This window comes from Alcaligenes sp. GW821-FHT11D07, assembly GCF_058808495.1.
On sequence record NZ_JBXART010000001.1, the window covers coordinates 1,664,884 to 1,721,837 of the forward strand.

At 56.1% G+C, this 56,954-nt stretch carries 53 protein-coding genes and 1 riboswitch (1 of these 54 running past the window's edge); of the genes, 32 read left to right on the top strand and 21 right to left on the bottom strand.

Translation table 11 applies throughout. The annotated features are described in order from the left end of the window. On the top strand, nucleotides 1-514 hold the 3' portion of the coding sequence (locus tag AC1RSM_RS07695) for an FMN-binding glutamate synthase family protein (protein ID WP_492931060.1). The gene continues 1,193 nt to the left of window position 1, outside the view; only the last 514 of its 1,707 coding nucleotides appear in the window; its start codon lies off the left edge, out of view; the stop codon is at nucleotides 512-514. A 28-nt stretch (nucleotides 515-542) separates the two neighbouring features. On the opposite strand, the gene AC1RSM_RS07700 is transcribed toward AC1RSM_RS07695, so the two are convergent. Then, complete coding sequence (locus AC1RSM_RS07700) at nucleotides 543-710, bottom strand: hypothetical protein (RefSeq protein WP_492931062.1); 168 nt, start codon at nucleotides 708-710, stop codon at nucleotides 543-545. 82 nt (nucleotides 711-792) lie between these two features. Between AC1RSM_RS07700 and AC1RSM_RS07705 the strand changes: the two genes are divergently transcribed. The 4 genes from AC1RSM_RS07705 to AC1RSM_RS07720 all read left to right on the top strand — a co-directional run bounded on the left by AC1RSM_RS07705 (nucleotide 793) and on the right by AC1RSM_RS07720 (nucleotide 3,299). Then, nucleotides 793-1,206, top strand: coding sequence for a hypothetical protein (locus tag AC1RSM_RS07705; protein ID WP_492931064.1), 414 nt, complete (start codon nucleotides 793-795; stop codon nucleotides 1,204-1,206). 56 nt (nucleotides 1,207-1,262) lie between these two features. Then, nucleotides 1,263-1,880: an SCO family protein gene (locus AC1RSM_RS07710; RefSeq protein WP_492931066.1), complete on the top strand. Its 618-nt coding sequence runs from the start codon at nucleotides 1,263-1,265 to the stop codon at nucleotides 1,878-1,880. 20 nt (nucleotides 1,881-1,900) lie between these two features. Then, on the top strand, nucleotides 1,901-2,380 hold the full coding sequence (locus AC1RSM_RS07715; RefSeq protein WP_492931068.1) for a copper chaperone PCu(A)C: 480 nt from the start codon (nucleotides 1,901-1,903) through the stop codon (nucleotides 2,378-2,380). 349 nt (nucleotides 2,381-2,729) lie between these two features. Beyond that, nucleotides 2,730-3,299 carry an HdeD family acid-resistance protein gene (locus tag AC1RSM_RS07720; protein WP_492931070.1) on the top strand — a complete coding sequence of 190 codons (570 nt, stop codon included), beginning with the start codon at nucleotides 2,730-2,732 and terminating at the stop codon, nucleotides 3,297-3,299. Nucleotides 3,300-3,477: 178 nt separating this feature from the next. Here AC1RSM_RS07720 and AC1RSM_RS07725 read toward each other — a convergent pair whose 3' ends face one another. From AC1RSM_RS07725 to AC1RSM_RS07745, 5 genes are all read right to left on the bottom strand, one after another. Then, nucleotides 3,478-4,089, bottom strand: coding sequence for an HAD-IB family hydrolase (locus tag AC1RSM_RS07725; protein ID WP_492931072.1), 612 nt, complete (start codon nucleotides 4,087-4,089; stop codon nucleotides 3,478-3,480). Nucleotides 4,090-4,158: 69 nt separating this feature from the next. Then, nucleotides 4,159-5,541 carry an NCS2 family permease gene (locus tag AC1RSM_RS07730; RefSeq protein ID WP_492931074.1) on the bottom strand — a complete coding sequence of 461 codons (1,383 nt, stop codon included), beginning with the start codon at nucleotides 5,539-5,541 and terminating at the stop codon, nucleotides 4,159-4,161. A 317-nt stretch (nucleotides 5,542-5,858) separates the two neighbouring features. After that, entirely contained in the window at nucleotides 5,859-7,610 is a 1,752-nt protein-coding gene (locus AC1RSM_RS07735) for an FUSC family protein (RefSeq protein ID WP_492931076.1), read from the bottom strand. Beyond that, on the bottom strand, nucleotides 7,597-8,646 hold the full coding sequence (mdtN, locus tag AC1RSM_RS07740; protein ID WP_492931078.1) for a multidrug transporter subunit MdtN: 1,050 nt from the start codon (nucleotides 8,644-8,646) through the stop codon (nucleotides 7,597-7,599). Before mdtN ends, AC1RSM_RS07735 begins: the two co-directional genes overlap by 14 nt. Before the next feature lie 7 nt (nucleotides 8,647-8,653). Beyond that, nucleotides 8,654-8,908 carry a YtcA family lipoprotein gene (locus AC1RSM_RS07745; RefSeq protein WP_492931080.1) on the bottom strand — a complete coding sequence of 85 codons (255 nt, stop codon included), beginning with the start codon at nucleotides 8,906-8,908 and terminating at the stop codon, nucleotides 8,654-8,656. 203 nt (nucleotides 8,909-9,111) lie between these two features. On the opposite strand from AC1RSM_RS07745, the gene AC1RSM_RS07750 reads away from it, so the two are divergent. From AC1RSM_RS07750 to AC1RSM_RS07765, 4 genes are read left to right on the top strand one after another with little or no spacing between them, the layout of a single operon-like run. Continuing rightward, the gene (locus tag AC1RSM_RS07750) at nucleotides 9,112-10,746 is read left to right on the top strand and encodes a Na+/H+ antiporter (RefSeq protein WP_492931082.1); all 1,635 of its coding nucleotides are present in this window, start codon (nucleotides 9,112-9,114) and stop codon (nucleotides 10,744-10,746) included. A gap of 41 nt (nucleotides 10,747-10,787) precedes the next feature. Then, nucleotides 10,788-12,260 (top strand): metal-dependent hydrolase family protein, encoded by a 1,473-nt coding sequence (locus tag AC1RSM_RS07755; protein WP_492931084.1) that lies wholly within the window; start codon nucleotides 10,788-10,790, stop codon nucleotides 12,258-12,260. A 27-nt stretch (nucleotides 12,261-12,287) separates the two neighbouring features. Then, nucleotides 12,288-12,974, top strand: a complete 687-nt coding sequence (locus tag AC1RSM_RS07760) for a MarC family NAAT transporter (RefSeq protein WP_492931086.1) — start codon at nucleotides 12,288-12,290, stop codon at nucleotides 12,972-12,974. Between the two features lie 10 nt (nucleotides 12,975-12,984). Next, nucleotides 12,985-14,454 carry a TolC family protein gene (locus tag AC1RSM_RS07765; protein ID WP_492931088.1) on the top strand — a complete coding sequence of 490 codons (1,470 nt, stop codon included), beginning with the start codon at nucleotides 12,985-12,987 and terminating at the stop codon, nucleotides 14,452-14,454. A 68-nt stretch (nucleotides 14,455-14,522) separates the two neighbouring features. On the opposite strand, the gene AC1RSM_RS07770 is transcribed toward AC1RSM_RS07765, so the two are convergent. Together AC1RSM_RS07770 and AC1RSM_RS07775 are read right to left on the bottom strand one after the other, a co-directional pair. Continuing rightward, entirely contained in the window at nucleotides 14,523-14,657 is a 135-nt protein-coding gene (locus AC1RSM_RS07770; RefSeq protein WP_492931090.1) for a hypothetical protein, read from the bottom strand. Nucleotides 14,658-14,982: 325 nt separating this feature from the next. Then, nucleotides 14,983-16,119 carry an aminotransferase class V-fold PLP-dependent enzyme gene (locus tag AC1RSM_RS07775; protein ID WP_492931092.1) on the bottom strand — a complete coding sequence of 379 codons (1,137 nt, stop codon included), beginning with the start codon at nucleotides 16,117-16,119 and terminating at the stop codon, nucleotides 14,983-14,985. A gap of 195 nt (nucleotides 16,120-16,314) precedes the next feature. Here AC1RSM_RS07775 and AC1RSM_RS07780 point away from each other — a divergent pair, with 195 nt between their 5' ends. From AC1RSM_RS07780 to AC1RSM_RS07795, 4 genes are all read left to right on the top strand, one after another. Further along, entirely contained in the window at nucleotides 16,315-16,821 is a 507-nt protein-coding gene (locus AC1RSM_RS07780; RefSeq protein ID WP_492931094.1) for an RNA polymerase sigma factor, read from the top strand. Between the two features lie 27 nt (nucleotides 16,822-16,848). Continuing rightward, nucleotides 16,849-17,835: a FecR family protein gene (locus AC1RSM_RS07785; protein ID WP_492931096.1), complete on the top strand. Its 987-nt coding sequence runs from the start codon at nucleotides 16,849-16,851 to the stop codon at nucleotides 17,833-17,835. 182 nt (nucleotides 17,836-18,017) lie between these two features. Continuing rightward, nucleotides 18,018-20,357 (top strand): TonB-dependent siderophore receptor, encoded by a 2,340-nt coding sequence (locus AC1RSM_RS07790; protein ID WP_492931098.1) that lies wholly within the window; start codon nucleotides 18,018-18,020, stop codon nucleotides 20,355-20,357. A gap of 115 nt (nucleotides 20,358-20,472) precedes the next feature. Further along, nucleotides 20,473-21,141 carry a metallophosphoesterase gene (locus AC1RSM_RS07795; RefSeq protein ID WP_492931100.1) on the top strand — a complete coding sequence of 223 codons (669 nt, stop codon included), beginning with the start codon at nucleotides 20,473-20,475 and terminating at the stop codon, nucleotides 21,139-21,141. 802 nt (nucleotides 21,142-21,943) lie between these two features. Here the strand turns inward: AC1RSM_RS07795 and AC1RSM_RS07800 are convergent. From AC1RSM_RS07800 to AC1RSM_RS07815, 4 genes are read right to left on the bottom strand one after another with little or no spacing between them, the layout of a single operon-like run. Then, a complete protein-coding gene (locus AC1RSM_RS07800) occupies nucleotides 21,944-23,038 on the bottom strand; it encodes a c-type cytochrome (protein ID WP_492931102.1) in 1,095 nt (364 codons plus the stop codon). Nucleotides 23,039-23,059: 21 nt separating this feature from the next. Further along, a complete protein-coding gene (locus AC1RSM_RS07805; RefSeq protein WP_492931104.1) occupies nucleotides 23,060-23,869 on the bottom strand; it encodes a c-type cytochrome in 810 nt (269 codons plus the stop codon). A gap of 13 nt (nucleotides 23,870-23,882) precedes the next feature. Beyond that, complete coding sequence (locus AC1RSM_RS07810; protein ID WP_492931106.1) at nucleotides 23,883-24,536, bottom strand: cbb3-type cytochrome c oxidase subunit II; 654 nt, start codon at nucleotides 24,534-24,536, stop codon at nucleotides 23,883-23,885. Then, a complete protein-coding gene (locus AC1RSM_RS07815; protein ID WP_492931108.1) occupies nucleotides 24,533-26,128 on the bottom strand; it encodes a cbb3-type cytochrome c oxidase subunit I in 1,596 nt (531 codons plus the stop codon). The genes AC1RSM_RS07810 and AC1RSM_RS07815 overlap by 4 nt, the downstream gene beginning before the upstream one ends. 253 nt (nucleotides 26,129-26,381) lie before the next feature. Between AC1RSM_RS07815 and AC1RSM_RS07820 the strand changes: the two genes are divergently transcribed. Both AC1RSM_RS07820 and AC1RSM_RS07825 read left to right on the top strand, forming a co-directional pair. After that, a complete protein-coding gene (locus AC1RSM_RS07820) occupies nucleotides 26,382-27,044 on the top strand; it encodes a response regulator (RefSeq protein WP_492931110.1) in 663 nt (220 codons plus the stop codon). A gap of 12 nt (nucleotides 27,045-27,056) precedes the next feature. After that, nucleotides 27,057-28,418: an ATP-binding protein gene (locus AC1RSM_RS07825; protein ID WP_492931112.1), complete on the top strand. Its 1,362-nt coding sequence runs from the start codon at nucleotides 27,057-27,059 to the stop codon at nucleotides 28,416-28,418. 152 nt (nucleotides 28,419-28,570) lie between these two features. Here AC1RSM_RS07825 and AC1RSM_RS07830 read toward each other — a convergent pair whose 3' ends face one another. Continuing rightward, nucleotides 28,571-28,780 carry a cold-shock protein gene (locus AC1RSM_RS07830; protein WP_492931114.1) on the bottom strand — a complete coding sequence of 70 codons (210 nt, stop codon included), beginning with the start codon at nucleotides 28,778-28,780 and terminating at the stop codon, nucleotides 28,571-28,573. 243 nt (nucleotides 28,781-29,023) lie between these two features. On the opposite strand from AC1RSM_RS07830, the gene AC1RSM_RS07835 reads away from it, so the two are divergent. From AC1RSM_RS07835 to AC1RSM_RS07885, 11 genes are all read left to right on the top strand, one after another. Further along, nucleotides 29,024-30,352, top strand: coding sequence for an NAD(P)/FAD-dependent oxidoreductase (locus AC1RSM_RS07835; protein WP_492931116.1), 1,329 nt, complete (start codon nucleotides 29,024-29,026; stop codon nucleotides 30,350-30,352). Next, nucleotides 30,339-30,842: a thiosulfate oxidation carrier protein SoxY gene (locus tag AC1RSM_RS07840; protein WP_492931118.1), complete on the top strand. Its 504-nt coding sequence runs from the start codon at nucleotides 30,339-30,341 to the stop codon at nucleotides 30,840-30,842. Before AC1RSM_RS07835 ends, AC1RSM_RS07840 begins: the two co-directional genes overlap by 14 nt. Before the next feature lie 14 nt (nucleotides 30,843-30,856). Beyond that, a complete protein-coding gene (soxZ, locus tag AC1RSM_RS07845) occupies nucleotides 30,857-31,183 on the top strand; it encodes a thiosulfate oxidation carrier complex protein SoxZ (RefSeq protein WP_492931120.1) in 327 nt (108 codons plus the stop codon). A 167-nt stretch (nucleotides 31,184-31,350) separates the two neighbouring features. Beyond that, complete coding sequence (locus AC1RSM_RS07850; RefSeq protein WP_492931122.1) at nucleotides 31,351-31,707, top strand: c-type cytochrome; 357 nt, start codon at nucleotides 31,351-31,353, stop codon at nucleotides 31,705-31,707. 2 nt (nucleotides 31,708-31,709) lie between these two features. Further along, complete coding sequence (locus AC1RSM_RS07855; protein WP_492931124.1) at nucleotides 31,710-33,005, top strand: NAD(P)/FAD-dependent oxidoreductase; 1,296 nt, start codon at nucleotides 31,710-31,712, stop codon at nucleotides 33,003-33,005. A 33-nt stretch (nucleotides 33,006-33,038) separates the two neighbouring features. Continuing rightward, nucleotides 33,039-34,046, top strand: coding sequence for a YeeE/YedE family protein (locus AC1RSM_RS07860; RefSeq protein ID WP_492931126.1), 1,008 nt, complete (start codon nucleotides 33,039-33,041; stop codon nucleotides 34,044-34,046). Between the two features lie 97 nt (nucleotides 34,047-34,143). Continuing rightward, complete coding sequence (locus AC1RSM_RS07865; protein ID WP_492931128.1) at nucleotides 34,144-34,626, top strand: cysteine hydrolase family protein; 483 nt, start codon at nucleotides 34,144-34,146, stop codon at nucleotides 34,624-34,626. Nucleotides 34,627-34,875: 249 nt separating this feature from the next. Next, nucleotides 34,876-36,237, top strand: coding sequence for an SLC13 family permease (locus AC1RSM_RS07870; protein ID WP_492931130.1), 1,362 nt, complete (start codon nucleotides 34,876-34,878; stop codon nucleotides 36,235-36,237). Nucleotides 36,238-36,763: 526 nt separating this feature from the next. Further along, nucleotides 36,764-38,425, top strand: a complete 1,662-nt coding sequence (locus AC1RSM_RS07875) for a PepSY-associated TM helix domain-containing protein (RefSeq protein ID WP_492931132.1) — start codon at nucleotides 36,764-36,766, stop codon at nucleotides 38,423-38,425. After that, nucleotides 38,422-38,718, top strand: a complete 297-nt coding sequence (locus tag AC1RSM_RS07880) for a DUF3649 domain-containing protein (RefSeq protein WP_492931134.1) — start codon at nucleotides 38,422-38,424, stop codon at nucleotides 38,716-38,718. Before AC1RSM_RS07875 ends, AC1RSM_RS07880 begins: the two co-directional genes overlap by 4 nt. Beyond that, entirely contained in the window at nucleotides 38,715-39,590 is an 876-nt protein-coding gene (locus tag AC1RSM_RS07885) for a DUF3325 domain-containing protein (RefSeq protein WP_492931136.1), read from the top strand. The genes AC1RSM_RS07880 and AC1RSM_RS07885 overlap by 4 nt, the downstream gene beginning before the upstream one ends. A gap of 167 nt (nucleotides 39,591-39,757) precedes the next feature. Here AC1RSM_RS07885 and AC1RSM_RS07890 read toward each other — a convergent pair whose 3' ends face one another. Further along, on the bottom strand, nucleotides 39,758-40,135 hold the full coding sequence (locus AC1RSM_RS07890) for a nuclear transport factor 2 family protein (RefSeq protein WP_492931138.1): 378 nt from the start codon (nucleotides 40,133-40,135) through the stop codon (nucleotides 39,758-39,760). 263 nt (nucleotides 40,136-40,398) lie between these two features. On the opposite strand from AC1RSM_RS07890, the gene AC1RSM_RS07895 reads away from it, so the two are divergent. From AC1RSM_RS07895 to AC1RSM_RS07915, 5 genes are all read left to right on the top strand, one after another. Continuing rightward, nucleotides 40,399-40,818, top strand: a complete 420-nt coding sequence (locus AC1RSM_RS07895) for a lysozyme inhibitor LprI family protein (protein WP_492931140.1) — start codon at nucleotides 40,399-40,401, stop codon at nucleotides 40,816-40,818. A gap of 133 nt (nucleotides 40,819-40,951) precedes the next feature. Further along, entirely contained in the window at nucleotides 40,952-41,368 is a 417-nt protein-coding gene (locus tag AC1RSM_RS07900; protein ID WP_492931142.1) for a RidA family protein, read from the top strand. 8 nt (nucleotides 41,369-41,376) lie between these two features. Further along, nucleotides 41,377-42,309, top strand: a complete 933-nt coding sequence (locus tag AC1RSM_RS07905) for a LysR substrate-binding domain-containing protein (protein WP_492931144.1) — start codon at nucleotides 41,377-41,379, stop codon at nucleotides 42,307-42,309. A 121-nt stretch (nucleotides 42,310-42,430) separates the two neighbouring features. Continuing rightward, nucleotides 42,431-43,297, top strand: coding sequence for a DMT family transporter (locus tag AC1RSM_RS07910; protein WP_492931146.1), 867 nt, complete (start codon nucleotides 42,431-42,433; stop codon nucleotides 43,295-43,297). 48 nt (nucleotides 43,298-43,345) lie between these two features. Further along, nucleotides 43,346-43,762, top strand: a complete 417-nt coding sequence (locus AC1RSM_RS07915) for a DoxX family protein (protein WP_492931148.1) — start codon at nucleotides 43,346-43,348, stop codon at nucleotides 43,760-43,762. 54 nt (nucleotides 43,763-43,816) lie between these two features. On the opposite strand, the gene AC1RSM_RS07920 is transcribed toward AC1RSM_RS07915, so the two are convergent. Next, the gene (locus AC1RSM_RS07920; RefSeq protein WP_492931492.1) at nucleotides 43,817-44,761 is read right to left on the bottom strand and encodes a rhodanese-like domain-containing protein; all 945 of its coding nucleotides are present in this window, start codon (nucleotides 44,759-44,761) and stop codon (nucleotides 43,817-43,819) included. 170 nt (nucleotides 44,762-44,931) lie between these two features. Continuing rightward, nucleotides 44,932-45,021: riboswitch (glycine riboswitch) on the top strand. A 380-nt stretch (nucleotides 45,022-45,401) separates the two neighbouring features. Here AC1RSM_RS07920 and AC1RSM_RS07925 point away from each other — a divergent pair. Then, complete coding sequence (locus AC1RSM_RS07925) at nucleotides 45,402-46,808, top strand: amino acid permease (RefSeq protein ID WP_492931150.1); 1,407 nt, start codon at nucleotides 45,402-45,404, stop codon at nucleotides 46,806-46,808. A 235-nt stretch (nucleotides 46,809-47,043) separates the two neighbouring features. On the opposite strand, the gene AC1RSM_RS07930 is transcribed toward AC1RSM_RS07925, so the two are convergent. The 6 genes from AC1RSM_RS07930 to AC1RSM_RS07955 all read right to left on the bottom strand — a co-directional run bounded on the left by AC1RSM_RS07930 (nucleotide 47,044) and on the right by AC1RSM_RS07955 (nucleotide 56,881). Further along, the gene (locus tag AC1RSM_RS07930) at nucleotides 47,044-49,446 is read right to left on the bottom strand and encodes a TonB-dependent siderophore receptor (protein ID WP_492931152.1); all 2,403 of its coding nucleotides are present in this window, start codon (nucleotides 49,444-49,446) and stop codon (nucleotides 47,044-47,046) included. Between the two features lie 353 nt (nucleotides 49,447-49,799). Further along, on the bottom strand, nucleotides 49,800-50,726 hold the full coding sequence (locus AC1RSM_RS07935; protein ID WP_492931154.1) for an alpha/beta hydrolase: 927 nt from the start codon (nucleotides 50,724-50,726) through the stop codon (nucleotides 49,800-49,802). 306 nt (nucleotides 50,727-51,032) lie between these two features. Further along, complete coding sequence (locus tag AC1RSM_RS07940; protein WP_492931156.1) at nucleotides 51,033-52,319, bottom strand: FecR family protein; 1,287 nt, start codon at nucleotides 52,317-52,319, stop codon at nucleotides 51,033-51,035. A gap of 77 nt (nucleotides 52,320-52,396) precedes the next feature. Then, complete coding sequence (locus AC1RSM_RS07945) at nucleotides 52,397-52,909, bottom strand: RNA polymerase sigma factor (protein ID WP_492931158.1); 513 nt, start codon at nucleotides 52,907-52,909, stop codon at nucleotides 52,397-52,399. Nucleotides 52,910-53,060: 151 nt separating this feature from the next. Next, a complete protein-coding gene (locus AC1RSM_RS07950) occupies nucleotides 53,061-54,134 on the bottom strand; it encodes a cytochrome-c peroxidase (RefSeq protein WP_492931160.1) in 1,074 nt (357 codons plus the stop codon). A gap of 131 nt (nucleotides 54,135-54,265) precedes the next feature. After that, complete coding sequence (locus tag AC1RSM_RS07955; protein WP_492931162.1) at nucleotides 54,266-56,881, bottom strand: TonB-dependent receptor plug domain-containing protein; 2,616 nt, start codon at nucleotides 56,879-56,881, stop codon at nucleotides 54,266-54,268. Nucleotides 56,882-56,954 lie beyond the last annotated feature (73 nt).

Genomic DNA, 56,954 nt, shown 5'->3' on the forward strand with positions numbered 1-56,954 from the left:
CATCATGGCCTTGGGGGCGGACTGGTGTAATAGCGCCCGTGGCTTTATGTTTGCAGTGGGCTGTTTGCAAGCCCAGGCCTGTCACACGGACAAATGCCCCACAGGGGTGGCCACTCAAGATCCGCAGCGCCAGAAAGCCCTGGTAGTCGATGACAAGTCCCTGCGTGTGGCCAGCTTTCATGGCAATACGCTCAAAGCCTTGGCGGAATTACTGGGAGCGGCTGGCCTGGAACATCCTGATCAACTGCGTCCACACCACATTGCCCGACGCATCAGCAACGGCGAAGTGCGGGTGATGTCGGCTCTGTTCCCGGATCTGAAAAAAGGTGAGCTGCTGCGCGGCCACTATCGTCAAACTATTTTCCGGGTGGGTTGGCCCATGGCTAACCCCGATTCCTTTGAACCGGCATACAGTTTGAGCAAAGCCTTGTCGCACTTGAATGACGAGGCCGAGCCTGAAGATATCGCTAAAAAGCAGGATATGGCCGATAGCGCAGGCCAAACCTTGGCCTAAGTGCCTAAGTGCCTAAGGGCGGCAGTTTTTAATGAGACTGCCGCCGCACTGAGCCTACTCCAGCATCCATTTCCCCGTAGACTTCCACACCCGAAGGCCGGCTCCAGCTGCTGTCTGCTGAATGGTCCGGCGTCGAACATGCTGTCAGCCCCAGCACCACGGCCAGCACTGCCAACACCCCATAAATCTGTCGCATATCAAGCTCCTTGTTGATAGGCACACACTGTGCCACAGAATCTGGGGAAACAGATTTCCATCTGTACTAGAATGCTCTGATCATGATCAGGCACTGCGCATCCCCCTCTATAGGAAACCGCAGCCGGTTTTTACTGGTGCTGGTGATGTGCGCACTGCTGATCCGTGGCCTGATTCCCAATGGCTATATGCCCAGTTCAGACCCGGCCCGCGCCGCGGCATTAAGCCTATGCGTACAAGGCGATCCGTTCCTGGCGCAATGGAGTGGTCAGCTTCCCGGCCCAGAGCATGATGAGCAGCACAGCTTGCACGCGGCTTGCCTGTTTGCACAGGCCCAGGCACAAAAAGCCCTAAACGACGATCCCAGCCCTGCCTGGGCATTGGATCGCAGCCCCGTCCATACCTGGGACAGCGCCACACTGGCGCAAGCCCCCATGCTCCCTCTGACGGGCCCGCCCTTGAGCGCGCGCGGACCGCCTTCCCCCTTGCTTTCCTGACCAGTTCCGGCTGCCTGCAGGCGCCACTTTACTTTGTCATTTAGCGGGATATTCCTATGACCCCCTCATTCTCACGCCGCCAGCTTGTGCTTGCCCTGCTGGCGACCCCTTTGGTCCTGAGCGCTTGCGGCGACAAGACACCCAAACAAGCTGCCTTTCGTAATCTGGAAGGTGTGGACATGAGCAGTGCCGACTTCGCCAAAGATTTCAGCCTGCTCGATACCGAAGGGCAACGACGCACGATGGCCGATTACAAAGGCAAAATCGTGCTGATCTTTTTTGGATTCACCCAATGCCCGGACGTGTGCCCCACCGCCTTGATGCGCGCCGTGGAAATCAAAGAGCAATTGGGCGAGGATGGGGACAAGCTCCAGGTTCTGTTCATCTCGATTGATCCCGAACGCGATACGCCGGAACTGCTGCGCGTGTACATGCAAGCATTTGACCCCGGTTTTGTGGCCCTGCGCCCGACCCAGGAAGAGCTGGCCAAAACCGCTAGCGACTTCAAAGTCTTCTATCAAAAGGTTCCCACCGGCTCCAGCTACACCATGGACCACAGTGCCTTGACCTATGTGTATGACACACAAGGCAAGTTGCAGATCGCCCTGCGCCATACGCAGACGGCTGAAGAAGCCACGGCTGATATCCGCCAGGTACTGGCTCTGAGCAAGTGAACCCACACAGGATTACCAACATGAAACGTACTATCGCTACTTCCCTTTTCTCCCTGGCGGCCTTGACGAGCCTGCCTACTCTGGCCCAGGCTGAAGTCACCGTCACCGATCCTTGGGTGCGCGCAACCGTCCCCGGTCAACAAGCCACGGGCGCCTTCATGGTGCTGCAAGCCACGGAAGCGGCTCAGTTGCTGGGAGCCAGCAGCTCCTTGAGCAAACAGGTTGAAGTGCATGAAATGGCCATGGACAACGATGTCATGCGCATGCGCCAAGTAGAAAAAATTGAACTGCCTGCAGGCAAGGCAGTGGAACTGAAGCCCGGCGGCTACCACATCATGCTCTTGGGTCTGGACAAGCAGGTTGAAGAAGGCAGCTCGGTGGATATCACCCTGCAAATTCAAAATGCGGCTGGCCAGAAAGAAGACGTGAAAGTCAGTGCGCCAGTGCGCGCCTTGAACAGCAAAGCCGGTCAGGGTCACCAAGGTGGCCACGGCCACTAAGGGCCCCTCCTGCCCCCGAAAGCGACCCACCCAAAGGGCTTGAAGGGGCTTGTTTCAGATTTGCGGGTTTTCCATAATTGGCTGATTTTAATTAGCTAACGTACAGTGGAATCACTGACATTGTGGTCAGTAAGCTGTCTGAAACGCAGCTTTCAAAAACTGTCATCATGGCAGTTCACCGCCGCCAGAGCGGCCTGGGCCCTACCGCAACGGTAGGGCCTTCGTGTTTGTGGACGATCAATTTCTCTTTTAAAAAAGCGCCCTGCCCCTATATGCAACTAGGCCCTCGCACAGGTCTGGAGTACAGTTAAGACCGTGAAGTCGTTTTAACCCTGCAAGGAGTACACAGATGGCAGTAAGTCCACACGACACCAATCGTTCTGAGTTGCTACGAAAGCTGCCTTTAAAGCCAGGATGGTTCATTGGTTTGGGCATTGCTCTGATCATTCTGGGCCTGATTGCCCTGGTCTACGTCGTTGGAGCGACCGTCGCCAGCGTCGTCTACGTTGGGATTTTGATGAGCATAGGCGGCGTGCTGCACCTGGCTCATGCCTGGAGTTCCAAAGGCTGGCGCGGCTTCCTGTTCTGGAGCCTGAGCGGTATTTTGTATCTTATTGCCGGCCTGATCGCGATCAGCAATCCCTTGGTGGGCGCAACCGTACTGACCTTACTCTTTGGCGCCTTCCTGATTGCGTCGGGCGTATTTCGGCTGTGGGTCTGGTTCCAGAACCGGGCACAAGCAGGCGGCGGCTGGCTGGCCTTTTCTGGCTTCATTACCCTGTTGGCCGGTTTGATCATCGCGGCGGGCTGGCCTGGCAATAGCGTCTGGATTCTGGGCCTGATCCTGGGCATTGATTTGCTGTCCCAAGGCTGGGCCAGCTTGCTGATCGGGATGGCCATCAAGCGCAATGCACCATAAGAATGCGGGCGGCAGCCCATTCAGCTTGGATACAAGCTTGAACACTGCCGAATGAATAGTTAGGAAAAACTAAAAAAGCCCGGCGGAAATTTGATTTCCGCCGGGCTTTTTTACATACGATCAGATCAAAGCAAGAAGCGGTCTCAAGCCACCGCCACCGTCAAAACCTGAACTCTGTTTATTCGCTCAAATCGGGCAAGGCCGCATCTCGGCCCCGTAACCAGGGCTGCCGCGCATGCGCCAGCATTTGCGCGTCACCCAAACTATCTCCATACGCTATATCCAGCTGTACGGTTTTATGACCCAACCATGCCTGCAAACGATTTACCTTTTCCTGCCCCCAGCAGTTAGCGCTGCCCATACCCACACACCCTTTCAGCGGATCAAAGGCCAACTCCGTTGCCAGCACTTGCGCCATTCCTTGCACCCTTGCCCAAGGTTGCAGATAAATCGACGGTGACGCACTGACCAGCACCACCGTATCGCCCCGTTCTCTATGAACCCGAACTCGTTCCATCATTTCAGGACGCAAAATCCGCGGCAGATGATGCTGTACATAGGTATCGGCCAGCGTTTGAACCTGATCGCGGCTTAAACCGCCCAAGGCGCTGCGCAGGAAACGGTGCTTGATGGCCTGGCGACGCTGCGGCCCGCGATCCCAATACAGCAACCGTGGTATGCAGGCTAGGTAGGCACGAAAACAGACCGGCCAGCCTCGCATACGACGGATGAAATCCTGCAAGCTGTCCCGATCGGTGATCGTGCCATCAAAATCAAATGCAACCCGCACACGCACCCCTTTCGGTTTCAAGAAAAGAGCTAGTGTACGGGGGAAGAGCAAGCCTTCCCACATATCGTTTTATAAAGCCCAGCCGCCCAGGTAGAAAACAGCCAAAGCCAATGCGATCAGAACGGTGCCCACATTCAGACGGCGCATCTCTCCGGAGAACAGGCGGCCCAGCACCAAGGTGCAAAAACCCAGCATGATGCCCGTCACGATATTGGCCGTCAGCACGATGAACACAGCACACACCAGACCCGCCATGGTATCCACCGTATCTTCCGTATTCAGATGGCGCACGCCACCCAGCATCAGCAAGCCCACATACATAAGTGCGGGTGCCGTGGCATACGCTGGGACCAAACCCGCCAAGGGCGAGAGGAAAATCAGCATCAAAAAGCCCAGGCCCACCACCACTGCCGTCAAGCCAGTACGCCCACCAGCCGCAGTCCCGGCAGCCGATTCAATATAGGCCGCGGCCGGAGAAGCCCCCAAGCTGGCCGACACCAGCGAGCTGAGCGAGTCCGTTGTCAGAGCACGGCTGCCATTGATGATCTGGCCATCTTTATCCAATTGCCCGGCATTACCTGCTACCGCGCGGATCGTGCCGGTGGCATCAAACACCGCCGTCATGACCAAGGCCAGCACACTGGGCAACACCACCGCATTCAGGGCACCACGAATATCCATCGCGCCAATCAAAGAGTGTTCCCCAAACAAACTGGGCATGGCAAACAGGCCGGTAAAGCGCACGCTGGGATCAAACATCAGGCCAATGGCCGACAGCCCCAGAATCACCAGCAAAATACCGCCGGTAACGCGGCGTCGCTCCAGCCCAAAAATCGCCGCTAAACCCAAAATGCTCATCCACACCGGCATGGAGGTGACATCCCCCAAGGACACGGGCAGACCTGCTCCCGGATTGCGTATGACCAGGCCCACTTCATTCGAGGCGATCATCAACAGGAACAACCCAATTCCGATACCTGTTCCATGAGCAATACCCAAAGGTAGATTGCGCAAAATCCAGGTACGGATGCCTGTGGCAGAAATCAGGGTAAAGAGCAGGCCCATCAAAAATACAGCACCCAGGGCGACTTCGGGGCTAAGTTGCTGCCCTAACACCAGGTCGAACGCCAAAAAGGCCGTTAAAGACAGAGCGCAGCCCACGGCAATCGGCAAATTGGCCCACAGACCCATTAACAAAGAGCCAAACGCACTGGTCAGACAGACAGCCACAAAGACCGAAGACGTATCAAAGCCCGCCTTGCCCAACATGGACGGCACCACAAATACGGAATACACCATTGCCAAGAACGTAGTCAGCCCGGCCAGCACTTCCTGGCGTAGGGAACTACCACGCTCTTTATAGGCAAAATGTTTTTGCAGCCAACTACCACCAGCCGCCGAAGGGGCCAGGGCCTCCTGCCCGGGCCGCAGTGCAGATTCTTGTTCAGCCATACTTCATGCTCCTTTATCAGTATTGTGATGTCTGAAACGGTACGTTGCCGTCATCAGGGATCAGTAATGGACAGGTCCAGCCCCCAAAAGGGGGCAAGAAATCTCTCACAACCTGAATCAAGAGCCTGCGCTGAACAAAGACGAGTCTTGTCCTGCCCGCAAACAAGCAGACATATGCACAGAAGAAGGTAAACGGGGGTGTGTCTCCGACCGAACCGAGGCCTTTGCGGCGCTTCTTTTGATCCCGGAAATGGGAAATGAGGCCCATTCTACGAGCCGCCCAGAAAAGGAAAATCACCTCTGGGTAATGAGGGTTATCAATCCGCCGGGGGATGGGCTGCGGGTGAATAAGCTTGGCCGATAAACTGCTGGCGCAGTTCTTGCCACTGGTTTTGCAAAGCTTGCGTCTGCTGCACATCGGGCCGCAAGCGTTCAGGCTCCAACTGCATCAAGGCCAAGCCATATTTGGCAGCGGACAGCTCTTGCGCCACACTGGCCGATTGCTGCACTGCCTGGGCCGGACGCTCACGCCACAACGCCCCCAAGCCTGCCAAGCCCTCTGTCGCCTTGCTCAGACGCAGCCGTACCGAGCCCGCAATACTAACGGGCCAGACCTGGGTGAACATCACATACATCACCGCATTGCCCAGCAAAATCCCCAACACACGATCACGGGCCGAATCCAAGTCAAAACTGGGCCCAAAGCCTTGCAAGGTCACCAGATAAAACGCAAAGGCAATTTGAATACCCGCGTAAGAAATGCGCTCTGGCCCATAGAACACCCACGCCCCCAACAAAGACACCAGGAACACTACAGCCATCAAGCCGCCGATATCCACCAGATAAGGCATCACAAACAGCACCGTCAGAAAGCCCAGAGCGGCCCCCAACAAACAGCCTGCTATACGCAAGGCCAGCTTGTGTACGGTTTCTCCGGTCGATCCCAAAGCCGCCACATAGCAGGTGATCATGGCCGTGTGGATGCCCTGCCAATCTGCAGCGCTGTAAATCAAATAGCACAAGACCGCGGCGGCGGTGGCCTTCAAGGCGTGGTGTTGATACACAGGATTGCTCCAGGCATCGGGCACCATAAACGAATCATGAACCGGGTCCGGTTTACCCGTGGCAATAGCTCCGGACAAGGCCAGCAAAGCCTCGTGTAAATCCTGCATGGCCAATGCGCTGTCAGCGGGAAGCGCTGGCAGGTCTTCCATAGGCGGAAGGTAGCCTTGTTCAATAGCCTGTGCAGCACGCTCGCAAATTTGCGCAAATGTCTGTGCCTCAACACGGTCCAAATGCTGATCACGCAGCACGGCCACAGCCAGCAACACCCGGTAGGTATTCAAGATCGCCTGATCCAGATCCGCCTGATTTTGAGCTGGCAATAAATGGAACAAGCGTATCCAGCCCAAGCGTTTTTGCTGAGCGCTAACGCCCAAAGCCAGTTCATCCCACAGATCCTGCGTATCGGCCTGCCCCAATAAACCTTGAGCCGCCAAACGCAAACGTGCGGCCAGCTCCCGGCGCAATACCTTTTGGGGAGACAGGCCAAAACAGAGATTGAAGATCAGAACCAAACCCATGGGTGCGGCAGTCATCAACCAGGCGTACAGCACAGCACGTGTGGCGATTTCACCAAAAGGCACATAGCCCAGCAAGGTCAGCACAAAAGCGATAACCAAGGCAATAATGCCGCCCAAGGGCCCCAGCTTGCTGGCCACCCCTAAGAACAACAGCACAAAAGACGTCAACACCATGGCCAGTAAACGCCAGGGCGGATATTGAATAGTGACTTGAATCAAGGGCACCATCAGCAGCACGACGATGGATACCAACACCACCAACGCCAGGGCCAGCACTGAGCTTTCGCCAGCGTCAGACTTCATGACGAAAAAGATGACAAAGCAGCTGACCGCGGATTCAGGAATGCCGTAGTTCATGGCCAGCAAGACCATTAAGGCGCACAGCGCCGCCACGCGCCAGCTTTGCGCCAGACGGCCAGGAGCTGGCTGCAAGTCTTGCCAGATGAGCCGCAGCAAAGCAGACAGGCCGGTCTTAGCAGTCGCCATCGCGATGAATGATGGTGGTGGCTGAGGCACCCATGCGCATCAAGTCCTCGGGGGGCGCATCCAGGCGAATGCGAACGGGAAAGCGCTGCGCTACCCGCACCCAATTCAAGGATTTCTGAATATAGGGCAAGCTGCGGGGCAGATTGATCTGATCCTGGCTGCTGACACCCCAACCGATTTCCTCCACCTTGCCCGAGAGCTTGCGCGACGGATCGGACAAGACATAGACAGTGGCGCAGGCGCCCGGCTTGATCTCTTTCAAATCAGTTTCCCGGTACATGCCCGTGACTGACCAGGAATCAGTGTCCAGCAAGGTAAAGACCGACACGCCGGGCATCAAGTGTTCACCTGACCCCGTGCGCAACCCCACAATGCGGCCATTGTGCGGCGCCTTTACCTGTGTATGTTCCAGATCACGCTGAGCCATGGCCAGACCCGCCTGCCGGGCCTGCACCATCGCCTCCTCGCCTTGGGTATTGCCCACCAGTGCCTGAGCAGCACCGGACTGTTCAGTGGCCTGCTTCAAGGAAACTTGGGCATCGCGCAACAGGGTATTGGCTTCGTCCAGTTGTTGCTGAGAGACATAACCTTTGGCGGCCAGATTCGCCAAACGTCGCTGGCTTTGGGTAGCCATCGTCAAATTGGTTCTGGCGCGTGTGATTTGATCGTCCGCAATCACTGCGTTATGCCCTTCTGCCCGCACCGCACGCTGTTTCATATCCAGTGTGGCTTGCGCCAAGGCCAGCTCGGCCTGGGCCTGTTCAAGCCGCAACTGATAAAAAACCGGGTCTACGGTAAAGAGCAATTCATCGCGTTTCACAAACTGACCGTCACGCACCATCATGCGCTCGATCTGTCCGGGCAAGGAGCTGGAGATATGCACCACATCGGCGCTGATCACCGCATCTTCAGACAAAGGATTGTTGGCAGACCGCTGCAAGTACCACCAGGCCAGGATAACGGCGGCGGCAACAATCAGCACGCTCAACAGGAGGCCAAGGCCTTTACGGGGAGAGGATTTCTGTGCCTGGGTCATGGCTCAGTCACTCGAAAAAAAGAAGAAGTGCGGCAAAGGTCAATGCCAGCGTCAGGCAGGCATAGACGGGCAGGCGCATGGGCAGAGCATCGTCTACTCCGGCGCGAATCAGCCCCCAACGAATCAGTAAAGTCAGCAACAAGGCTCCCAGCACACACACCAGCCAGGCAGGAAAATATGAACCTGCCATATAGACCGACGGTGCAAGGGAACATCCCCCCAACAAGGGCAACGCTGCCAGACTGGCTATAAGCGCACGCATGCGTGGCATCCCCCCGATTATTTTTAATGCGATCCGTGCATTCTGCTGCGGTCGCTGCGAAGAATTGTACCTGAGCACTTTCAGACGCATTCCATTTATTCTTGCCAGATTGAGCCTTTGTGAAGCTATCATTTTTACGCGTATAGTGAAAAACAACTTTCTGATAGGGTTTCAATCACAGCAATCATTTACACAGAGTTGCCATGGACGACGTAAACCTGACTTTAAGCATGTTGGCTGCCGTTTTAATCAGCAACAGCTTGGTAAAGATAATACCTGTTGCCATCCCTGCCCCTCTAATACAGATTCTTCTGGGTTTTCTGATTGCGGGTTGGTTCAATCATGGGATGACCCTGAACCCGGACCTGTTCTTTTATCTGTTTCTGCCGCCCTTATTATTTCTGGACGGTTGGCGCATTTCCAAGGAAAGTTTAATTCGGGATCGGATCGGTATTCTGGTTCTGGCGTTTATCCTGGTGTTTCTCACCGTATTCGGATTAGGCCATGTCCTGCATTGGCTAATTCCTGCCATGCCCTTGCCGGTAGCCTTTGCGCTGGCTGCCATTGTTTCGCCCACCGACCCGGTGGCCGTTTCAGCCATTACCCGCCGCGTGCCTTTGCCCCCGCGGCTGCAGGCCTTGCTGGAGGGCGAGTCCCTGTTCAATGACGCCAGCGGCCTGGTTGCATTTCGGCTTGCCGTCGCGCTGGCGCTAGGCGGCTCTTTTTCTTTCTCCTCTGCCAGTCAGAACTTCCTGTGGCTGACTCTGGCCGGTTTAGCTGTGGGTGTTGTGAGCACACGCGCCTTGCTGTTCCTGCGCAATCTCTTTGTACGCCGCTGGGGCGAAGAACCAGGGGCGGAAATCCTGTTCAGTCTGCTTCTTCCCTTTGCTTCCTATTTTCTGGCCGAGCAATTGGAAGCGTCAGGCATTTTGGCCGCTGTCGCCGCAGGCGTCACCATGAGCTATGCCGAGCTCTCGGGCAATGCAATGGCCGCCACCCGGATGCAGCGCAAGACCGTTTGGGACACCGTACAACTGAGCTTGAATGGCATCATGTTTGTCCTGCTGGGCGAACAATTGCCCGCCATCTTTCGTGGAGCGGTGCAGGTCGTCCAGGAAACCGGCCACCACAATCCGGCCTGGCTGCTGGTCTATGCGGTAGCCATGTGTACAACCCTGATTTTGCTGCGTTTTTTATGCGTGTACGCTTACCTGGGGCTGCGACGCGGCCTGTCTCTACTGGGCTTGCGCCATGATGACGAAACCGCACAAGCCAACCCACGCTTGGTGCTGGTGCTATCCATTGCGGGGGTACGGGGTGCAGTCACCTTAGCCGGTGTCATGACCTTGCCGCTGACGCTGTCCGATGGCAGCCCCTTTCCAGCCCGCGACCTGGCCATTTTCCTGGCCTCTGTGGTCATCATCGTCTCTCTGCTGACGGCCAGCCTGGCCTTGCCGCCTTTGATGAAACGCGTGTCCTTCCCTGCCCTGCGTCGCCGTCAGGACCAGGAAGAACGGGCCGAGCAGGCGGTGCGCCACGCCAGCGCCCAATCCGTGGCACAGACACTGAATGAACTGATTGCACACAATCCCGAGTCTTCGGGTGCGCGTTACACGGCCATGGCTGATCGGGTCCTTAGCAATATTGCCCACAGTCCCCAAGGGGACGACGCGGACCAAGACCTGGCAGAACAAGCACTGGAAAAAGACATGCAGATCCAGGCTATCCACGCCGCGCGTGAGGCCGTTTACACTCTAGCCCGTACACACCAGATATCTGATGAAATCGCTCGCGAAAGGGTCCGTTTACTAGACCTGATCGAATTGCGTATGTCTTGAGTCCGCCCTCCTTTCATCCATCTTTGATTTTTCAGGACGCCATGCAGACTTACTCTTACCTGGGCCAATCCCCCGCTCTGCGCCAGCAACGCCAAGCCTATCGCCACGGTGTACCAGCCTGCGTTTGTGCGCACCCTTCCATCCCTTTCATTCACAAACGCCTGAGCGCGGCAGCCAGCTTCGCCCCCGGTGCAGCCCCGGCAGGCGCCGCCTTTCAATCCAATAATGCCTTGGATCAAAAGCCCTTGGCTTTGGCGCCCAAACTCATTCTGAGCAATCTGCGCCTGTTTGATGGCCAGACACTGGCACTGCAAAAAGGCCTGGCGGTGCAGATCGATCAGGGCCGTATTACGGCAGTGATGCCCGTCGCAGAAATCCCGGCAGACGCCACCGTGATGGACTGCCAGAACAAAGTCCTGATGCCCGGCCTGATCGACGCCCACTGGCACAGCTTGCTCTGTGCCGTGGACCAGATGACTGCCATGATGGCGGACCCGGCAGACCTGCATTTGATTGCCAGCAAAGAAGCCGAACGCACCTTGCTGCGCGGCTTTACCACTGTGCGCGATGCCGGTGGGCCCAGCTTTTCCCTGAAACGCGGTATCGATATGGGCTTGCTGCATGGCCCCCGCATCTACCCCAGTGGGGCCATGATTGCGCAAACTGGCGGCCATGCCGACTTTCGGATGCGCTATGAAGTCCCCCGTGCCGACGGCGAGTTAAGCCATACCGAACGAGCTGGGGTCACCTGCATTGCGGACGGAGCCGATCAAGTCTTGCGCCGCGTACGGGAACAATTGATGTTGGGTGCCAGCCAGATCAAGCTGATGGCCGGTGGCGGCGTCACCTCCTTGTACGACCCTCTGGAAGGCCTGCAATTTAGCGATGCCGAACTGCGTGCTGCCGTCGGTGCCGCCAGCGACTGGGGCACCTACGTAATGGTGCACGTCTACTGCGCCCGAGGTATTCAGCGAGCCATTAAAGCAGGCGTAAAGTCCATCGAACACGGCCAACTGGCTGACGATGAAACCGCCCGCATGATGGCCGGCGAAGGCGTGTGGTGGAGCCTGCAACCCTTTCTGGCCGACGAAGATGCCAACGTCCAACACGACCCGCGCAGCAAAGCCAAACAGCAACAAGTTGCCGTGGGAACGGTGCGGGCCTACGAGCTGGCAGACAAATACCAGATCCAGACGGCCTGGGGCACCGACATTCTTTTCACCCCTGCCCACCTGCCCCACCACGGCCGCATGTTGTCCAAGCTGACGCGCTTTTACGAACCGCTCAAAGTGCTGAAAATGGTGACCGGTGACAATGGCCGACTGCTGCAACTGTCCGGCATGCGTCAACCGTATGACGGCGAGCTGGGTGTTATACGCCCTGGTGCCTTGGCCGACCTCTTGCTAGTCGACGGCGAACCAGAACAAAGCCTGGTTTTTCTGGAGCAGCCCGACCAGAACCTGCTGCTGATCATCAAAGATGGCAAACTCTACAAGAACGCCTTGCCTGCCTAAAAACTGAGCCACCATCAAGGAATACTCATGAGCAATGAAGTGATGCAGTTATTCAAGTTGATCGGCCTGGGGCTGGCGTTTCTATTGCCCTTGGCTAATCCATTGACCTCAATGGTGCTGTACCTTTCTTTGGGCGAGTCTCTCAGCGCCCAGGAGAAAAAGCAGCAACTGCGCCAAGCCACCTTGTATGTCATCGCTGCCCTGCTGATTACCTACTATGCGGGTCTGTGGATTACTTCAGCGCTGGGTATCTCCATGGTGGACATGCGTATTGCCGGCGGGCTGATCGTGGCTTATATCGGCTTTCGCATGCTGTTCCCTCCGGCCGTCAGTGATGTGGTCGCCAAGGCGGAAGATCAAAATACAGCTAGTCACAACAATATTGCCTTTGTGCCACTGACCTTGCCCTCGACAGTAGGCCCCGGAACCATGGCGCTGGTTATCAGTGCCTCGTCCAAAATGACGACCATGCACACGCAGTACCCTCAATGGGTGTTGACCGTCACCCCCATCATCCTGGCTGTCCTGATTGGTTTGATCTTCTTCGTCTGCCTGCGCTCATCCCTGAGCATTGTTCGGCTCATTGGCCACAATGGCGTGGACGCCATCTCGCGCATCATGGGATTTTTGCTGGTGTGCATGGCCGTACAACTCGTCCTGGAAGGCGGACAGCAGTATGCTGCTACGCTGCTGACTCATCCTGCCGCATCCTGAACTTATGCCTATGTCTCGTTTGGCTGTCTTGCCTGTGTCCTTGGCGCTTGCCCTTAGTCTGGGCGCTTGTGCCGCGCCCGACCACAAACCTGCCGCCTTGGCACAGCCTGAGCAAGCGGTTCCGGAGCCTCCTCGTTTATCACTGGCTGACGTCCCAGGCCCCGACCAAAACCAGCTTGCGCCCACCGTCGATGAGCACCGCGAATACAGCCTGCCAGAACTGATAGACCTGGCCCAGCGCCTGAACCCCAGTACCCGTATTGCCTGGGGCGAAGCCCAACAAGCCGCCGAAGCGGCCGGTATGGTGCAAAGTGCATACCTGCCCCTGATATCGGCCAGCGTGGTCGGCGGGTATATGCGCAGCGAACGCAGCAACAGTTTGCACGTTCTGGGCACCGACCTGGAAGTGGACTACGACACGCACCTGAGTGGTGCTGTGCCCTCTCTGACATTGAAGTGGCTGCTATTTGATTTTGGTAAACGAGCCGCCGTACAAGAAGCCGCCGATAAATTGGCCACAGCCAGCCGCATCGCGTTTAGCGGTGTTCATCAGGCCGTTATCGCAGAGGTGTCTGTCAGCTATTTCAACTACAACTCAGCCCGCCAACGTGAACAGATCTCTGCACTGGGACTAAAAAACGCAGCCTTGATAGAAGACATTGCACTAGAGCGCCAACGCAACGGACTAGGCACCAAAATTGAAGTGGCTCAAGCGCGGCAGCTCAAAGCACAAGCCCGCCTGCACCACGTCAACGCCAGCACCTTGGCTCGCCAGTCTTACCAAACCTTGCTGGGCGCGATAGGGCTGTCGCCAGACACACACTTAAGCGTTGCCAACAGTGCCGCTCGCCCCCTGCCACAAGACTTGGATATCCCCGGCAACGAGTTACTGAAAAAAGCCATCGCCCAGCGCCCGGATGTACAAGCTTTGCAAGCCGCTCATCAGGCCAGTCTGGCAGGTATCGACTCCGCACAAGCCAGCTTCATGCCCAAGCTCGCCTTGATGGCTTTCATGTCCAAACGAATGGGTTCACTCAGCGTGGGCAGCATGCCCGAAGTCAGCCCACAATCCTCCTCCAGTGGCGCGGTCCTGGCCCTGAGCATTCCGCTTTACGACGCTGGCTTGCGTAACAAGCAAGTGCGCGAAGCCCAGCTACGTGCAGAAACAGCCCGTGAGCGCGTTGCTAAAACCGAGCAGGATGCCTACAAACAAATGGTGATCGCCGCCGACGCACTACGTGCCGCGCTGGAATCTCATAACGCCGCCTCCAGCCTGGTCGACGCAGCCCAGATTACCTACGACGGCGCGTTGGAGTCCTATCAAGAAGGGCTGACTGGCATGACCCTGCTGACAGAAGCCCACAGTGGGCTACTGGGAGCACAGGAAGCGCAAACCATGGCCCACACAGCAGGGCTAGTAGGCTCGGTGAATCTGGCCTTTGCCATGGGTGAGCTAAACCAAAAGCCTAAACAGCCCTGATGCCCCTGCCTGACTCTCACTCCTGATAAGCACGCGGGCACGAGCGCAGAGAGTGACGATGAGTGATCTCACTGGCGACGGTAAGGGTGATGGGCATGGGGATGCTCGTAGCGATAGAGATGCCGCTCTGGCTCGGGGGGACGGGTGCAGGGGCGGATCAGAGTACTTGCCGAGATTGGGGGATAGCGCAGGGATTCAAGCATCCTGCTGTTCGAGCGCGACGCTTATAGCTCGTCCGGGGGACGAGCTATCGCGTGAGTTCAGGATGCGCCCGTAGCTATCCCTCAAGCTCGGGAACCGATGCGCAGCATCGGCAAGTGCTCAGCACCGGCACCCGTCCCCCCGAGCCAGAGCGGTGTCTCCAAAAAGAAAGGCCCCCAAACAAATGGCCCTCCTAAAAAACAAACAAAAAAAGAGCCCACAAAGGAGCTCTTTCTTCATCCAGCAAAATTCCTACAACAGGTGGCAAGCACCCAAGCAAACAAGGCCCATAGAACTAGCCAGCCCAGCGGCCCCACCTGTCAACATTTAGGCCTGCTCTTCAATCACATTCAACGCATTCGCCAAACGCTCTACCGTGCGATCCAGGTTATTCAACTTATCCAAGCCAAACAAACCAATTCGGAACGTCTTGAAATCCGCAGGCTCATCACACTGCAAAGGCACACCCGAGGCCGCTTGCAAACCCGCCTTGGCAAACTTGGCAGAAGAATGAATACCGTCATCCGTGGTGTAGCACACCACCACACCAGGAGCCTCAAAACCCGGCGCGGCCACACTGCGGAAACCATGCTCGCTTAACAAAGCGCGCACCTTGCGACCCAACTCCAGCTGACGGTTGCGAATCCAGTCAAAGCCCAACTCCTCCGTCTCGGCCATCGCTTCTTGCAAGACCTTTAAAGAGTCCGTTGGCAAAGTCGCGTGATAGGCATGGCTACCATTTTCGTAGGTTTCCATAATCTGCAGCCACTTGCGCAAATCGCAGGCAAAGCTGGTGCTGGTCGTAGTTTCAATATGCTGGCGAGCACGCTCGCTCAACATCACCAAGCCGCAACATGCCGAACCCGTCCAGCCCTTTTGCGGAGCACTGATCAGCACATCCACACCCACGGCCTTCATGTTCACCCACACCGTGCCCGACGCAATGCAGTCCAGCACAAACAAACCGCCCACCGCATGCACCGCATCCGCCACCTGACGCATGTAATCGTCCGGCAACATAATGCCCGATGCCGTCTCCACATGAGGCGCAAACACCAGCGCAGGTTTTTCAGCCTGAATCGCAGCTACGACTTCCTCGATAGGGGCCGGCGCAAATGCAGCCTGCTTGCCCTCTTCAACGGGACGAGCCTTCAACACGGTCGTGCTGGCAGGGATAGAACCCATGTCAAAAATCTGAGTCCAGCGATAGCTGAACCAGCCATTGCGAATCACCATGCACTTGCGATTCGTGGCGAACTGACGCGCCACCGCTTCCATGCCAAACGAACCACTACCGGGCACCACAATGGCCGAATGCGCCTGATACACCTGTTTAAGGGTACGGGAAATCTCGCGCATAACCTCCTGGAAGGTCTTGGACATATGATTCAACGCGCGGTCGGTGTAGACCACCGAATATTCAAGCAAGCCGTTCGGATCAACGGGGGTGCTGGTGTGAGACATGAAAACCTCGGGATTCAGATAGAAAGGATATAAAGACTGGGGGATTTTAGACCAAGCGGACAGACGCGGGCGGCTTGACCACAAGGCAACTCGGATATGCACAACTATCACAGCACAAACACTCAATCGAAACCTTAATGAGAATTATTGTTATTATTCTGCATTCATTTGTCGTTTGCACGCCCTGCCTGTCTCATGTCCCACGCGTCCCGTCCCAGAAAAGCCTGGCTCGCTTCCTATAGCGAGTTGTTTGGCGCATGGCGACGCAAAGCAGAAAGCCGGGAAGATGCCGAAGACGCCATGCACGATACGGTAGTGGGCATGCTGGAAAACAGCACAGGCGTCATTGATAATCCACGCGCCTATCTGGCTCGTGGCACCAGCAACCGCCTGATCAGCCGCCATCGTCACCAGACAGTATTGACGGTTCTGCCACTGGACGAACTTAGCGATACCGAGCACCCGCGCTGCGCCGGTACAGACAGCGACGCCCAATTTGAACAACTGGCCGATGCGCTGATGCACGCCTTGTCCGAGCTCCCACCCAAATGCAAAGAGGTTTACGTCAAACACCGCCTGGAGGGCTGGACCCATACCGAAATTGCTCAAGACATGGACCTGTCGCGCAGCATGGTGGAAAAATACATGACTCGCGCCTTGCGTCACATCCACGAACGGCTGCACCATTACGTACCTGACTGACGCCATGCCGTACACAAAGCCCGCGCAATGACCCGCCCCCACCCTCCCGACGATCTGGAACACCCCAGCGATGCCGCTCACTGGTTCGCCCGCTTGCAATCGGGTGAAGCCAGCGCAGAGGACCGCCAGGCATTTGCCGCCTGGTTGCAGGTTTCTCCAGAGAACCAGCGTCGCTATCGAGAGCTTGAATTTCTGTGGCGTGCCACCCAGGCTGTGCCGGATGAACGCCTGCGCACCTTGCTGCCGCCTCCCGCCGGGCGGGTCGCCTCTCCAACACGACGACGGCTGACGCTGGGCCTGACAGCGGTCGGTGTCCTTTCCATATCGGCTGCTGCCCTGCATCAATCAGGCTGGCTAAATCCCGTGCAAGAAACGGTAGAACTGATCGCTGCCCAAGGGGAGCGCCGCCAAGTCACTCTGCCCGATGGCTCTGTGGTGGACCTGAATACCAACACCATCGCTCAAGCCAGATTGTTTGCCGACCGCCGGGAAATCGAGCTGCTTCAGGGCGAAGCATTTTTCGATGTCCAACACGACAGCACTCGCCCTTTTATCGTCCAAGCAGGTTTGGGCACCATTACTGTCACCGGCACCCGATTTAATGTGCGACGCAGCACAGACAGCGTGCACGTCAGTGTGCAATCAGGCTCAGTCAAGGTGCAATCAGGACAATGGTGGCGCCGGCAAGAACGTCGCCTGGGCGCTCAACAACAAGTCTTGCTGCGCCAGGGAGTTGAACCGGGCGTCGTACAAAGCGCTGACGTAGAAAGGCTGACGGCCTGGCAACGGGGCAAGATTATTTTCAGAAATACCTCGCTGGAACAAGTGGTGCAAGAAATGGCGCCTTACCTGCCACAAGCGCTTCATCTGGATGCACCCGCCCTGCGGCAGCACCGGATCTCCGGCATCTTCGACATAGACCAGCCCGAAACCGTCCTTAAAGCCCTACCGGCGATTGCCCCCATCCGCCTGCAAACCGATTCCAGCGGCGCAATTCACATCATGGCGCGGTAAAACCAGCGTCTCGATGCCGCTGTTACAAAATAATCATGATTCTCATTCCGGTGATCACCGACCTTGCGCGTCTAGGTAGATGAAAGGACCTGTCCGTTCTGGCACAGCTCCTTGAGTACCTTTGGCCAAAGGCTGGAAGCGCTTGTCGCGCAAGACCTATTTTCATTGGAAATCGCAGGATCGTGAGCCCCTCTCTCCCTCGTCGTCGCCCTTCGCCCCTATTGCGAACCCGCATCAATGCCTTGACCCTTAGCCTGAGTTTGGCCTTTGGCCTGGCACCCACTGCGGTACTGGCCCAGCAAACCGTCGCTATCCATATTCAAGCCCAAGCCTTGGGCGATGCCCTGCTGCAATTGGGCGAGCAAACATCACTGCAGATTTTCTTCTCGCAAGATGTCGTCGCTGGACGCACAGCACCGGCAGTCTCCGGCAGACTGAGCCCGGAACAAGCTTTACGCCAGCTTTTACAAGGCAGCGGCATTGATTACGCCAAAGACGGCAACACGGTGACCCTGTCAGCAGGGATTGCACAACTGACTCCGGTCACTATTCGGCGCGCGCCTACCGACACGGTGGACAGCTACACCGCCTTAAACAGCCGCAGTGGCAAGCTGGATGCCCCGCTGATTGAAACCCCGCGCTCGGTGTCCATCGTCACGCAAAAACAATTAAAGATACTGGCCCCACAAAGCATAGAGCGAGCCCTGGCGTACACCCCCGGCGTGCAGACAGATGTCTCCGGTTCCGGGGATCTACGCATGAGCGGTGCGGTCATTCGTGGTTTCAGCGATGGCAGCGCCTATTACAAAGATGGTCTGAAGCAGCTGTCCGCGGGCACTTATGGTTCATGGAACGATGATATGGATAGCCTGGACAGTATCGAAGTATTAAAAGGCCCCGCCTCCGTACTTTATGGGCAAGGCCGCCCAGGTGGCGTCGTCAATGTGGTGTCCAAACGCCCCACTGCCGATCACGTCAACAGTTTGGGCTTGGGCTATGGCAGCTACCAGCGCCGTCAATTGACGGCGGATATAGGTGGCGCCTTGAACGACGATCAGTCCCTGCTGTATCGCCTGAACCTGTCTGGGCGCAAAAGCCACGGACGCACCATCGATTCACGTGATGATCGAGTATCCGTTTCCCCTTCCCTGCTCTGGAACATTTCCCACCAAACTCGGCTGACTTTGCTGGGCTCCTATTCACGCGAGCGAGGCACGCCTAAATCCTGGTGGCCCAATCTTTTCTCCTACCCCGAAGTGACTGAGCTACCACTCAAGCGCACGGCCGGTGATCCTGCCTTTGACTATTTCAATCGCACCACCAAAGCCATCGGCTATGCGCTGGAGCATGACACGGACAACGGCTGGCGCCTTCGCCAGAATCTGCGTTACTCCGAAATCGAGATTGATTACCGGCACATTTACGCCATGGCCGTACTGGCAGACAAACGCCATGTCTCCCGAGCCAGCCTGGCACAAGAGACCAAGGGGAAAACCTTCACCGTGGACAGCCGCGCTGGCAAGGACTTCAACTGGGGACCTGTCGAACACACGCTAGAAGTCGGGGTGGACTATCTGCGCTACCGTGAAAACGATGGTCTGGGTTTTGGCTGGAATGTGCCAGATCTGGACATGCTGGACCCGGTTTATGGCGTATCCATTGCTCCGCCTGATATGGACTACTCAAACAGCGACCTTAAGCAAACCGGCATTTACATGCTGAATCAGCTTAAATGGGATAAATGGGTAGCCAACCTCAGCTTGCGCCACGATACCGCCCGCACCCTACAAAGCAATGCCTCCCAGCCTCGCATCACAGACAGAGCCACCACCGGCAGCGCGGGCCTGCTCTATCTGTTCAATAATGGCGTCGCGCCCTATGTAAGCTACTCCACCGCCTTTGACCCTACCTCTGGACGGGCGGCGGATGGCAGCGCCTTTAAACCTCGTGAAGGCAAACAATATGAAGTTGGGGTGAAATACCAGCCTCCCGGCACTGACGCCTTGATTACAGCAGCCGTCTTTGACTTGCGCCAGACCAATGTCACCACACCCGACCCGAATCATCCCCGTTTCAGCGTCCAGACGGGCGAAGTCCGCTCCACCGGAATTGAGCTGGAAGCCAAGCTGCCCCTCACCACCCAGCTGGATATCATGGCTGGCTATACCTACCTGGACCCACGCACGACACAAAGCGAGCGCCCGGCTGAAATTGACCGGCAAACGCTGCAAACTGCTCGCCAAACTGCCAGTTTGTGGCTGGACTACCACCCCCAGCAGATTCAAGGCTTAACGCTAGGTGCGGGCCTGCGCTACCGGGGAAAATCCCCCAACGATGTACGTGCCGATGGCAGCATGAACTACAACCCTTCATTCACTTTGGCAGATGCCGCCATTGCCTATGAGACTTCCCGCTACCGGATTGCCCTAAATGTGAACAACGTCTTCGACAAGAAGTACTACACCGGCCAGTTCCGAGGCATGGAGCGAGAAGTGATGCTGAACATGAATCTGTACTGGTAAGCGGAGCGCACTAGTCAAAATACGCCAGTACCCTGCGGCAGGCTGTGTCATTCTTGACTCTGCCTGCCGCTCTGAGTACCGTGATGAGCACGTTTCACCTAGCCTGGACATCACGATGCACGTCGCACACTTCAGCCAGAACACCTTGGGGCGGGATATTGCTGTGGGCGATATCCATGGTTGTTTCACCAAGCTGAACGCCTCTTTGAAGCGGATACGTTTTGATCCCTCCAGAGACAGGCTTTTTTCCGTTGGCGATCTGGTCGATCGCGGCCCTGAATCCCATCACGTTCTGCAGTGGCTGGACCTGTCCTGGTTCCACGCCATTTGCGGCAATCACGAACAGCTGACGTGGCGGCGAGCCATCGGCCAGCCTATCGAAGCGGTAGGCCATCGCGTTCATGGCGGCCTGTGGCTGGACGACTGTACACCCGCAGAACAACAGCAGATCGCACAACGATTGCAAGCCCTGCCCTTGGCGATGGAAATAGAAACACCACTGGGTTTGGTCGGCATGGTGCACGCTGATTTTCCCTACGACGACTGGCAACACATCCATACAGACAGCTTTGACGACAACGATCGTCATGTCTGCATGTGGTCCAGAGACCGCTATGTGACGGGCTACGATGGCTTGGTGGGCGGCATTCGCGCCCTGATCCACGGACACCAGACCACCCACAAAATGCGGCAACTGGGGAACGTCTTCTTCATCGATACCGGCGGCTGGCTGGACGATGGGCACTTTACCTTGCTGGACTTGAAACGCTTGGTGGCCTTATAGCCCCGCTTGCCTGCGCTCGGGCTTAGGGAACTCAAGCCTTGTTTGGTAGAAATCAGTCTTTGAGAAACGCTCCTTCAGTCCCTTTCGGGGCTCGGTGCTGAGTACTGACCGGCGCTACGCACCGGTCCCCTTGTCGAGAACTAAATCGGGGCGCATCCTGAACTCGCACGATGGTTTGTCCCCCGGACAAACCATAAGCGTCGTGCTCAAACAGCAGGCTGCTTGCACCCCCGATTTACCCCTCGCCTGCGGTCAGCACTCTGAATCGCCCCTCCCCCCGAAAGGGACTGAAGCAGCTCAACGTGATTAGCTGCAAAGAAAAGCCCACTGCCCACCCTATGCTCTATTTCAAAGAAAAAGCGATTCATGTTTATCGTCATTGTGAGCCAGTCTGGGCCGGGGGGCCGTCCTGCGAGGCGGTTCAGGTTTCTTGCCGCAGGCGGGCTTGCTATTCGGGGTGCAAGCGTCCTGCTGTTTGAGCGAAATGCTTGTGCCTTGTCCGGGGGACAAGGCACTTTCGCGAGTTCAGGATGCGCTCGAATCGCAAGTCTGACCAGGGCACCGGTGCGCAGCACCGGCAAGGAGCCAAGCCCGGAGGACGGCCCCCCGGCCCAGACTGGCGTTTTCACAAGATCCTATACACACATTCAGAGCTCAAACACCGCATGTATAGGGGATCGGTATTCATAAGTGCCACATCCACCAACAGCACCAGCATAAGAAACCAGCCAGCACAAACAAAACCGCCCCAGTTCCCAAAAGAAACTGAGGCGGTCTCATTGTCAAACAACGGGCCGAAGGCTTACTTCTCCACGCCACCACCCACAATCACGCCATTCACTTCCTTGCCGTAGTAGCTTTCCTCGCCGTCATGGAACTCGACACGAGCTTGCTCAAGCGTACCCTGCTGACGAGCATCCTTGGGACGTTCATGACTGTTGATATAAGCGGCGACATCCCACGCTTCCTGATCGGACAAAGAAAACGGTTTACCCAAGGGCATATTGGCCTTGATGAAACCCGCTGCCGTATCAATACGCGCCATGCCAGCACCCCAGTTATAGGAGTTGGGGCCCCACAGCGGTGGGAACACCACACCACTTTCCGCATCCTTCTGGCCTTGACCATCCACCGCATGACACAACACACAGTTGTTGGTGTAGACCTCCTTGCCACGCGTCAAGTCATAGCCCAGCTCGGACTTCTTGACCTTGGGGAAACCGGCACCGGGCAACTTCTGTCCAGTGGGCGCACCATCCGACATCCAATACATATACGTCATCAGGTCGCGATAAACATCACTGCCCGCTGGCGGCGGCTCACCCGACGACGAGGCCTGCGCATTCATGGAAAAGGTAAAACAGCCAATAATGCGATCTTCCAAAGTGCTGATGGCCTTGGTCTTGGCACGATACGCCGGGTAGCTCACATACGCGCCCCACATCGGCGCAGAGTGTTCACGGCGACCACCGTCCAGGTGACAGTTCACACAAGCCAAGGTGTTACCCACATGATCCGATACCGTGGTGGAGGTCTCCATAAAGATCTTCTGACCGCGACGAACCGCCTCGCCATAGGGCGTATCCGGAATGCTGCTATCAGGTGGCGGCACGTAATAACCATCAGGCCCCACAGGCATGCCGGCGGCGACCGCCATCTTGTCCTTGCTTTGGATTTTACGGTCGCTTTCCATCTCCGCACGGCTGTAACTGGCCTTGGCCTGCTGGGTCGGGACCGTATCGGACGTACCCAGCGAAAAGGACAGCCAGCCCTTGGCGTTCATGCCATAACCGATGGCAAAGAGCACCACACCGATCCCAGCCCCCCAGGCCAGTCTGCGTGCGCCGGACATCCCCGACTTGGCTTTGCCAGAATGATTTGATTGAGTGTCTTTCATCTGAAGCTCTCTGTTCTGAACTTATTTCGCCTGCTTGCCATTAGCTGGCAGCGAGGCGGCGTAATAGGAAACCGCGTACAAGTCCTCGTAGGACATACGGGACGCAATGTCATCCATCAGGCTTTGCGGCGAGTTGTGGCGGTGGCCCCCCTTCCAGGCGGACAACTGGGCAAACAGATACTCGGCTTGCTGAGCAGCCAAAGGCGGGAAGGACGTACCCACACCTTCGCCCTGACTGCCGTGGCAGCTAATGCACGCTGGCACGTTTTGCTTCCAGTCCCCTTTATGAAACAGGGCTTCACCCCGCGCCAGATCCGCATCTGAACTGGGCACCGTAATAGCCGGAGCAGGCAACGCGGCGTAATAAGCCGCCAGCTCTTTCATATCCTGAGGCTGCATGCCCTTGGCCACGTACTGCATGGACTCATTCAGACGAGTGCCTTTGGCAAAATCTTCCAGCTGCTTGAGCAAATAGCCTTCAGACAAACCCGCCAAGCGAGGCGTGATGCCCGCTCCTTGGCCAGCTTCACCGTGACAGGACGCACAGCTCCACACACTGCCCTGGCCAGAATGCACCAATGCGGGCGCATCCTTTAAAGCAGCAACAGGAGATACGGGCGGAGCGGCAGGCGCACCGGCACTGATGACCGGAGCCGTAGGCTCATCCGGTGCGGCGTGCGGGGCCAGATCATGCAAATACAAACCCACACCCGCCAAAGCCAGCGCCACCAAAACCGCGAGCAGAAAGATCGGAATGGGACGGGGCGGCTCCCACGGCTCGAAGGTGGGGTCAATGTTCTCGACCTGAGGCGAATTAGAAACTTTTTCCATTGTCATGACATTCCTATTTAGCACCCGAATCCGTCGAGGCCTCTACGGCACGACGATCGTAGCCACGGTCGCGTTTATCAAGCTCTTGGGCGCTGGTCGCATACGTGCGATCCAAGGCCAGCAGGTACTCCACAAGATCCAAGGCTTCCTTGCGGGCGACAACATGCTTGCCACCTTCAGGCTGCAGGGATTCGGGCAGACGCACCACCACATCGCCTTCAGCGACCTGGTCTTTAAGCTCGAACATATAGGGATAGGACGGCATCAGGCTCCAGTCGAAAATCGCCCGAGGCTGATACAGATGAGTCAAATGCCAGTCACGACTTTTCATGCGCGCACCGACGTTAAACAGGTCCGGACCGGTACGCATGGTGCCCAGCAAATGGGGCGAGTCGTAAAAGTAGTCCCCCGGTGTAGACGCGCGCCCCCAGCCACGCGCCGTGTCAAACAAGGTTTGACCGGTGGAACGAGGCTGCTGGCTGTGACAGTACAAACAGCCATTGGCCACGTACTGGTCGCGCCCCAGCAATTGCTGCGCGGTATAAGGTTTCAGTTGCTCCGGAGGTTCCGAAGTACGCAATTGCCAGGCTGGCAAAATGACCAGCATCAAGGTAGCCAGCAAGAGCACCCCGATGGCACCGATTAGTAAGGGTAAGAGTCGATTCATGACGCATCTGCCCGAGCAAGAGTAGGATTCGCACTAGTCACGGAGTTTTTACGCAGCAAAAGCAAGGCAAAGTGCGTGGCAAAAATGAAGTGGCCCAAAGTCATCATGGTGCCGCCGATAGAGCGGGCTTCCAGATACGGAACCATCTTGCGAGTGATCTCGCCAAAACTCGAACCGGGGTCCATCAAGCCCATGCCCTGCACCACACCGGCAATGCTCAGCGCCAGCACATAAATCGTGAAGCCTGCCGTGACAAGCCAGAAGTGGGCTTTGATCAAGGATGGGAAGGGCCAGCGACGGCCCAGAATGTGCGGCATCATGTAATACAGCGTGCCAAACATCACCATGGACACAAAACCGTAGGCGCCCAAGTGCGCGTGACCGACGGTGTAATGCGTAAAGTGCGTCACCGAGTTCACCGAACGGATCGCTTCCAGCGAACCCTGAAAAGAGGACAGCGTGTACATCAGCGCGCCAATCCACACAAAGCGCAAAGCCATGGACTGTTTGAAGGCCCACATATTCTGCGCAACGGTAACGTGCTGGTTAATAGCCACCGCAATCACCGGCACAAACATCATGATGCTGTGCACCACCGACAAGGTGACCGCCCAGGTTGGAACCGGACCACCCATCAAGTGGTGAATACCCACTTGGCTGTAGAACAGCGCCAGACTCCAGAAACCCAGCAAGGACACGTTGTAGGAATACACCGGCTTGCCAATGATTTTAGGGATGATGTAGTAGGCAGCACCCACGCCCATCGGCGTCAACCACAGACCCAGCACGTTGTGAGCAAACCACCAGTTCACCGTCGCCTGCTGTGCACCGATGTGCAAACCAGGAATATTGGATACCAGGAACAAGAAGGGAAACCACACCATGCCCGCCAGGAAGTACCAACCGGACACGTAGATATGCCGCGACTTGCGGTTGGCGGCGGTCTCAATCGCCGGCCAGGCCAGGAAAAAGCCCCCTATCGCCAGCAAGATATCGATCTGCCACGGAAATTCCAGCCACTCGATACCGTCAGACCAGCCATTGGCAACAGCAATCGTGCCGCCCAAGACACCCAAGGTCCACAGGGCTGCGCCAAAGTAGACCATATTGGGGCGTCGCAGCGGCGTGTGGAAAATACGCGGCAATAGCCATAAAGCCACACCAATGCCAGTGACCGACAACCAGCCATAGGCCACAATGTTCAGGTGCAAGGTTCGTGCACGGCCAAAGGTCACTTGAGCGACATCGGCCAACCAGTCAGGCCAATGCAACTTCAACGAGGCCATCACGCCAAATACCGAACCAATCAGCAGCCAGGTAATCCCGACGGTGACCAGAAGCAGTACTGGCCCGCGCCCACTGCGGTCAATGCCCGCACGCAATACATCAAAACGATGTGCCTGTGCTTCGTTCTCCCCCCCAAAGGAAGCACTATCGTCGGGCTGGCCAAGCTCACCTTTCATGAAGATGGTCTCAGCTTCGTTTTTGCCCACGAAAATCAGCTTGTTTGCCACGGCCCAGACAAGAATGCCCAGTGCCACCAAAGAGGCGACAAAACTGGTCGCCAGTAATATTCCTAATATAGGAGTCATGTGTGTAAGTGCCCGATATCTGTCATAGCGGCTAAGCCCAAAGAAACGTCATTGCCCAAGCCGGTTTTATTAAAAAAGTAAGTACCGAGATAAAAATGCAATGCAATCTACATGACAGTAGAGGATCAGGATTAAGGGCAAATTAAGAAAACTTTCCCTCTCGCCCCTGTCCTCAAGACTGCTAACATGAATGCCAAAACGTAATAAGCATCAGGCTTTCAGTGTGCAGGCCAGCAACACTTAAGGGGGAAGAATGCACGTTTTACTTGTTGAAGATGATGCGCTTGTAGCCAGCGGAATTGTGGCGGGACTGCGCTTGCACGGGCTGACCGTCGATCACGTAGGAACCGCCAGCCTGGCTGATACGGCCCTGCTGTCCTCGCGCTTTGATGTCTGTATTCTGGATCTGGGTCTGCCGGATCAGGACGGCTTGAGCTTGCTGCGCCGATGGCGCGAACAGGGCCGTAAACTGCCCATTTTGATTTTGACGGCCCGCGATGCCCTGCACCATCGGGTCGAGGGGCTGTTGGGCGGGGGCGATGATTACGTCATCAAGCCTTTTGACCTGGATGAGCTGCTTGCCCGCCTGCATGTGCTGACTCGCCGCTTGGCCGGTCATGAAACCGACTGCATCGAATATGGCAGGCTCAGCTTCTGCGCCTCTACCGGCCACGTTACGCTGGACGGCAAGCCCGTCAGCCTGGCCCGCCGTGAACTATCCTTGCTGCGCGCCCTGCTGAATAAACCCCAATCCATTTTGAGTGCAGAACAACTGTGCGACAGCGTCTATGGTTTTGACCAGGATCTGGAAAGCAATGCCATCAATGTGCACATCTACCATCTGCGCCGCAAGCTGGGCAGCAATATTGTCGAGACAGTGCGCGGTCTGGGCTACAAACTGGGGCCTGCTGGCTAACCATCGAACACCATGAGCTTACGCCTTAGACTGCTGCTGATTATCGGCATTTCCCTGACAGTGCTGTGGAGTGCCGTCGCCACCTGGATGCTGATGGACGCACGCCAGTCTTTGCGCGAAGCCCTGGATAGCCGCCTGGCGGCATCGGCGCGAATGGTGGCGGGGCTAGTCGCCCAATTTCCTAATTTGCAGGAGCTGGCCCAGTCTGCCGAGCGGCCTTTGGATATCATTGCCCGCGATGGGGTGGCTTGTGAAATCAGTGTGGTGCGCAGCGAAGTGGAAATTCAGGCCGTCAGCCGCACGGCAGGTAGCCCGGATATGTCGCAAGTAGCATTAGGTTTTGGTACCCACATACACGGCGGCAAACGCTGGCGCACCTTTGTGCTGCGTGAAGGTCACATCCAGATTGCTGCGGCCGACAGCATAGAAATACGGGAATCCTTGGTTCGGGGCATCATGCTCTCTGCGGGGCTGCCCTTTGTCGTAGCCCTGTTTGGCAGTCTCTTGCTTTTGTGGGTGGGCATCACGCACGGATTGGCCCCCTTGGAACGTATTCGGGATTTGCTCTCGCGCCGCCGCCCCGGAGACGACAGCCCCTTGCCCAAAGTCAAAGCCCCGGAAGAGCTACGCCCTCTGCTGCTGACTATCGAACAATTATTGGAGCGGCAGCAAGCGGCCATTGTGCGCGAACGCCGCTTCACCGATAGTGCGGCACACGAATTACGCACCCCGCTGACCGGTATCAAGACCCATATTCAAGTGGCGCATCTGGCCGCGCAGCGCCCGGGGGAAAGTGCCACCTTGGACACCGCTTTAAGCCAGGCAGATCAAGGTGTGCAACAGCTGCAGAATATTTTGCAAAGACTCTTGGAACTGGCGCGACTGGATGGGCAAAACGCCAGCAAAGAAAGCAGTCATGCCGAAGAAGCTGTGTATGCCGCCCTGCATGCGCTGAAAGCGGTGTACGGCGACACCATAGACCAGATCACTTTGGATATACGCAACAGACCGGGGCCGGTACAGATTGAAAAATCCTTGCTAACCGTGGCGGTCCAAAACCTGATCGACAACGCTTTGCGCTACACCAAAGCCGTGCAACCGATCAGCCTGCTCATCGAGGCGGGCGAGCCCGGTTATTTGCGCATCAGTGTGCTGGATCATGGGCCCGGCTTAAGTGAGAGCGAGCGCGATCAAGCCATGAACCGCTTTTGGCGGGGCTCACAACAACAAGCAGGTTATGGTTTGGGACTGTCCATCGTCAACGCCATTGCGACCCAGCACGGCGGCACGCTGGAATTATTGAATCGTCAAAGTGGCGGGCTGGAAGCGCGCTTGACCTTGAGATTGCTGGAACAGGAACACAGGCCAGGGTAAGTAGCCTACTGGAAGACAAATGGCAGTCAGGCGCCAGCATCACGCCCCGATCCATCAAACAGATTTGCAGCACAAAAAAAACGGGCCCCATATTGAATGGGGCCCAGTTTTGCTGATTTGAGACTAAGCTTGCCTAATCAGCAAGCCAATCATCAAAGAATTTGAATCTTGGTCGCGCATGGGCCTTTCTGGCCAGCACCTTCAACGAAGGAAACGCGTTGGTTCTCTTCCAAAGATTTGAACCCTGTTCCCTGAATTTCACTGTGGTGTGCGAAGAGATCCTTGCCGCCGTTCTCCGGCATGATGAAACCGAAGCCTTTTTCGCTGTTGAACCACTTCACAATACCAATTTCTGTCTTCAAAATAAATCCTAGATGTAATGTCAATAAGAGAAATAATTTCCCTTTGAGCACTATCGCCGGAATCGCCTCACAAAGATAGTCTTGTTACCATTTAGTACGCAGTTTGTTCACTTCTGTTGTTTCCTGGGCTGTAAAGCGCCCTTTTCCTGCACTTAGAGCACTCTTGGCTATACTGGCTCGCACTAAGCGATCTCTACTCAGCCTGATTGACGTGTGTCATGTCATGATCACGAGGAACATAAAATGAATCGTAGAAACTTCATGCTGGCCACGCCAGCCGCCGCGCTTGGAACACTGATTCTTCCCTCGGCCAGCCTGTCGGCGCCGGCCATCATTACCAACACCAGCCAAATCCTGCCGCCCCATACCAAGGGGCCACGTATCGTTATTTGCGGTGGCGGTTGGGGCGGCATGACCGCAGCCAAGTATCTGTCCAAACTCGTTCCTCACGCGCAAGTCGTACTGATAGAGCGCAACCCCACCTTCTGGTCGGGCCCCATGAGCAACAAGTGGCTGATTGACATCGTCAACACCGACTTTCTGAATCACGACATGCTGGCACCGGCCATGAAATATGGCTACAACCTGGTGCATGCGGAAGTCACCGCCATCGAGCGCGACAAAAAAACGGTTCGCACTACACAAGGCGCACTGAACTACGATTACCTGATTCTGTCTGGCGGCATACGCAATGCATACGATGCCTGGTTCGGTAACGACACCTACGCCGCTGAATACACCCGCCAGCATTTTCCTAACGCCTACATTCCGAATGCGGAAATGTTCGCGCTAAAGAACAAGCTAAAAGCCTTTACGGGCGGCACCATTGTCATGACCTTGCCCCCGCCGCCACATCGCTGTCCGCCCTCGCCTTACGAGCGCGCCTGTCTGATGGCCTGGCACATTAAAACCAACAAGATTCCAGGCAAGATCATTATTCTGGACCCCAAGCCCACCATCGCCCCTATTGGCGAAGGCTATCGGGCCGCCTTCCAGGAACTGTATCCGGACATCATCACTCATGTACCCAATGCGCGGGTACGCGAGGTTGACCCTTTCAAGAAACACATCAAGACCACAGCGGGCGATTTCGATTTTGACGATGCGGTGTTGATGCCGCCTCATCAAGCCTCGGAAATGATCTGGAATGCGGACTTGATTGGCAAAGATGCAGACGGCAAGCCCACGGGCTGGGCCAATATTGACCCACGCCTGTTCACTGCAAGAGACGACGATCATGTTTACGTGGTTGGAGACTCGATGGGCTTTATTTCCGACCAGTTCGGCCACTACCCAAAAAGTGCGCACGTCGCGCATGCTGTAGCCAAGATCGTCGCCCAGAACCTGGCCGAACGCATCGCCGGCAAGGAAGTGGTGCCTGTCCTGCCGGATAATCTGTGCTACATGATGGTCAACGGGGACCCGCAAGAAGAAATCTCGGTCAAATTTGAATACGAGCTGGACGCAAGCGGCAAAGTTCTGCAAACGCAGATTGATATGGATGTACGCACCCCCGACCTTGTTCAAGAAGACTTCCAGTGGATCAAGAGCCGCTTCCATGACTTCCTCTAAACTTCCCTCCCGTTTTGTACGCCGTCGCCAGCTTTTGCTGGGCACGGCGGCCGGACTGAGCGCAGCCTGGCTGCCCGTTAATCTGCAGGCGCAAGTTGCCTTTGACCAGTTGCTGAAACCGGCCACCGCAGCCCAGGTTCAAGCTATTGTGGACGAGTTCCTGAAAGGGGCCAGCCCGCAAGACCAAGGCCTGAAACTGGAAATGCCCGCCTTGGGCGACAACCCTGCCGCTGTGCCTGTGAAAGTCGTGCTGGATACGCCCATTAGCGATGAGCTGTACTGCCAGGAGCTGATTATCCTGGCTCAAGGCAACCCGCACCCTTTGGCTTGCCGCTTCAATTTCACCGCCTTGGCAGGCACGACAGAAGTCGCTGTGCGGCTACGCCTGATTGAAACCCAAACCGTGCGCGCACTGGCACGGATGAGCGATGGCCGAGTCCTGAGCGCCCAGCATCACATCACCGTGACTGCTGGCGGCTGCGGCATGTAATCCAAGGGGCACCCATGAGCAAACCACGTATCTGGATCAGCAATGCCAAGCCTAAAACGGGCGAAGTTGTGCGCGTACGCGCCCTGATCGAACACCGCATGGAAAGCGGTCTGCGCCTGAACAAAGAAGGCCAGCCCGTTGCGCGCAACATCATCAACGACTTCAAGGCGAACTTCAACGGAGAACTCTTGTTCAGTTGGCAGCCGGAAACCGCCATTTCCCAAAATCCCTATATCGAATTTACCTTTGTGGCTCGACAATCAGGAACTTTGGAGATGAGCTGGACAGACGATCAAGGCGCCGTCATCAATGGCCAGGCCGAACTGACCATCAATGCTTGAAACAGGACGACCTTAACGCTTGCCGGCTTAAACGCCCCCACTCAGCGCCCGCCTTGGGCGCTGAGTTCATAACAGGGCTCTATATAGTCATACAGGGCGGGCTTAAGGGGAATGCTACGCTGAGCGTCCTTTCCTACCATCGAAGCACATTGACAAGAAGAATGCCCATGTCCCTCTCCCTCGTAGGTCGTCTCCTCTTAGCCCCTGCCCTGATGGCCGCCTCCAGCGCCGCCGCACCGGTATGGGCCAATTCCTCCAAGCTGGATATCAAGATCGTGGCCAACTCCTGTGCGAACTGCCACGGTCCGGACGGGCGTTCCACGACCATTATTCCTTCGCTGGCGGGCCGCTCCGAAAGCGCCTTGCTGGAACAATTGCGCGCCTTTGCCTCGGATGCGCCACCTGCCGGCACCACCATCATGAATCGCCTGGTCAAAGGCTATCAGGATGCTGACCTGGAAGCCTTGGCACACCACTTCTCCGAGCTTTCCCCCAACGCTAAAACCGCTGCGCAAGGACGTTAAGAATGAGCACTCCCTTGAACTCCTCTCGCCGCCAGTGGTTAAGTCTGGTGGGTAAAACCGGCGTTGCCGGCCTGGCCTTGAGCAGCTTGCCTGTGTATGCGCGCAGCAGCTCCGCCCATGTGATTGTGGTCGGTGGCGGCTTTGGTGGTGCCACGGCAGCCCGGTACCTGAAGCGGGGCGATCCGTCCCTGAAAGTGACCTTGATCGAGCCGGCACGCACCTTTTACACCTGCCCGTTCAGCAATCTGTACCTGGCCGGTTTGCGCCGTTTCGAGCAGCAAGGCCACGGCTTTGATGATCTGAAAGCTGCCGGTATTGACGTCATCCACGACTACGCCACGGCTGTGGATGCCGATGCCAAATCCATCACCTTGGCGAAAGGCAACAAGCTCTCGTATGACAAGCTGCTGCTGTCACCCGGTATCGATTTTCGCTGGAATACGCTGGAAGGCTACGACGAGGCGGCATCTTTGCTGGCTCCCCACGCCTGGAAAGCCGGGGATCAAACCCGTCTGCTGAAAAGCCAGTTGGAAGCCATGCCCGATGGTGGCACCTTCATCATGGTGGCCCCCGAAAATCCCTTCCGCTGCCCGCCCGGCCCCTACGAGCGCGCCAGCATGGTGGCCCATTACTTCAAGCAGAACAAACCCAAGTCAAAAATTTTGATTCTGGATGCCAAGGACAACTTCTCTAAGCAAGGCCTGTTCCAGGACGGCTGGAAACAAGTCTATGGCGACATGATCGAATGGGTGCCCTTTTCCAAAGATGGCAAAGTCACTCGGGTGGATGCTGCCAAGCTCAGCGTGGAAACCGAGTTCGGCGAAATTCATAAAGCCCATGTGCTGAACGTGATCCCGCCTCAAAAAGCCGGTGTCATTGCCGAGCAAGCAGGAGTTACCAACGCCAGTGGCTGGGTGCCCATCGACCCGCATACCTTTGAGTCCGAGCAGGTCAAAGACATCTACGTGGTAGGCGATGCCACGATTGCCTCGCCCATGCCCAAGTCCGGATTTTCGGCCAACACGCAAGCCAAGCTGGCCGCCGCCGCCATCATCAATGCGCTGAGCGGCAAGGCCACCTCCCAAGCCACCCTAAGCAATACCTGCTACAGTTTGATCGCTCCGGATTACGGGATTTCCGTGGGGCATTTGTATGCTTTTGCGGACGACAAACTGGTGGAAGCCTCTGGCGGGGTCAGCCCCAAAGAAGCCAGCCCGGCCTTCCGCAAGCAGGAGGCCCAATATGGCGAGGCCTGGTATGCCGCGATCAGCCGCGACATCTGGGGCACGCAAGGCTAAGTGTTCTTAACCCGGTTTTAACTTCCAGCGCACATGATGAATACAGAACTTGTACTGTGGGTCAGCCTGGCCATTGGCCTTGTCTTTGGCATCTGTGGCCAGATCAGTGGATTTTGCTTTTATCGTGGTTTGACCGAGCGCTGGTCCGGGCGCAGTGGCTACAAACTCCAGGGCTTTGCCCTGGCGCTGGCCCTGGCTTTGGCCGGGACACAGTTAGCTGCCGCAAATGAGCTGATCAATCTTGATCAGTCCCTTTACCTGAACCCCACCTTTTCCTGGCTGCTAGTCCCCATTGGCGGCCTGCTCTTCGGTGCTGGCATGACATTGGCCAATGGCTGTGGCGCGCGCGCCCTGGTATTGCTGGGCCAAGGTAACCTGCGCTCCTTTGTTGTGCTGCTGTGTTTGGGCATTGCTGCCTATATGACCTTGACGGGGCTGCTGGCCCCTGCGCGCATGCTGCTGGCCCCATCCAGCAGCATCACCTTGCCGGCCGCAAGCCTTCCCGCTGGACTGCTTAAAACCATTCTGACGGTTGTCATCGTGGCCGCGCTGGTGGCCTTCGCTTTTTCACGTCGCCAAGAAGGTCAGCGCAAAAATGATTTACTGGCCGGTGTCGTAGTGGGCCTGTTGATTGTGGCAGGCTGGCTAACAACGGGTTGGCTGGGCGATGATCCTTTCGAACCCTTGCCTGTCAGTTCCCTGAGCTTTGTCGCGCCGATTGGGGAAAGCATTCAATACACCATGATCTCCACCGGCATGAGCCCTAGATTCACCATCCTGATTGTGTTTGGCGTCCTGCTCGGTTCCCTGCTAAGCGCCCTGCTGAGTCGTCGCTGGAAACTGGAAGGGTTTGAGTCGCCACGCCAGATGCTGCGTTCGATGGCAGGCGGCGCGCTGATGGGCGTGGGTGGCGTGTTAGCTCTGGGCTGCACCATAGGCCAGGGCTTAAGCGGCCTGTCTACTTTGTCGATCAGTTCGCTGCTGGCTGTCATAGGTATTGTGATCGGTGCCCGGCTGACTTGGACCCGCAAAACAGCCTGACTCCGTGTTTCAATAAGGGCTTGGTTCCCGGCGCAACCCAGACGCACGTCTTGACGGCTTAGGCACAAGACAATGCGCCCCTATTGAGACTCCCGCTATGCGACAGATTCTGTTGATTGTCGATGTGCAAGGCTGCTTTTTGCCTCCCCCCTGGCTGATTGAAGGCATTAACGCTCTGTGTACACGCTTGCCTTGCGCCGCCTTGATCGAGCTGCACGACGAGGCCCAAACCCCCTTCTCCAGCCAATTGGGATGGTGCCCGCCACGGACGGACCAATGCCTGGTCAATGCCAAACCTATTTTTATTAAACATGGCTACGGCCCGAGCCCAGCCGCCTTGGAATACTTGAAGCAATTCCAGGCTGACCGCGTTCTGGTGTGCGGCATTCAAACCGACACCTGCGTTCTGGCGGCCGGCTTTGCCCTGTTTGATGCTGGCCTGCACCCCACCTTGCTGACCGACTTGACCGTCGGGTCCTCTTTGGACCGATCCGGGGAACTGGGCATCAAACTGTGGAAGCATCACTTTGGGCGCACAACAAACAGCCGCGAATTGATAGCAGAACTGGATAAACAATAAGCTTCCAGTTTCTCTTTCGCCGCGCGCTTGCTGTTTCAGAACCCAGCGTATTCAGGCCGCCAAGACCTCCTCGATAAGCACTCCCATAAAAAACACGAGCTGATTTAAAGCTCAACCATTGCCTGCCTGAGCAACCATTACAGTTTGCGTAACGGTTATGCCAACAGCTTGATTGATGCCGCTATACGGCCGCTGATATGGTCGTCTCCAGAAACCTGCAAAAGGTTCAATTACAAGGAGACAAGATCTATGCATTGGCTATCCATTAGCGTGTTAGGAGGCATGTTCATACTGGCTACGGCATTGCCCATCAATATGGGACTGATTGCCTTTGTAGGCGCTTTTTTGGTGGGCACGCTGGTGGCGGGAATGGGTGCCAAAGAGATCATGGGCGGCTTTCCAGCTGACCTGTTTCTGACACTGGCAGGCATTACCTACTTATTTGCTCTGGCCCAAAATAACGGCACCATCAATTGGCTGGTCAGCATGGCCGTGCGAGCGGTACGTGGGCGGATTGCCGCCATCCCCTGGATCATGTTTTTGATCACTGCTGCCCTGACGTCGGTGGGCGCTGTCAGCCCTGCCGCTGTTGCCATCATCGCCCCCATCGCCTTAGGCTTTGCACGGCAGTACGGCATCAGCCCTTTGCTGATGGGATTGCTGGTCATTCACGGCGCTCAAGGCGGCGGCTTTTCCCCCATCAGTATTTATGGTGGCATCACCAACCGGGTGGTCAGCGCCGCCGGCTTGCCCGTGAATGAAATGGCTACGATGATGGCCAGCTTTGGCATCAACCTGGGCGTGTCCATTTTGCTGTTCGTCTGGATGGGCGGTCTGAAGCTGATGCGCCAAAAAGTAGACTTGGGCTCAGCGGACGTCAAGGTTGCCAAAGTGGCTCATGGATCGGGTGGCCCCCAAGTGTTTGGCGATGCTGAAGCAGAGGCCTTTGGCGAAGAACGCAAAACCGCCAACAACAGTCCGGACGCCTTGGTCCAGGCCAGCAAGGGGGGTGAGGAAGGCCCACACTGGTACCGCGTGGTGACTTTAATCGGCTTGTTCATTCTGGCCGTGCTGACCTTGTTCTTTAAACAAGACATTGGCTTTACCTCCATCACCATCGGACTGGCGCTGACCTTGATGGCCCCTAATCTGCAAAAACGTGCACTGGGCCAAGTATCCTGGCCAGAAATTATGTTGATCGTGGGCGTCAGCACCTATGTGGGCGTGATGGAAACCATGGGCACCATTGATTTTGTGGGCCACAGCGTGGCTCAGCTGACCTCACCCTTGATGGCTGCCTTGCTGCTGCTATTTGTAGGTGCTGTGGTATCGGCCTTTGCCTCCTCCACTGCTGTACTAGGCTCGCTGATTCCCCTGGCCGTTCCTTTCTTGCAAGGCGATGGGGGCGTGGGGCCGGTGGGCTTTATCGCCGCCATGGCCGTCTCCTCCACCATTGTGGATGTCAGCCCCTTCTCCACGAACGGCGCGCTGGTGCTGGCCAATGCCCAGGGTATTTCACGCGAAGGCTTCTTCCGCCAGCTCTTGCTATACGGTGCCGCCGTCACAGTCATTGCGCCGGTCGTCGTCTGGCTACTGTTTGTGGTGCTCTAAATACGAACTGACCCATCAGCTTCAAAGCAGGCCCCAGAAACACACGTTTCCGGGGCCTTTTTGATCAGGCTAGTCACCTGCGTCGCAATCAATTCCGCTGCAGCAATCCGCACTTTTTACACTGCTTGCATGCCGCAAGCCTGGCGTTGCCCCAAAACTTCAATTCAATGACTCCCGCAGCCTGCGACATAAGACGATGTTCCCTATGGAAAATGCCGAAACAGCTATGGCACAGCGCTCAATTTCGTAAAAACCTGCCCATCCTGCAATATCCCCACACCGAAATGAGAATGATTGCTATTATTCTGCATTTATTCCAAGCCTGATGCTCCTTTTCCCCCTCCATCACCCTACGACCACCGCCTAAAAAGCGAAGGCTTAAGGATGAGTGCAGCTTGAATACCAACGGGTGCCACAAGTCCCTTCCGGGCAAGTTGCCAAGCATGCAAGCACGGCTTTTCTCTGTTTTATGGTCATCAATCCAACGCCCGTGTGATGCGCGTGTTGAAGTAGGAGGCGCGTCAGCGTGAAAGAGTCATTTCGCCAATGTATGGCATGGCTGCATACCTGGGTCGGTCTGGTGGTGGGCTGGGTCCTGTTTTTTGTTTTCGTCACCGGCACAGCCGGGTATGTAGACGACGAGATTACGCGTTGGATGGAACCAGAGCGGCCACTGGCCACGCAGACCTTGCCCGATCAACACAGTGGCATGCTGGATCTGGCCCTGGCGCGCTTGGACGCTGTCGCCCCCGAAGCCAAAGCCTGGACCATTACGCTGCCCCACCACGCCACCAACCCGCGCTTTGAGCAGGAGCTGTCCATCTCCTGGGAAGAAATGCTTCAAGCGGGGCAACGACGTGGCAGCCGTGGTAGTGAAACCCTGGACCCGATAACGGGGCAGGTGCAACCAGAAATCGAGCCCCGCGCCACAGCGGGAGGCAATGGCCTGTATCGCATGCACTATGCCTTGCATTACATGCCGTATCAGGTCGCGATCTGGTTGGTGGGTGTGTGCACCATGTTGATGCTGCTGGCCGTCGTAACCGGCGTCATCACACACAAAAAGATCTTCACGGACTTCTTCACGTTTCGGCCAGGCAAAGGACAGCGTTCCTGGCTTGATGCGCACAATATCGTCAGTGTGATGTCCCTGCCCTTTTTCCTGATGATTACCTATACGGGACTGGTCTTTTTCATGTCCATCTACATGCCTGCTGGCCAACAGGTCATGTACGGCTCCTCTGAAGCGGGACGGCAAGCCTACTTTCAGGATATTCGTGCACAAAAGCGGGATTTCCTGCCGGTTTCCATGCCTCAGCAGCCTCTTGCCCCCATGATGCAGTCCGCTGAACAGCAATGGGGCAAGAATGCTATTGCCTCCATTCAAATCACGCACCCAAAAGATAGCCAGCCTTATGTGGAATTCAGACGCACAGGAGTCAGCGGCGTGAACTGGTCGCGTGGTGAAACCTTGCGCTTTAACGCGCTGGACGGCAGCCCGCTTGAAGCTGAGGACGACAGCAATGCCACGGTTGATACGCAACGTGTGGTGCTGGCCTTGCATGAAGGAATTTTTGCTGAATGGTGGTTACGCTGGCTGTATTTCATCTCCGGCCTATTAGGCTGCGCCGTAATCGGTACAGGCCTGGTGCTATGGACCGTCAAGCGACGCACTCAACATCAAAAACGCATGGCGAAAGCCACCCCTTTCAGCCTGTCCGAGCGTATCGATGCGGCAGGTTTGCGTCTGGTTGAGATCCTGAATGTGGGCACGCTGGCCGGTTTGCCATTGGGCCTGGCAGCGTACTTCTGGGCCAATCGCTTGCTGCCCGTCACCCTGCTGGATAGAGCAGACTGGGAGTTCCACGCACTGTTTCTGGTGTGGGGCTGGTCCTTTCTGTACGCCATATGGCGTCCTTTAAAGCGCGCCTGGCTGGAGCTGTTATGGCTGACAACAGCCGCCTACGCCTTGATTCCAGTTTTGAATGCCTTCACCACCGAGCGCCATCTGGGCATCACCCTGCCTCATGGTGACTGGGGCTTGGCTGGTTTTGATCTGACCATGCTGGGTCTGGCCGCCACCTTTGCCTATATCGCCTTCAAAATGAAACGCAAATGGCAGATCGCAGCGGCGCAACACAAATCTGCCGCCAAGGCTCCTTTACAAGCCGTAGGAGCCAGCTCATGAGCCAGTTGTCCTCCTCTTATCGCCTGCAAGTGCTGTCACGCATTGTCGCTGCCACGCTAGGCGGCTACGCGCTGGCCTCCGGCGCCATGGTTTTGTTGACCTTGCTTTGGCCGTTGCCCAAGGGTCAGGCCGTACTGGCCTCCACCATGCTGAGCTTTGTCTGGTACACCCTGGCCGTCATCTGGGTTTTTAGCACCACTAGCGCCACCCGCGCCTGGGCAGGCATGGTCTTGCCCGCTGCGCTTCTGTGGTTAATCAGTTATTTCTTGATGCCAGCCGGAGCCCTGTCATGAGCAACACCAGCCTATGGCTGAATTTGGCCGTCTTTTTAAGTAGCCTGGCGGGCTTTATCTTGCTGGCGCTGGCCAGCGAGCGTCAGGGCGAATTTCTGCTGCATCGAGAGCCCAGCGCACGTGAGCGCCTGTTATTTCGTTTGATAGGCTGGCCTTTACTAGCCTTGGCCTTGCTCCTGTGTTTTGCGGGCTGGGGCTGGAGTATCGGTGCCGTTTCCTGGCTGGGCTGGCTGACCATGGCAGGCGCTGGACTGAGCTTTTATCTGCCCTGGTGGCCGTGGCAAGAGAAAAAACCGGTGCGAGCACGCCCGGCCCCAGTAGCAAAAGCGGCTGCCCCAAAAGCTGCGTCTGCGTCTGCGCAGTCAGGCTCCATTGCAACGCCCGCAAAAGCAAGGCTTGGAGCCTCCTCGCGTAACGTGGCTTTTGCCGTCAGCCTGCTGGCCATACCGGCCGCTTTCCTGGTCTCCGTCGCGCAATCCGGGCCTGCCCCGATTTACCGCCCCGACGCCGTTCAAGGCCAAATTGGCCCCTGGTCTTTTGTATTGGCTGAAGCCGACTCTCATCCACCGGCCTTGTCCCGCAACGGCACACACACCAAGGCCTTTCACATCCGTTTTTGCGACTCCTGCGACACGGACATCCGCAGCGCGTACCTGCACGTAAACAAGCAACAAAACACACCCTCTGCAAAGCAGGCCTTTGGTGGCGTTCGTTGGACACGTAGCGTAGACCTTGCCATCCCCAAAGGCAGCGAGCTGGAGCACCAGCTGTGGCTAAGCGTAGAGTCCAAAAATGGCGAAATTTTCCACCATGCTATGGATTTTCACCAAGTAGCCCCCGCGACAGCAGCCTTTCTTCAGCAGGGTCTGTAAGAAGAGCTTGTGGGCAGAAAGACATACACCAACTACCCACTTTTTATCCTTTCGGAACGGCGCCAGCCTTGCGGTTCAATGCCACAACAGATGCACAGACCGATCGGGCTGCCTTCATCTACGGCCTGATCTTCTTTGGCCAGAAAGCGCCAAGCAGGCTTAGCTCTCTATCCTGCCGTAGCCATTTTTGTGCCTTGATGAAACACCATCTGCCAGCGTCCCTCTATTTGCTTCCAGATAGAGCTGCGTAAAGAACGGACCGGCCCCTCTTCGCCCGGCACTTCGCAGATATAGCTTGCCAGGACCACCCCATCGGCCAGCACAGTCAGTTTGAAATCACTCAAAACGCGCTGCACAAATTCTTGTTGCGGCAAACAGGCCAGGACCTCTGCCCTGTCCCAGGCTGCCCCGCGTGCGCCGATCTCAACAAAATCCTGGGCCAGCAACTGACTGAGCTCGTCCACATCGCCACGAATCGCGCGATCAAACAAGCGTTTTTCAAGAGAAAGAATCAGATCATGCAGGGAAGGATTCATAGTTTTCATTCGACGCAGAACACCAGGGAAATTAAGGCCAGGAATTGGCAGAGCGATTTAACTATACGTCTGTGAGTACCAGCGATCATGCGCTGAACAGTAGCCAATAAGATCGTAACGCCGCCCCAGACAAGATGAATCCAGAGGGCGGTAGCCGCTAAAAAATTAATACTCGTATGTAGTAGGATTTAGGTCCTGCGCAGACAGTATTAACCGCAGTCAATGCCCAGCAGTTCCCACACGGACTTCCTTTGTACCCGCCGGAGAATCAGATGAGAAAAGCCTTGAAAACAAGCCTGATAGCCGCAGGACTTAGCTTGATCGCCAGCCTGCCTGCCGTGCAGGCCGCAGACTGCGACAGTCTGAATACGCAAAGCGCAATTAATCAGTGCATCAGCGAGCAGTACAAAAGCTCGGACGCAGAGCTCAATAAGCTCTATAAAGAAATCGGCAATCGCCTGAAAGACGATAAAGACGCGCTCACCGCCATGCGTACAGCGCAACGGGCCTGGGTCAGTTTTCGAGATGCCGAATGCGACTTCGCCGCCATTCATTCACAAGGCGGCAGCATCCACTCCATGCTGATCACAAGCTGCCGCACAGAACTTACTCAAGTCCGCATCAAGGATTTCAACAATTACTTGTCCTGCCCGGAAGGCAACCTGGGCTGCCCGGTTCCCTCAGAAAACTAAGCGGGGCAACGGAGGGGGCCTAAGTCTTTGATATGCCAGCTCACAGGCCGCCTGCGCCTTGCTAGGCAAATGGCCGCTCCCCTACTCCACAGCCCACCAAGACAAGCAACTATTTTAAAAATGGATAAGCGATATGAAGCCCCACTCCCCTGTACGCATCAGCAATCCCAAGGGTCTGTACGACAGTTCCGTTAACGGCTACTCGCACGTGGCTGAAGTGCCGGCGGGCACACGGCTGGTCTTTATTGCAGGCCAAAGTGGCGAAGATGAAAACGGCAACATCGAACCCGATTTTCAGGCCCAGGTTGCCCGCGCCTTTCACAATGTACGGCTTGCACTGGAGTCTGTGGGCGGTAGCATGCAGCACATTGCCAAATTGACGGTGTATATCGTTGATCACAGCGAGGCCAAACTGCCAATTTACGGTGCGCAATTGCAGCGCGCCTTCGGCGTGGGCCCACTCCCCACTTGCACGCTGGTGCCCGTTACAAGACTAGCGTTGGACGCAATGCTGTTCGAGGTGGAAGCCATTGCTGCTCTACCAGCCTGATCCACCCTATGCGCGACCTGAATGACCTTTATTACTTCGTGCAAGTCGTTGATCACGGCGGCTTCACCCCGGCCGGGCGGGCCTTGGGTATTCCCAAATCCAAGCTCAGCCGCCGGATCACCTTGCTGGAAGAATCGCTGGGCGTGCGTCTGATTCAGCGCTCCAGCCGCCATTTCAGCGTGACTGAAATCGGCCAGATGTATTACCAGCGCTGCATTGCCATGCTGGTGGAGGCGGATTCTGCCCAGGAAATCATCGAACGCCACCGCAGCGAACCTCAAGGGGCCGTCCGCATGAGCTGCCCGCTGGCCTTGCTGGACTATGGGGTGAATGAACTGCTGGCCCGCTATATGGCCGCCTACCCCCAAGTTCAATTGGAAATCGAGAGCACGAACCGACGGGTGGACGTGATCCGTGAAGGCTTTGATCTCGCCTTGCGCGTGCGCTTTCCCCCCTTGGAAGATAGCGGTCTGATCATGAAAATACTGGGTGAAAGCACCCAGTATTTAGTGGCCAGCCCAAGCTTGATTGAACGCATGGGCGGCCTGCCCAAGTTGGATGTACTGGCCAGTTGGCCTTCGCTAAGCGATGAGCCCTTGCTGCGTAATCCAGTATGGCAGTTGCAAACGGCGGACGGTGCCCAGATGGAAGTGCCGTATCAACCCCGGCTGGTGTGCGATGACCGCATGACCTTATTACAAGCCGCACTGCAAGGCATAGGTGTCGTGCAAATGCCCGCCATGCTGGTCGCCCCGTATATGCAGGACGGCCGTCTGATTGATATAGCGCCCGGCTGGAACCCCCGATCCGGCCTCATCCACGCGGTCTTTCCGTCTCGACGCGGACTGGTGCCGGCTGTCCGTGCCCTGCTTGATTTTCTGGGACAGGAATTTTCAAGCATTCTTCACCTTCCCACTGACAAGCCCGCCAGCGAAGGCTAAACACACTTTTAGGAACGTTCCATTTATAGAACGCTGATGGCCATATTCCCACCTATTCAAGCCATCGTTGCAATTCTATAGTCTCCTCATCCACTATTCTCTGATGAAGGAGCACGCGCTCATGAACGCCAAACTGGCAGCGGCCACCGCCGCAATTCTCTGGGGTTTTACGTACGTACTAACCACGACCTGGCTGCCGCCTAATCCGCTCTTTCTGGCTGCGGTCCGTGCCTTGGGCGGCGCTGTGGTCCTCTTGGTACTGGTGCGCAGCCTACCCCCCAGCAACTGGTGGGGCCGTCTGGCGGTATTGGGCACACTGAATGCAGGCCTGTTCTTTGGTCTGTTTTTTATCGCCGCCACCCGCCTGCCTGGTGGTGTCGCTGCCATCTTCCAAGCACTGACCCCGCTGGCCACCATTTTTATTGCCTGGGGCATTTTGGGTTCTCGCCCCGCCTTGCTAAAAATTGGTGCCGTTTTGCTGGGTGCGCTGGGTGTGTCTTTGGTGGTCCTGTCCAGTCAGGCACAACTGGATCTGGTCGGTATCCTTGCCGCCCTGGGCAGCATGCTGTCAATCGCCACGGGCGGAGTCTTGCTGAATAAATGGGGTGTGCCCCCTATGCCCTTGCTGGGCTTTACCGGCTGGCAATTACTGATCGCCGGTGTGGAACTGACCATCGTCGCTTTGGTCAGCCAAGACATTCCTAATGAGATTACTGCTCTGAACGCCTTGGGCTTGTTCCTGCTGGCCACCGCACTCACTGCTGGACCTTTCGCGCTGTGGTTCAACGCCATCAAGCAGCTAGGTGCCGTCACTGTCGCCCCCTTCATGCTCTTGGTGCCAGTAACCGCCTTTACGCTGGACGCGCTGGTGAAAGGCGTCTGGCCCACCAGCTTGCAACTGCTAGGGGTGGCCTTGGTTATGAGCGGTCTAGTCTTGAGCCAAAAAGCCCTGTCTATAACGCGCCCCGTTGCCAGTCGTGCTGCTTAATTTCAGACCCATCATTCACACCGCCGTAGACAAAGCAGGAGAAGCACGATGAATCACACATTGGATAGGATGTTGCGCTCCCAAGGCTATTACTGGATAGCCGTGCTGCTCTTGACCTACATTTTTTGGTGGAGCGGCCTGAACAAGATCTGGGACTTCGCAGCAGCCCAGCAGGAAATGGCGCATTTTGGCCTGGAGCCAACAGGGCTCTTTGCCATCGTCACTATTGCGGTGCAATTGCTGGGTACCTTGCTGATATTAAGTGCCAGCCGCCTGGCTTGGTTGGGGGCACTGATGCTGGGCATCTTCACCCTGTCTACCATTCCCCTGGCGCATCGCTTCTGGGAAATGCAGGGTTTGGAAGCATTTTTAGAACAGGCCCTGGTGCAAGATCACATCAGTGTTATGGGGGGCTTGGCTGTTGCTGCCGCATTGGCTCACGCCCATCGGCAAGCACGTCGTTAAACCCACATCCACTAGAATTAGCGATGGGCAGGCAGAAATTCTGTCTGCCCTTTTTTATACGGCTCCGCCTGCCAAAGACGGCGCATCACGCTCCACCTCAAAGCCCTCCGCCAGCCAGGCCTCCAGCCCACCTTCTAAAGGGCGAACCCGGCTATATCCACTTTGCAGCAAGCGCTTGGATACCAAGGCGGCAGACACCTCATTGGGGCAATCGCAATACACAATGATTTCACCATCGGCAATCGCCCCCAGGACCGCCTCTCCCAAGGACAAGGCGATAGCCCCCGGAATGCGTCCCTGCGCCTGAACAAAGGGTGGGCGCACATCCACAATCACGGGTGGCGTGTCCGATGCCATCATCTGACGCAGCTCCTTCACACTGACCCGCTCCATACATAAAGACTTGATAAAGCGCTGCCGCTGCCACCACTTTCTGGCAACGAACAAAGCCAGGCCTAGTGCAAGCAGTAAACCGCCCGCCACACCCAGGCTAACAAGCACACTTAACAACTCATCGACCGCCGAGCTGAACAAAGAGCCCAGAAACACTGCCGAGCCCGACCAGATCGCGGCACCGATAATGTCGTAGAGCAAAAAACTGCGTCTGCGAGTGCCCACCGTACCGGCCAAAACACTGGCAATTGAAGCGAAGCCGGGAATGAATTTAGCCACCATCAGGGACGGCGCACCCCACCGCATATAAATGGATTCGGTCTGCCGGATACAGGAGTCAGGGGATAAGGAAATCTTGCACAACAAGGCCAGCAACCTGCCGCCATAACGCCTTCCGGCCAGATACCAGCCATAGTCCGCAATCATCGCCCCCAGAACCGCCACACCCAGTAAGCCCCACAAACTGTAGCCGCCCGATTCATGCAAAGCGCCGGTTACGACCAGCACGGGATAGGCCGGTATGGGCGCACCGGCCTGCTCAATCAGTACATTGAAAAACACGATCAGCAGACCGTGCTCTTCAATCAATTTCAAAATGGTTTCGATCATAAGAAGGAGCAGAAAAAAGAGTGCCCTGGAAGCGGCTATTGTAAGCCCGCTAAGCAAGGCTTTCATTTTGCCGCCCTGCCGGCTCTGGGTCATTTAAATAGGCAAGGATGTACAGGTTAACGATAGTAGTCATCGCTTTTTGCCTGTCTATACAATAGCTGCGTCAATAACGGTTCAGGTGAGAGTCTTCACTTGGATGAAGCGCCGACGGAGCAACGACCCCGGAATCTCTCAGGCAAAAGAATCTTGAACCCTTGACGATCTGGAGAGAGGCACAGCAGTGCCCACCGAAGGGGACCATCACCTGCTGATGGATAAGCTCTCAGGTAAACGGACAGAGGGGGTACAGAGGCCATATGACCTCTGTTCACTCTTTCGTCCGGAGCATGTCTATGACCTGATAGTCAGGCGCCTTTAATCGGCAGCCTGGCGCACCCTTTATACCCACCCCATTTCTATTCGCACACAGAGCTGTTTTGACGTTTATTGCGTCAAAACCAGGAGGACTGCTGTGCGCTACTACTTTATATAGATCGGCATCAAAAAAACCGTTCTTAAGGACGGGTTGTGCCCTTTGTTTTCTCGCAGCACAGTCATAATTACGCATTTGAACGAAAAAAAAACCTAGGAGAACAGTGTGTCTCAGCAACATTCATCTGGACTGCAGCGCTCGTTGAAAAACCGGCACCTGCAACTGATAGCCATTGGAGGCGCTATCGGTACAGGGCTATTTATGGGATCAGGCCGCACCATCAGCCTGGCCGGACCTTCGGTCTTGTTTACGTACATGATCATTGGGTTCTTTCTGTTTTTTGTTATGCGGGCAATGGGGGAGTTGCTCCTGCATAACTTGGAATACAAGTCTTTTGTTGACTTCTCGGCCGACATTCTGGGCCCCACCATGGGCTACTTTTTGGGCTGGAGCTATTGGTTTTGCTGGGTGGTGATTGGTATTGCGGACATCGTGGCCATTACCGGCTACACGCAATTTTGGTGGCCGGACATTCCGCTATGGTTGCCGGGCCTGGCATGCATTGCCTTTTTGCTGCTGTTCAACCTGCTGTCGGCCAAGCTGTTTGGCGAGCTGGAGTTCTGGTTTGCTTTGGTCAAAATCATCGCCATTGTGGCTCTGATCGGTGTGGGCGCGTATCTGCTCTTCACGGGGTTCGTGGGCCCAACCGGCGAGAAAGCCAGCATTACCCATCTGTGGGATCGCGGCGGTATGTTCCCCAATGGTCTGGGCGGTTTCTTTGCCGCGTTCCAGATCGCCATCTTTGCCTTTGTAGGGATTGAGCTGGTCGGTACCGCGTCTGCTGAAACCGCTGATCCGGCCAAGAACCTGCCCAAAGCCATCAACAAGATTCCCGTTCGCGTGATTGTGTTTTACGTGCTGGCACTGACAGCCATCATGACTGTCACCCCTTGGGATATTGTTGCGCCCAACAAGAGCCCGTTTGTGAATATGTTCTTGCTAATCGGTGTGGGTGCGGCAGCAGCCATCATCAACTTTGTGGTGCTGACCTCCGCGCTGTCTTCCGCCAATAGCGGCATGTTCTCGACAGGCCGCATGTTGTACGGTCTGTCCAAAAACAAGCTGGCTCCTGAAGCCTTCAGCCAACTGTCGCGTAACGGTACCCCCCGCAACGGCCTGATCTATTCATGCGCTCTTTTGCTGTCCAGCCTGTTCCTGCTTTACGCCGAAGGCGACGTGATGCGGGTGTTCACCATCGTGACTACCGTAGCCAGCATTTGCTTTATTTTTGTGTGGGCTGTGATTCTCATCACCTACCTGAAATACCGCCGTGTCCGCCCCGAGGCACACGCTGCATCCGCCTACAAAATGCCTTTTGGCATTCCCATGTGCTATGCCACCTTGGCCTTCTTCGCCTTCGCGCTGTATCTGTTCAGCCAAGAAGAAGAAACCTTGATTGGCCTGGTTGCCACGCCATTCTGGTTCCTGGCACTGTTTATCTGCCTGCCTTTCTACAAGAAGCGCATGAAGAAAGACCTGGCCTTGGGTCTGGCGGCGCAAAGCGTACGCTAAGTAATTGATGTACTCGGCGCGGCCCTACAAAGAGCCGTGCCGCCGCAGCTGGGTCTGGCCTTGTTCTACACAACTTGGCTGGCACACACTGGCAACACTCCAATCCGCTGCTCTTGAGCAGCAAACCTGGAACGAGGCTGGAGCCCGGATGCAAAAAGCCACCCAAACGGGTGGCTTTTTTATGCCCATTAGATAGCAGAAGATCAGGCGTTCAGGGCCTGCATCTGCCGCTGGTTTAAAACTGATAACGCATATTCAAGGTGAAGTTTCTTGGCGTCCCCCAGGAATATTGAATACGCCCAAAGTCACGCAAGCCAGCCATGTATTTTTTGTCGAATACGTTGTTCACGTTCGCCCCCAGGCTCAGATGTTTGTTCACCTGATACCGAGCCATCACATCAAACAGCCAGTAGGAAGGCTGATCCAGCAAACGGGCCGAGGCCTTGCTTTGCCAGCGCGCCGCCACACCCACAGACACACCGGGCAAAGCCTGCGCAAAACGATAGCTGCTGGCAATCTTGAACTGGTGCTTGGGCACAATGTCCGTTGTCTTCAAGCTGCTGCTGTTTTGTACGTAGCTGCCTTGCAACTGCCAGCCAGGGGCCACTTCGCCCGACACCTCCAGCTCGTAACCACGACGTGTTGCACCATTGACTGCACGGTAAATGGTTTCACCCGTTGGTCGAACCTCGCCGGTGGACTCCGCGGTGTTATCTGTCTTCATCCAAAAACGCGCCACGCTGGCATTCAAAGCCCCGTTAAAGAACTCGCCTTTTGCGCCCAACTCGTAAGTCAAACCACGCTCTGGGTCCAGCGTATTGCCGTCAATATCCTTGCCGCTTTGCGGCTTGAAGATGCTGGCATAACTACCGTAAACGGAGATCTGATCCGTGACATCAACAACTAAACCCGCATAGGGTGTCAACACGCCATGCTGTTTGAAATCGTTATTGCTGTAGGAATATGGCGTTTCATCAAACTGCTTGAAATCGGTATAGCGAATACCGCCAATCAACTTCACCGGGTCTGCCAGACTGAATAAACCCGCTGCATAGAGCGAATTGCGCTGCGAGCTGAAGTAGCTGTGATTATTGATCGGCATGGTGGTGAAATCCGGTATTTCCAGAACACCACCGCCCCCGTTGTAGTCCAAACCTACATTGTTATAGCGTTTGCCACCCGCATAAGACTCTGTGGTGGTCCGGTAGGTATCACCCCCAAAACGCAGTTCGTGCTGACGACCAAACAAAGAGAACGGCCCTTGCACTTCCAAGGCCAAATTGCGGTTGCGGGTTTCATAATCGCGCGACCAGGACACGTCCACAATAGCCGGAATACCGGTAAACCAAATACCCGATTGGCCGCCCGGATTCACCGTCTTGTCCAGGCTGCCTTTAAGGGTGGCCGACCAGTCGTTCTCAAAGCGATGCGTCAAATCCAGGAACAGGTTATTGCTCTTTTGTTCGTAGCCGGACCAGGGAGCAGCGACATTAAATTCTCGGGGTTTCAAGCCCATAAACTGCCCATCTGCCGTATAGGCCTGAATCATGGACGTCCCAGCCGTGCCATCTTGGGTACGATTTTTCTGGGTAAAACTGACCGTTAACAGGGTGCGCTCTGTCAGATCCGCCTCTACAATTCCGTAAAAAGTCTTGTTGCTGTTCTTCACGTAATCCATATAGCTCTTGCCATCTGCGGCAGCAGCCACAACACGACCACGTATAGACCCACTTTGATTCAGCGGCGAGCTGATGTCCGCATCAATCCGATAGTTGTCCCAGCTTCCCACCGCACTACCGATACTGGCCTGAAACTGATCGGTAGGACGCTTGCGGATCATGTTCACCGTACCGCCATAAGCACCCTCCCCCATCATCAAGCCAGAAGAGCCTTTCAAGACCTCAATACGATCAATCTCGGCCATGTCATCCATGGAATATTGAGTCTGCGTGTTGATCAGCCAGCCACTAGCCTTTTGCCGCATGCCATCCGTCTGCATGTTCACTGCGGCGCCTCGAATTGCGAAGTTGAATGCATCCCCTTGCTGCTCTACCGACACACCCGGTGTTTGCTCCAGCACATCAGACAACTTGTACAAATTGAAGTCGTCCAGACGCTCGCGGGTCATGACGGAGATGGACTGCGGCGTCTCGCGCAAAGACAGATCAAAACCCGTTGCCGTGCGACTCGGCCCGGTGGCGGTGTAAGAACCGGAACCTTCCGTGACCGGACTGGCCGCTCGCACCCTGATTGCTGCCAACTCCTCCACATCCAGTTTTTTGCGTAGATGAATCGTGTTGCCAGTACGGGAATACGCAATGCCGGAGCCTTGCAACAACGCATCCAACGCCGCTTCCGGTGCCATGCGACCAGACACAGGCTGAGCCTGAATGCCCTGCACCAGATCCGAGGTGTAAATGAACTGCAAAGAGGTTTGCTGCCCCAACTGCAACAAGGCATCGCCCAGTGATGAAGACGAAATAGAAATGGTCACGTCGCTTTGCTGAGCAACGCTGGCAAGCGGCAGCAAGGTAGTCGACAAGGCCAGGGCAAGCGCAAGCTTTAACGTCGGCGCGGCCAAAGAAAAACGAGCAGCACGCCCAGCAGGGGCGCACATACGGCAGGAACGGAGAGTCACAGAGGTCTTCCTAAAAGACAGAGGTCCTATAGAGGTACAAATCGATATCCCTTTGGCCAAAGGATCGAGGCAGGTAAGCACAAATTAGTGCGAAAAACCTACCCTCATAAGTACAACGGACGAGAGGCGGAAAACCCTGAATGGGTGGGGGAGGAATTTGTAATGAGGGGGGTTGAGGAAGAAGCGTGATCGGGGGCTGGGCTATTTTTGAGACTGGGTGAGAGTGCCCAACCCTAAAAGCTCCGGGAACGATAGCGCTGCTATAGACCCGAAGCGGCCACCCCGTTGCATGCAGTAGGTACCCGTTGTCAGCAACAAAGCCTTGTTGAAATGGCTTAGCGCTATCTGAAGATTTAACGCACTGGCAGCAGATACTTCAATGCCTGCGTGAAGCCTCGGGGCGCGACGGTCAGATGGTCTTCGTCGTTCAAGATCACTGACTTTAGCTTCAAGCTCAAGTACTTTCTGCTCAGCAGTGCCGCTTCCAATGCCTGATTGTCGGCAACCATGTCCACCGTCTGATTGTAGCGTCGATCACCTTTGCGCATAGCCTCATAGGCTCCGACATAAAGGTATACATTCGCTCTCAGGTCCTGATTCTGCTCAGCGTAGCTTGCTTCGAGCTTCAGGGCATAACGCTTGTCGTACCAGAGAGAAGGACTGCCAAGGATATAGCTGCTGAACAAGCCAGGATCGGTGAAAAGCACCTGCACTCCAAGCAGCGCGCCGTAGGAGTGGCCCAGAAAGAGGGCTCTGGCAGGGTCTGTGCGATACCGAGCGGTGATGAAGGGCTTTACCTGATCGCGCAGATATTGTTGATAGGCACGCGCGTGGCCATGTATGGAATTGGGTGCCGCAGTACTTGGGCCATTGGGTGTCGGCGTGTAATCACGCTGACGGCTGACACTGCCGTCCTCGCCCTTCCCATAAGATAAGCCGACGAGAATGAATTCCTCGATCTGTGGGCCTTCAACATTCAGACGCCGCCCTAGCTGCCGAATGATCGGAAAGGCGTAGTCAGCGTCCGTCACATACAGCACGGGATAGCGTCGCTGTGGCTGTGTGGCGTAGGACGGTGGCAAGGCAATAAAGACTTGGTAGCCGCGCTTAGAAATGGGATCGGGCACGTCCCATACTTCGCTATCGGCGATCTCGTAGGGATGCCCGTCACCAGATTGCACCTTTGGCGGCGGTGGGGACTGGGCGTGCGTGGGAGCGGTAAAGGCGCCGAGGCTGGTCAAAAGAGCGATCAATACAGCATGTAGAAGACGTCGATGCATGTGGGTTCTTCGGCGATAAGCTACGCCCTAGGCGCATGGGAATTATTTGAGTCGACAAGGACAGGCGCGATTGCGCAGCAGGAGGGTAGCACATCCTCCGGAATTCGAGATACCAGCTTGCTGTGGCACCAAGCTACCTTGGGGAAGATCGCTACCAATCGAGGCCATTGGTGTCAGCATTGCGTTGCGGATGAAATCTTAAACAGCCTCATACAAAGGATGACACCCAAGCTAACGCCACTTTTTTCGTATGCCCACCCAATCCAGCAGCTTTAATTTGCTAAGCCTTTAGAGCCAACCAAAAACTCACCGCTCTATCGCCAACCCCACTTTGCCATCCGTGCGCTGCACCACCGTCACAGGCAATTGCTCCTGCAGCGCCAATAAAAAGCCCTGCGCATCTTCGATATTAAAAACACCCGCCATGCGCAGGCGCTTGAGTTTTTCGTCCATCAGCTCAATCGGTTCAGGTAGATAGCGGTTCATTTCCTGAACCACGTCATCCAGCGTTTGATCTCTGAATACGACCTTGCCTTGGCGCCAGGCGGTACGTGCGGCGACGTCAGTACGCTGTATCTGCCATGCCTGCTCTTCTCCGCCTTGAGCCAACATACCAGGTGTCAAAGCCGCTTTTTTCCGGTTCCACCAAGGCCCTGATGACACTTGCACAGAACCTTCTGTGACAGCTACCTCGACGGTATCGTCAGGGGCCCTGCGGACATTGAAAACAGTCCCGGTGACTTCTACCTGTACCTGGCCAGCGTCCACGATAAATGCCCTGCCCTGATCCGACTGCACGGCAAAGGTCGCCTCCCCTTTGAGCAGGCTTAGCTGGCGACGGTTGGCTTGATAGTGAAGCATCAACTCCGTGGACACATTCATATGGACTTCGGAGCCATCGGGCAAGGTGATGGTTTTTTGTTCTCCGAAGGCGGTGGTGTAGCTCAGGGCGTGGCTGACGGTATCTTGTTGGGCCAGATAAACCCCGCCCGCGCCTAGTAGTGCTACGGCACCAAGCGCTGCACCTTGCCAGAGAACACGGCGGCGAGCGGCGTTTGGAGGGGCTGCGAAGCTAGTGGCTGCCCTGCTGAATGCAATAGATGAAAGCGAACTTGAAACTGCTCCAGCTTCCGAATTTGACGTTGAGCTTGAAAACACAGTCGCAGTCGCGGCCGTACTCAAATTAGAGTCCCATGGCAATGTCGAACTAGGGCTAGGTTCAGACCCAAACGACGGAGTTGAAGCACTACTAAAAGCAGCGGCAGAACCGGAAGCCGAAATTGCTGCGGAACCATCGTCCGCAGTAGGTCTTAAAGCAGAAGCTGAACCCGCAGCCAAACCGGGGGCTACAACAGCATCCGCCTCGACATCCTCTTCCAGCATCTCCCGCAATTCCTGATCGGGAATTAGCAAACTGCTTTGCCAGATACTCTCCAAAGCCCGATATTCAAATTCATTCCGGCTATCCGCTTTTCTCCACTCCAAAAACCGCTTTTCCTCGGCAACGCTGAAATCGCCCGAATGGACACGCGCAAACCAGTAGGCAGCGGCATCGTGGGGATTGTCAGGGAGGGTAAAAGGTTCTGAGGTCATGGGAAGCAGCAAAATACAAAGAGCAGACAGCGGAGATTATGGCTCTTGCCTATGTGGGGCAAGTGCTCCTTGCTCTCTTAATGTGGTGCATGGTTTTTTAAACGTTCACGCAAATGACGCATGGCCTGAATCATGTATTTCTCAACCATATTCACGGAAAGATTCAGCTTGTCTGCAATTTCCGCTTGAGTATATCCCTCCAGCCTGTGCCACAAAAAGACTTGGCGACATTTAGGCGGCAGCTCGCCCAAGGCTTCTTTCAGAGACGACAGTAACTGCACGGTACGCAAAGCACTGTCCGGGTCGCGCTCCAAAGGGTGATCATCTTCACTCAACTGATGCAGCGGCACCATCTCCAACACGCTTGCGTGACGATGGGCATCAATCAAACGATTGCGCACGCTGCGATGTAAATAGGCGCGCGGATTGGGATTAGGTAACACGCCCCAGTCGGACTCCAGAGCGCGGACCATGACATCGTGCGTGGCGTCTTCGGCCTCCGCACGGTTGCCTGAACGTCGTGCCCACACGCCAATTAGCTCGCCGTAATAGGCAAGCCAAGGTTTTTTAGGCGTGGGAGAACGGGACATGGGGCAATGAGAAAAACCAGAAGTGCATGATATTAGCAATAATTCTCATTACGATACAGAGAAGATGGGTAAATTGATTCGTTTGCTGCACGTCGGCCGCTGGTTTTAACAAGTGTGAGCCAGCCTTGCCCCGCTTCCCTTCCCTGCAAAATCAAAGTGCTTCCAAAAATGCCTGCAAAGCCTGAATGTCCTGATCACTTAAATTCAAAGGCTGTATACGCTCGGATTTGCGTGGCACCAAAGGCCCTGTCTCTTTAGCATCCGGCCCCATGCCTACGTCATACATGCGCAACAAGCCGTCCAGGCTGGGAAACAGCCCGTTATGCATCCAAGGCCCGGCACGCGCCACGTTGCGCAAGCTGGGAGTGCGAAATACACCCAAATCAGCCGGGTTTTTGGTCCATTCAAATCGACCTAAATCCTGCAAGCGACGTCCATAGAAAGACAGGCCGATATTGTGAAAACCGTGGTCCGTCAGCATGGGGCCGCTGTGGCAGTTCATGCAGCGCGCCTGGGTGCGGAACAGATGCATGCCCATCAATTCCTGATCATTCAAGGCGGCGATATCACCTGCCACAAAGTCATCGAACCGAGTCCGAGCAGGCCGGATGGTCACGATATAGGCGGCCAAGGCGCGTGACAGGGAATCCGCATTCACGGCATCACTTTTAGAGGAGGAAAAGGCTTGTTGGAAGGCAACGGAATAGTCCTCGCTAGCCTGCAGGCGGCGGATTAAATCCTCTAGCTTATGGTTCATCTCTACCGGATTTTCGATAGGGCCGATTACTTGTTCTTTTAAAGTCTTAGCCCTGCCGTCCCAAAATAGATGATCAGCAAAGGGAGCCGCCAACAGCGGGGGCGAACGGCGCTTGCCCATCAAACCGTCCTCCCCCACCGCCAAGGCTTTACCGTCAGTAAAGGACTTGTCTGGTTGATGGCAAGATGCACAGGATATTTGCCCTTTGCTGGAGAGCTGCGGATCAAAAAACAGACGCGCGCCCAAGGACACGATCTGCTTGTTCTTGGCATCCGCAGCGGCTTCGGGCTGTGCGCTGGAGCCCGGCCCCGGCACAGGCCCCCATTCCTGCCAGGCCTGACCCGGATCGATGGTGGGCTCAGGCCACTGACGGGGGACATGCTGATAAAGGGTACGCAAACACACTACGTCCAGCTTGTCCCCAGCCCGGCACTGCAAGTCCTGTCCACTGGTAGCCGATGAGGCCACAGTCTTCTCGACTGCAGGCTTAAGATCGGACGCCAAGGCCGGAACCTCAGCAAGTGCAAAAGCGCAAACCGCCCCTGATAGCACTGTTCCCAGTGCCATCCCCTGCCAATCCGTACCAGATTGCCCCCCTCTTAATACCGATAAGAAGCGCGCAGCCACAACTCTCGTCCTGTACGGTAAAGATTCTGGCTGGTTGCCGAATTGGGGGTAGAAACCACCACAGGCGCTTGCTTGTCCAGCACGTTCAGCACATCCAGGCCCAAACCTAGACCTTTAAACATGGCGGGCTCCCAGTCCAACCGCATATCCCAGGTCCAATAAGACCCGACCCGGCCAGATTCATACTTTTCCAGGCCGTCGCCCCGATTGATACCGATATAGTGCACATCCGTACGCGCACTGTTCCAGTTGATCCGGTTGTTGAGCTGCAAACCATAAGAAGCCCAAACTCCGCTCACGCCCGCACTGACACGCCACGGCTGGTTGTAATCCCCTACCGGTCGGTCTCCCTTGCGGATACGGTCGCCGTTGTAATAGATCTCCTCATTCATCTCTTCCGTCTGGCCATCGTAACCATCCGCCAGTTTGCTATTGCGCTTGCTGCGCTGATGAGTGACATCCAAGCGAGCCGTCCACAAACCTTTACCCGCCTGCCACGGCCTGGTGCTCAGCAAACTAAAACTGAAGGCATCGGTTTTGGAGTTGCCATTATTGGTGTAGGTAAGGCCGGTTTTATTTATCCCTTCGATAGAGACTTGTTGACGGCCATAACGTCGCACATAACCTAGCTCGGCGGCCACGCTGCTGGACAACTGCTGGCTCAGACGCAGGGCCCACTCGTCGTCGTAGGGTGTCTCCAAACCGTCAATGTGATAGACGGTATGCGTTGGTCTATCCACGGGCTTGCCGCCCGTAACCAGCAAGGTATTCAATTGACTCTTGCGTTCGCGCATGGCGGTTCCCAGAATGTCCATGCCGTAGTAGCGCGACCACCCGCCCGACAGGCGAGTGTCACCTGTTCCCAGCACATCCCACTCCAGTAAGGTGCGCGGCGCCAGATTGGTATTACCGAAGTAATTGTCCTTATCCATCCGCAAACCCGTGGTCATGGCCAGATTTTTCCAGGACAGGCGATCCGACAGATAAACAGCGGCATTGGTATAGCTGACGCCAATTTCCCCGGCACGGTAGTAATTCAGGGTCTGCACCTTGTCTGGCTGGCCATTGCTGAAGTGCCGCGTCTGCCCCCCATACACATCCTGATGACGCACAAACTCAGCCTTGGTGTGGGCAAGTTCAAAACCCATATACGGGCTATGTTCGATAGCCCCGGTCTGGAAGGGCTTGAGCTCCAGTCTGGACTTCAAGGTCAGGTTGCGCTGCTGCGTAGACTCCTGCCCAAAGCCGCCCATCATGTAGTTGTAGTCCAGCCTGCCATTGGGTTGGTAAACCATGTGAACCATATAGCTGCTGTCATCTGAATTGCGGTAGCTATTCATTTGGTCGAAACCCAGCTGCAACCGGCCCTGCCCCCAGCCAAAATCATGATTCAGGTCCAGCCCCAAGCCGTAGGCTTTTTGCTGATGCTGCCACCCTATCTGGTTCGCCAGGGCGCTGATATCCACCAGATCCTCCCGACGATCCGCATACTTGAACGTCAAGGCAGAATCCGTGCTGGCCCCCCAACGGGTATGGACTTTGGCAAAGACGTTATCGACCCGATCCTGGGATCGATTGTGCACATTCGCAAACTCTTTGTTGTGAAGTACAGGCATGGAACGATCAATCATCGACTCACGCCGCGAAAGACTGATCAGGGCCGCCGTATCATCGCTGACGCCCACATCGACCATGGCGGAAGAAAACCGCTTGGTCCAGGATGGTGAAAAACCGGGCCCGCCTGCCTCGAACTTTTCCTTTTGCTCCGGAGCAATTTTTTGCGAAGTCAGGCCGGAGGAGTTATAGCTGAAGTCCGCCCGGAAACTATTGTCGCCTTTGGGATCGCGAACTTTGGCATCCACCACGCCCCCGGTGAATCGACCGTATTCCACAGGAATGCTGCTATCCAGAACCGTCACGCTTTCCAGCATATTGGTGTCCAGGTTGTAGGCCTGGGCATAGCCGGGCACATTGCCCGCTTGCAGGTTCAAATTCCGGCTGGCTGGATCTATCTGGTTGGTAGCGCTGATGCCATCAATCTGAAACTGATTTTGGAACGGACTGGCCCCGTAAAAGCTGATGTCATCCAAGGCCAGCGATCCCCGGTTAGCACTGCTTTGAGCACTATTATCCTGGCGCACCGCTGGATTGTCGGCCAGCAGGCTGGACAAGTCCCGGTTGCCAGCAGGTCGCTGATCCATGTCCTGGCGGGAGTAGTTCCTTTCCCCAACACGCTGGCCTTGGACACGCACCGGCTCCAGCACGGATAAACCTTTAGCAGCAGGAGCGGCGACAATCGTGTAGCGCTGATTACCCTGCGCACGAGCCACCAAACCCCACGGAGCCAGCAGCGTTTCCAGTGCCTGCTCCACCGTCACTGGCCCCTGTACGGCAAGCGCCCTTTTCTCCCTGAGCTGCGCAGGGGAAAAGGCAATTTCCACCTGAGCCTGACGCCCAAGCTGCAGCAGTGCATCGGCTAAAGGTTGAGCAGCAATATCCAGCACTAGCGGCCCGGCGGCCTGAACCTGCGTGGGCTGCAACACTAACAAAAAACTGGCCATCAACAAGGCTAACTGCCGCTGTTTCAAGCGCGTGCCTTGTTTTAGGAAATGTAGCTCGGTCTTAAGACCGGAACGGCTATGCCTGCGCGGGGCAAGAAAA

What these genes read in the sequence shown, in the direction of transcription:
- AC1RSM_RS07825 (WP_492931112.1), top strand. Translation starts at nt 27,057, where the DNA reads ATGAGCTTACGCCTTAGACTGCTGCTGATTATCGGCATTTCCCTGACA.
- AC1RSM_RS07735 (WP_492931076.1), bottom strand. Translation starts at nt 7,610, where the DNA reads ATGGCGACTGCTAAGACCGGCCTGTCTGCTTTGCTGCGGCTCATCTGG.
- AC1RSM_RS07855 (WP_492931124.1), top strand. Translation starts at nt 31,710, where the DNA reads ATGAGCACTCCCTTGAACTCCTCTCGCCGCCAGTGGTTAAGTCTGGTG.
- AC1RSM_RS07745 (WP_492931080.1), bottom strand. Translation starts at nt 8,908, where the DNA reads ATGCGTGCGCTTATAGCCAGTCTGGCAGCGTTGCCCTTGTTGGGGGGA.
- AC1RSM_RS07840 (WP_492931118.1), top strand. Translation starts at nt 30,339, where the DNA reads ATGACTTCCTCTAAACTTCCCTCCCGTTTTGTACGCCGTCGCCAGCTT.
- AC1RSM_RS07760 (WP_492931086.1), top strand. Translation starts at nt 12,288, where the DNA reads ATGAGCAATGAAGTGATGCAGTTATTCAAGTTGATCGGCCTGGGGCTG.
- AC1RSM_RS07885 (WP_492931136.1), top strand. Translation starts at nt 38,715, where the DNA reads ATGAGCAACACCAGCCTATGGCTGAATTTGGCCGTCTTTTTAAGTAGC.
- AC1RSM_RS07810 (WP_492931106.1), bottom strand. Translation starts at nt 24,536, where the DNA reads ATGAATCGACTCTTACCCTTACTAATCGGTGCCATCGGGGTGCTCTTG.
- AC1RSM_RS07880 (WP_492931134.1), top strand. Translation starts at nt 38,422, where the DNA reads ATGAGCCAGTTGTCCTCCTCTTATCGCCTGCAAGTGCTGTCACGCATT.
- AC1RSM_RS07710 (WP_492931066.1), top strand. Translation starts at nt 1,263, where the DNA reads ATGACCCCCTCATTCTCACGCCGCCAGCTTGTGCTTGCCCTGCTGGCG.
- AC1RSM_RS07850 (WP_492931122.1), top strand. Translation starts at nt 31,351, where the DNA reads ATGTCCCTCTCCCTCGTAGGTCGTCTCCTCTTAGCCCCTGCCCTGATG.
- AC1RSM_RS07775 (WP_492931092.1), bottom strand. Translation starts at nt 16,119, where the DNA reads ATGTCTCACACCAGCACCCCCGTTGATCCGAACGGCTTGCTTGAATAT.
- soxZ (WP_492931120.1), top strand. Translation starts at nt 30,857, where the DNA reads ATGAGCAAACCACGTATCTGGATCAGCAATGCCAAGCCTAAAACGGGC.
- AC1RSM_RS07750 (WP_492931082.1), top strand. Translation starts at nt 9,112, where the DNA reads ATGGACGACGTAAACCTGACTTTAAGCATGTTGGCTGCCGTTTTAATC.
- AC1RSM_RS07800 (WP_492931102.1), bottom strand. Translation starts at nt 23,038, where the DNA reads ATGAAAGACACTCAATCAAATCATTCTGGCAAAGCCAAGTCGGGGATG.
- AC1RSM_RS07860 (WP_492931126.1), top strand. Translation starts at nt 33,039, where the DNA reads ATGATGAATACAGAACTTGTACTGTGGGTCAGCCTGGCCATTGGCCTT.
- AC1RSM_RS07935 (WP_492931154.1), bottom strand. Translation starts at nt 50,726, where the DNA reads ATGCATCGACGTCTTCTACATGCTGTATTGATCGCTCTTTTGACCAGC.
- AC1RSM_RS07900 (WP_492931142.1), top strand. Translation starts at nt 40,952, where the DNA reads ATGAAGCCCCACTCCCCTGTACGCATCAGCAATCCCAAGGGTCTGTAC.
- AC1RSM_RS07815 (WP_492931108.1), bottom strand. Translation starts at nt 26,128, where the DNA reads ATGACTCCTATATTAGGAATATTACTGGCGACCAGTTTTGTCGCCTCT.
- AC1RSM_RS07795 (WP_492931100.1), top strand. Translation starts at nt 20,473, where the DNA reads ATGCACGTCGCACACTTCAGCCAGAACACCTTGGGGCGGGATATTGCT.
- AC1RSM_RS07905 (WP_492931144.1), top strand. Translation starts at nt 41,377, where the DNA reads ATGCGCGACCTGAATGACCTTTATTACTTCGTGCAAGTCGTTGATCAC.
- AC1RSM_RS07890 (WP_492931138.1), bottom strand. Translation starts at nt 40,135, where the DNA reads ATGAAAACTATGAATCCTTCCCTGCATGATCTGATTCTTTCTCTTGAA.
- AC1RSM_RS07820 (WP_492931110.1), top strand. Translation starts at nt 26,382, where the DNA reads ATGCACGTTTTACTTGTTGAAGATGATGCGCTTGTAGCCAGCGGAATT.
- AC1RSM_RS07945 (WP_492931158.1), bottom strand. Translation starts at nt 52,909, where the DNA reads ATGTCCCGTTCTCCCACGCCTAAAAAACCTTGGCTTGCCTATTACGGC.
- AC1RSM_RS07915 (WP_492931148.1), top strand. Translation starts at nt 43,346, where the DNA reads ATGAATCACACATTGGATAGGATGTTGCGCTCCCAAGGCTATTACTGG.
- AC1RSM_RS07720 (WP_492931070.1), top strand. Translation starts at nt 2,730, where the DNA reads ATGGCAGTAAGTCCACACGACACCAATCGTTCTGAGTTGCTACGAAAG.
- AC1RSM_RS07705 (WP_492931064.1), top strand. Translation starts at nt 793, where the DNA reads ATGATCAGGCACTGCGCATCCCCCTCTATAGGAAACCGCAGCCGGTTT.
- mdtN (WP_492931078.1), bottom strand. Translation starts at nt 8,646, where the DNA reads ATGACCCAGGCACAGAAATCCTCTCCCCGTAAAGGCCTTGGCCTCCTG.
- AC1RSM_RS07765 (WP_492931088.1), top strand. Translation starts at nt 12,985, where the DNA reads ATGTCTCGTTTGGCTGTCTTGCCTGTGTCCTTGGCGCTTGCCCTTAGT.
- AC1RSM_RS07715 (WP_492931068.1), top strand. Translation starts at nt 1,901, where the DNA reads ATGAAACGTACTATCGCTACTTCCCTTTTCTCCCTGGCGGCCTTGACG.
- AC1RSM_RS07910 (WP_492931146.1), top strand. Translation starts at nt 42,431, where the DNA reads ATGAACGCCAAACTGGCAGCGGCCACCGCCGCAATTCTCTGGGGTTTT.
- AC1RSM_RS07700 (WP_492931062.1), bottom strand. Translation starts at nt 710, where the DNA reads ATGCGACAGATTTATGGGGTGTTGGCAGTGCTGGCCGTGGTGCTGGGG.
- AC1RSM_RS07780 (WP_492931094.1), top strand. Translation starts at nt 16,315, where the DNA reads ATGTCCCACGCGTCCCGTCCCAGAAAAGCCTGGCTCGCTTCCTATAGC.
- AC1RSM_RS07895 (WP_492931140.1), top strand. Translation starts at nt 40,399, where the DNA reads ATGAGAAAAGCCTTGAAAACAAGCCTGATAGCCGCAGGACTTAGCTTG.
- AC1RSM_RS07835 (WP_492931116.1), top strand. Translation starts at nt 29,024, where the DNA reads ATGAATCGTAGAAACTTCATGCTGGCCACGCCAGCCGCCGCGCTTGGA.
- AC1RSM_RS07770 (WP_492931090.1), bottom strand. Translation starts at nt 14,657, where the DNA reads ATGCTTGAATCCCTGCGCTATCCCCCAATCTCGGCAAGTACTCTGATC.
- AC1RSM_RS07785 (WP_492931096.1), top strand. Translation starts at nt 16,849, where the DNA reads ATGACCCGCCCCCACCCTCCCGACGATCTGGAACACCCCAGCGATGCC.
- AC1RSM_RS07940 (WP_492931156.1), bottom strand. Translation starts at nt 52,319, where the DNA reads ATGACCTCAGAACCTTTTACCCTCCCTGACAATCCCCACGATGCCGCT.
- AC1RSM_RS07755 (WP_492931084.1), top strand. Translation starts at nt 10,788, where the DNA reads ATGCAGACTTACTCTTACCTGGGCCAATCCCCCGCTCTGCGCCAGCAA.
- AC1RSM_RS07805 (WP_492931104.1), bottom strand. Translation starts at nt 23,869, where the DNA reads ATGGAAAAAGTTTCTAATTCGCCTCAGGTCGAGAACATTGACCCCACC.
- AC1RSM_RS07865 (WP_492931128.1), top strand. Translation starts at nt 34,144, where the DNA reads ATGCGACAGATTCTGTTGATTGTCGATGTGCAAGGCTGCTTTTTGCCT.
- AC1RSM_RS07870 (WP_492931130.1), top strand. Translation starts at nt 34,876, where the DNA reads ATGCATTGGCTATCCATTAGCGTGTTAGGAGGCATGTTCATACTGGCT.
- AC1RSM_RS07730 (WP_492931074.1), bottom strand. Translation starts at nt 5,541, where the DNA reads ATGGCTGAACAAGAATCTGCACTGCGGCCCGGGCAGGAGGCCCTGGCC.